The organism is Sphingomonas sp. GCM10030256 (assembly GCF_042666415.1).
Lineage (GTDB): Bacteria > Pseudomonadota > Alphaproteobacteria > Sphingomonadales > Sphingomonadaceae > Sphingomicrobium.
In genome coordinates, this window is the sequence record NZ_JBHTDI010000001.1 from 695,197 (window position 1) to 750,856 (window position 55,660).

Annotated in this window: 51 protein-coding genes and 2 tRNA genes (2 of these 53 running past the window's edge); 32 read left to right on the plus strand and 21 right to left on the minus strand. The window is 67.2% G+C overall.

All coding sequences use genetic code 11. From position 1 onward, the window contains the following. Window positions 1-166 carry the 3' portion of a S8 family peptidase gene (locus ACFQPG_RS03345; RefSeq protein WP_380810284.1) on the plus strand. 2,075 nt of this gene lie to the left of the window's left edge, so the window shows 166 of its 2,241 coding nt (coding positions 2,076-2,241); its start codon lies off the left edge, out of view; the stop codon is at window positions 164-166. Between the two features lie 155 nt (window positions 167-321). On the opposite strand, the gene ACFQPG_RS03350 is transcribed toward ACFQPG_RS03345, so the two are convergent. Further along, window positions 322-1,344 carry a hypothetical protein gene (locus ACFQPG_RS03350; protein WP_380810286.1) on the minus strand — a complete coding sequence of 341 codons (1,023 nt, stop codon included), beginning with the start codon at window positions 1,342-1,344 and terminating at the stop codon, window positions 322-324. 46 nt (window positions 1,345-1,390) lie between these two features. On the opposite strand from ACFQPG_RS03350, the gene ACFQPG_RS03355 reads away from it, so the two are divergent. Both ACFQPG_RS03355 and ACFQPG_RS03360 read left to right on the plus strand, forming a co-directional pair. Beyond that, a complete protein-coding gene (locus tag ACFQPG_RS03355; RefSeq protein WP_380810288.1) occupies window positions 1,391-2,575 on the plus strand; it encodes an aspartyl/asparaginyl beta-hydroxylase domain-containing protein in 1,185 nt (394 codons plus the stop codon). A gap of 73 nt (window positions 2,576-2,648) precedes the next feature. Further along, on the plus strand, window positions 2,649-2,975 hold the full coding sequence (locus ACFQPG_RS03360; protein WP_380810290.1) for a hypothetical protein: 327 nt from the start codon (window positions 2,649-2,651) through the stop codon (window positions 2,973-2,975). A gap of 20 nt (window positions 2,976-2,995) precedes the next feature. On the opposite strand, the gene clpB is transcribed toward ACFQPG_RS03360, so the two are convergent. Beyond that, a complete protein-coding gene (gene clpB / locus ACFQPG_RS03365; protein ID WP_380810291.1) occupies window positions 2,996-5,575 on the minus strand; it encodes an ATP-dependent chaperone ClpB in 2,580 nt (859 codons plus the stop codon). An 86-nt stretch (window positions 5,576-5,661) separates the two neighbouring features. Continuing rightward, complete coding sequence (locus tag ACFQPG_RS03370) at window positions 5,662-6,609, minus strand: hypothetical protein (protein ID WP_380810292.1); 948 nt, start codon at window positions 6,607-6,609, stop codon at window positions 5,662-5,664. A gap of 64 nt (window positions 6,610-6,673) precedes the next feature. Between ACFQPG_RS03370 and ACFQPG_RS03375 the strand changes: the two genes are divergently transcribed. The 3 genes from ACFQPG_RS03375 (at window position 6,674) to ACFQPG_RS03385 (ending at window position 8,521) form a co-directional block, all read left to right on the plus strand. Beyond that, complete coding sequence (locus tag ACFQPG_RS03375) at window positions 6,674-6,997, plus strand: polyhydroxyalkanoic acid system family protein (RefSeq protein WP_380810294.1); 324 nt, start codon at window positions 6,674-6,676, stop codon at window positions 6,995-6,997. Between the two features lie 62 nt (window positions 6,998-7,059). After that, window positions 7,060-8,373, plus strand: a complete 1,314-nt coding sequence (locus ACFQPG_RS03380; protein WP_380810296.1) for an FAD-dependent oxidoreductase — start codon at window positions 7,060-7,062, stop codon at window positions 8,371-8,373. Between the two features lie 71 nt (window positions 8,374-8,444). Next, a tRNA-Pro gene (locus tag ACFQPG_RS03385) sits at window positions 8,445-8,521 on the plus strand. A gap of 65 nt (window positions 8,522-8,586) precedes the next feature. On the opposite strand, the gene ACFQPG_RS03390 is transcribed toward ACFQPG_RS03385, so the two are convergent. The 4 genes from ACFQPG_RS03390 to ACFQPG_RS03405 all read right to left on the minus strand — a co-directional run bounded on the left by ACFQPG_RS03390 (window position 8,587) and on the right by ACFQPG_RS03405 (window position 12,747). Next, window positions 8,587-9,372 (minus strand): class II aldolase/adducin family protein, encoded by a 786-nt coding sequence (locus ACFQPG_RS03390; RefSeq protein WP_380811693.1) that lies wholly within the window; start codon window positions 9,370-9,372, stop codon window positions 8,587-8,589. Between the two features lie 26 nt (window positions 9,373-9,398). Further along, window positions 9,399-10,049, minus strand: a complete 651-nt coding sequence (gene maiA, locus ACFQPG_RS03395) for a maleylacetoacetate isomerase (RefSeq protein ID WP_380810298.1) — start codon at window positions 10,047-10,049, stop codon at window positions 9,399-9,401. Window positions 10,050-10,185: 136 nt separating this feature from the next. Further along, a complete protein-coding gene (locus ACFQPG_RS03400; protein ID WP_380810300.1) occupies window positions 10,186-10,584 on the minus strand; it encodes an acyl-CoA thioesterase in 399 nt (132 codons plus the stop codon). A gap of 90 nt (window positions 10,585-10,674) precedes the next feature. Then, the gene (locus ACFQPG_RS03405; protein WP_380810301.1) at window positions 10,675-12,747 is read right to left on the minus strand and encodes a S9 family peptidase; all 2,073 of its coding nucleotides are present in this window, start codon (window positions 12,745-12,747) and stop codon (window positions 10,675-10,677) included. A gap of 200 nt (window positions 12,748-12,947) precedes the next feature. Here ACFQPG_RS03405 and ACFQPG_RS03410 point away from each other — a divergent pair, with 200 nt between their 5' ends. Beyond that, entirely contained in the window at window positions 12,948-14,747 is a 1,800-nt protein-coding gene (locus tag ACFQPG_RS03410; RefSeq protein WP_380810303.1) for an aminopeptidase P family protein, read from the plus strand. Window positions 14,748-14,817: 70 nt separating this feature from the next. Here the strand turns inward: ACFQPG_RS03410 and ACFQPG_RS03415 are convergent, their stop codons facing one another. Continuing rightward, window positions 14,818-14,973, minus strand: a complete 156-nt coding sequence (locus tag ACFQPG_RS03415) for a hypothetical protein (RefSeq protein WP_380810305.1) — start codon at window positions 14,971-14,973, stop codon at window positions 14,818-14,820. 71 nt (window positions 14,974-15,044) lie between these two features. Here ACFQPG_RS03415 and ACFQPG_RS03420 point away from each other — a divergent pair. The 5 genes from ACFQPG_RS03420 to pepN all read left to right on the plus strand — a co-directional run bounded on the left by ACFQPG_RS03420 (window position 15,045) and on the right by pepN (window position 19,976). Then, a tRNA-Thr gene (locus ACFQPG_RS03420) sits at window positions 15,045-15,119 on the plus strand. A 102-nt stretch (window positions 15,120-15,221) separates the two neighbouring features. Beyond that, a complete protein-coding gene (locus tag ACFQPG_RS03425) occupies window positions 15,222-15,407 on the plus strand; it encodes a DUF3606 domain-containing protein (RefSeq protein ID WP_380810307.1) in 186 nt (61 codons plus the stop codon). A 37-nt stretch (window positions 15,408-15,444) separates the two neighbouring features. Beyond that, complete coding sequence (locus tag ACFQPG_RS03430) at window positions 15,445-16,446, plus strand: threonine aldolase family protein (protein WP_380810309.1); 1,002 nt, start codon at window positions 15,445-15,447, stop codon at window positions 16,444-16,446. After that, window positions 16,443-17,372, plus strand: coding sequence for a DMT family transporter (locus ACFQPG_RS03435; protein ID WP_380810311.1), 930 nt, complete (start codon window positions 16,443-16,445; stop codon window positions 17,370-17,372). The genes ACFQPG_RS03430 and ACFQPG_RS03435 overlap by 4 nt, the downstream gene beginning before the upstream one ends. 9 nt (window positions 17,373-17,381) lie before the next feature. Then, window positions 17,382-19,976, plus strand: a complete 2,595-nt coding sequence (gene pepN / locus ACFQPG_RS03440) for an aminopeptidase N (RefSeq protein ID WP_380810313.1) — start codon at window positions 17,382-17,384, stop codon at window positions 19,974-19,976. Between the two features lie 22 nt (window positions 19,977-19,998). Here pepN and ACFQPG_RS03445 read toward each other — a convergent pair whose 3' ends face one another. From ACFQPG_RS03445 to ACFQPG_RS03460, 4 genes are read right to left on the minus strand one after another with little or no spacing between them, the layout of a single operon-like run. Further along, entirely contained in the window at window positions 19,999-20,580 is a 582-nt protein-coding gene (locus ACFQPG_RS03445) for an ABC-type transport auxiliary lipoprotein family protein (protein ID WP_380810315.1), read from the minus strand. After that, entirely contained in the window at window positions 20,580-21,533 is a 954-nt protein-coding gene (locus tag ACFQPG_RS03450) for an MlaD family protein (RefSeq protein WP_380810317.1), read from the minus strand. The genes ACFQPG_RS03445 and ACFQPG_RS03450 overlap by 1 nt, the downstream gene beginning before the upstream one ends. Window positions 21,534-21,556: 23 nt before the next feature. Beyond that, window positions 21,557-22,342 (minus strand): ABC transporter ATP-binding protein, encoded by a 786-nt coding sequence (locus tag ACFQPG_RS03455; RefSeq protein ID WP_380810319.1) that lies wholly within the window; start codon window positions 22,340-22,342, stop codon window positions 21,557-21,559. Beyond that, window positions 22,342-23,436: an ABC transporter permease gene (locus tag ACFQPG_RS03460; RefSeq protein WP_380810321.1), complete on the minus strand. Its 1,095-nt coding sequence runs from the start codon at window positions 23,434-23,436 to the stop codon at window positions 22,342-22,344. The genes ACFQPG_RS03455 and ACFQPG_RS03460 overlap by 1 nt, the downstream gene beginning before the upstream one ends. A gap of 89 nt (window positions 23,437-23,525) precedes the next feature. Here ACFQPG_RS03460 and ACFQPG_RS03465 point away from each other — a divergent pair, with 89 nt between their 5' ends. From ACFQPG_RS03465 to ACFQPG_RS03475, 3 genes are read left to right on the plus strand one after another with little or no spacing between them, the layout of a single operon-like run. Further along, a complete protein-coding gene (locus ACFQPG_RS03465) occupies window positions 23,526-24,659 on the plus strand; it encodes a CDP-alcohol phosphatidyltransferase family protein (RefSeq protein WP_380810323.1) in 1,134 nt (377 codons plus the stop codon). A gap of 5 nt (window positions 24,660-24,664) precedes the next feature. Next, window positions 24,665-25,432: a nucleotidyltransferase family protein gene (locus ACFQPG_RS03470; protein WP_380810325.1), complete on the plus strand. Its 768-nt coding sequence runs from the start codon at window positions 24,665-24,667 to the stop codon at window positions 25,430-25,432. Window positions 25,433-25,447: 15 nt separating this feature from the next. Beyond that, the gene (locus tag ACFQPG_RS03475; RefSeq protein ID WP_380810327.1) at window positions 25,448-26,116 is read left to right on the plus strand and encodes an HAD family hydrolase; all 669 of its coding nucleotides are present in this window, start codon (window positions 25,448-25,450) and stop codon (window positions 26,114-26,116) included. A 100-nt stretch (window positions 26,117-26,216) separates the two neighbouring features. On the opposite strand, the gene ACFQPG_RS03480 is transcribed toward ACFQPG_RS03475, so the two are convergent. The 6 genes from ACFQPG_RS03480 to lgt all read right to left on the minus strand — a co-directional run bounded on the left by ACFQPG_RS03480 (window position 26,217) and on the right by lgt (window position 32,134). Further along, window positions 26,217-27,524, minus strand: a complete 1,308-nt coding sequence (locus ACFQPG_RS03480; protein ID WP_380810329.1) for a cystathionine gamma-synthase family protein — start codon at window positions 27,522-27,524, stop codon at window positions 26,217-26,219. Window positions 27,525-27,533: 9 nt separating this feature from the next. Beyond that, entirely contained in the window at window positions 27,534-28,940 is a 1,407-nt protein-coding gene (locus tag ACFQPG_RS03485) for an SLC13 family permease (protein ID WP_380810331.1), read from the minus strand. A gap of 77 nt (window positions 28,941-29,017) precedes the next feature. Next, a complete protein-coding gene (gene pgeF / locus ACFQPG_RS03490; protein WP_380810333.1) occupies window positions 29,018-29,776 on the minus strand; it encodes a peptidoglycan editing factor PgeF in 759 nt (252 codons plus the stop codon). A gap of 2 nt (window positions 29,777-29,778) precedes the next feature. After that, window positions 29,779-30,285, minus strand: coding sequence for a GNAT family N-acetyltransferase (locus ACFQPG_RS03495; protein ID WP_380810335.1), 507 nt, complete (start codon window positions 30,283-30,285; stop codon window positions 29,779-29,781). Beyond that, the gene (locus ACFQPG_RS03500; protein WP_380810337.1) at window positions 30,282-31,190 is read right to left on the minus strand and encodes a class I SAM-dependent methyltransferase; all 909 of its coding nucleotides are present in this window, start codon (window positions 31,188-31,190) and stop codon (window positions 30,282-30,284) included. Before ACFQPG_RS03500 ends, ACFQPG_RS03495 begins: the two co-directional genes overlap by 4 nt. Before the next feature lie 65 nt (window positions 31,191-31,255). Continuing rightward, window positions 31,256-32,134: a prolipoprotein diacylglyceryl transferase gene (gene lgt, locus ACFQPG_RS03505; protein ID WP_380810339.1), complete on the minus strand. Its 879-nt coding sequence runs from the start codon at window positions 32,132-32,134 to the stop codon at window positions 31,256-31,258. 68 nt (window positions 32,135-32,202) lie between these two features. Between lgt and ACFQPG_RS03510 the strand changes: the two genes are divergently transcribed. The 5 genes from ACFQPG_RS03510 (at window position 32,203) to ACFQPG_RS03530 (ending at window position 38,174) form a co-directional block, all read left to right on the plus strand. Beyond that, window positions 32,203-33,876 carry a class I adenylate-forming enzyme family protein gene (locus ACFQPG_RS03510; RefSeq protein ID WP_380810341.1) on the plus strand — a complete coding sequence of 558 codons (1,674 nt, stop codon included), beginning with the start codon at window positions 32,203-32,205 and terminating at the stop codon, window positions 33,874-33,876. Next, window positions 33,873-36,038 carry a molybdopterin cofactor-binding domain-containing protein gene (locus ACFQPG_RS03515; protein ID WP_380810343.1) on the plus strand — a complete coding sequence of 722 codons (2,166 nt, stop codon included), beginning with the start codon at window positions 33,873-33,875 and terminating at the stop codon, window positions 36,036-36,038. The genes ACFQPG_RS03510 and ACFQPG_RS03515 overlap by 4 nt, the downstream gene beginning before the upstream one ends. After that, window positions 36,035-37,030: a ferrochelatase gene (gene hemH / locus ACFQPG_RS03520; RefSeq protein WP_380810345.1), complete on the plus strand. Its 996-nt coding sequence runs from the start codon at window positions 36,035-36,037 to the stop codon at window positions 37,028-37,030. The genes ACFQPG_RS03515 and hemH overlap by 4 nt, the downstream gene beginning before the upstream one ends. Before the next feature lie 40 nt (window positions 37,031-37,070). Beyond that, the gene (gene phbB / locus ACFQPG_RS03525) at window positions 37,071-37,793 is read left to right on the plus strand and encodes an acetoacetyl-CoA reductase (RefSeq protein ID WP_380810347.1); all 723 of its coding nucleotides are present in this window, start codon (window positions 37,071-37,073) and stop codon (window positions 37,791-37,793) included. Window positions 37,794-37,928: 135 nt separating this feature from the next. Then, complete coding sequence (locus ACFQPG_RS03530; protein ID WP_380810349.1) at window positions 37,929-38,174, plus strand: ribbon-helix-helix domain-containing protein; 246 nt, start codon at window positions 37,929-37,931, stop codon at window positions 38,172-38,174. On the opposite strand, the gene ACFQPG_RS03535 is transcribed toward ACFQPG_RS03530, so the two are convergent. The 3 genes from ACFQPG_RS03535 to ACFQPG_RS03545 form a co-directional block, all read right to left on the minus strand. Continuing rightward, window positions 38,148-39,008 (minus strand): RimK family alpha-L-glutamate ligase, encoded by an 861-nt coding sequence (locus ACFQPG_RS03535; RefSeq protein ID WP_380810351.1) that lies wholly within the window; start codon window positions 39,006-39,008, stop codon window positions 38,148-38,150. The two genes, ACFQPG_RS03530 and ACFQPG_RS03535, sit on opposite strands and share 27 nt — an antisense overlap. Then, window positions 39,008-43,663: an NAD-glutamate dehydrogenase gene (locus ACFQPG_RS03540; RefSeq protein ID WP_380810353.1), complete on the minus strand. Its 4,656-nt coding sequence runs from the start codon at window positions 43,661-43,663 to the stop codon at window positions 39,008-39,010. Before ACFQPG_RS03540 ends, ACFQPG_RS03535 begins: the two co-directional genes overlap by 1 nt. A gap of 92 nt (window positions 43,664-43,755) precedes the next feature. Next, complete coding sequence (locus tag ACFQPG_RS03545; protein ID WP_380810354.1) at window positions 43,756-44,982, minus strand: hypothetical protein; 1,227 nt, start codon at window positions 44,980-44,982, stop codon at window positions 43,756-43,758. Window positions 44,983-45,137: 155 nt separating this feature from the next. On the opposite strand from ACFQPG_RS03545, the gene ACFQPG_RS03550 reads away from it, so the two are divergent. From ACFQPG_RS03550 to hslU, 12 genes are all read left to right on the plus strand, one after another. Continuing rightward, on the plus strand, window positions 45,138-45,434 hold the full coding sequence (locus ACFQPG_RS03550) for a KTSC domain-containing protein (RefSeq protein WP_380810357.1): 297 nt from the start codon (window positions 45,138-45,140) through the stop codon (window positions 45,432-45,434). Window positions 45,435-45,504: 70 nt separating this feature from the next. Continuing rightward, on the plus strand, window positions 45,505-45,729 hold the full coding sequence (locus ACFQPG_RS03555; protein WP_380810358.1) for a hypothetical protein: 225 nt from the start codon (window positions 45,505-45,507) through the stop codon (window positions 45,727-45,729). A gap of 83 nt (window positions 45,730-45,812) precedes the next feature. Further along, the gene (gene hmgA, locus ACFQPG_RS03560; protein ID WP_380810360.1) at window positions 45,813-47,105 is read left to right on the plus strand and encodes a homogentisate 1,2-dioxygenase; all 1,293 of its coding nucleotides are present in this window, start codon (window positions 45,813-45,815) and stop codon (window positions 47,103-47,105) included. Further along, complete coding sequence (fahA, locus tag ACFQPG_RS03565; protein WP_380810361.1) at window positions 47,102-48,391, plus strand: fumarylacetoacetase; 1,290 nt, start codon at window positions 47,102-47,104, stop codon at window positions 48,389-48,391. Before hmgA ends, fahA begins: the two co-directional genes overlap by 4 nt. An 11-nt stretch (window positions 48,392-48,402) precedes the next feature. Then, window positions 48,403-49,704 carry a M20/M25/M40 family metallo-hydrolase gene (locus ACFQPG_RS03570; protein WP_380810363.1) on the plus strand — a complete coding sequence of 434 codons (1,302 nt, stop codon included), beginning with the start codon at window positions 48,403-48,405 and terminating at the stop codon, window positions 49,702-49,704. A 4-nt stretch (window positions 49,705-49,708) separates the two neighbouring features. Next, the gene (locus ACFQPG_RS03575; protein WP_380810365.1) at window positions 49,709-50,647 is read left to right on the plus strand and encodes a ketopantoate reductase family protein; all 939 of its coding nucleotides are present in this window, start codon (window positions 49,709-49,711) and stop codon (window positions 50,645-50,647) included. 72 nt (window positions 50,648-50,719) lie between these two features. Further along, window positions 50,720-51,286: a glycoside hydrolase family 108 protein gene (locus ACFQPG_RS03580; RefSeq protein ID WP_380810367.1), complete on the plus strand. Its 567-nt coding sequence runs from the start codon at window positions 50,720-50,722 to the stop codon at window positions 51,284-51,286. Window positions 51,287-51,338: 52 nt separating this feature from the next. Further along, window positions 51,339-51,752 (plus strand): holin family protein, encoded by a 414-nt coding sequence (locus ACFQPG_RS03585; protein ID WP_380810369.1) that lies wholly within the window; start codon window positions 51,339-51,341, stop codon window positions 51,750-51,752. Window positions 51,753-51,862: 110 nt separating this feature from the next. Then, window positions 51,863-53,329, plus strand: a complete 1,467-nt coding sequence (locus ACFQPG_RS03590; RefSeq protein WP_380810371.1) for a phospholipase D-like domain-containing protein — start codon at window positions 51,863-51,865, stop codon at window positions 53,327-53,329. After that, on the plus strand, window positions 53,329-54,234 hold the full coding sequence (locus ACFQPG_RS03595; protein ID WP_380810373.1) for an alpha/beta hydrolase: 906 nt from the start codon (window positions 53,329-53,331) through the stop codon (window positions 54,232-54,234). The genes ACFQPG_RS03590 and ACFQPG_RS03595 overlap by 1 nt, the downstream gene beginning before the upstream one ends. Window positions 54,235-54,259: 25 nt before the next feature. Continuing rightward, window positions 54,260-54,793, plus strand: a complete 534-nt coding sequence (gene hslV / locus ACFQPG_RS03600) for an ATP-dependent protease subunit HslV (protein ID WP_380810374.1) — start codon at window positions 54,260-54,262, stop codon at window positions 54,791-54,793. A gap of 6 nt (window positions 54,794-54,799) precedes the next feature. Continuing rightward, on the plus strand, window positions 54,800-55,660 hold the 5' portion of the coding sequence (gene hslU, locus ACFQPG_RS03605) for an ATP-dependent protease ATPase subunit HslU (RefSeq protein ID WP_380810376.1). The gene runs 438 nt beyond the window's last position; only the first 861 of its 1,299 coding nucleotides appear in the window; its start codon is at window positions 54,800-54,802; the stop codon falls past the right edge of the window.

Sequence of the window (55,660 nt, forward strand, 5' to 3'; positions counted from 1 at the left end):
GCTGACCCCCAGAGGGCGCGAGATCGATGCGGAGCTCGGCTACTCGACGGCCATGCTTGGCACCGGGTGGATCGGCGGCAACCTGTTCCTGCGGCGGCAGCCGGGCCACGTCGCGTCTGCTGACACCGATTATGGAGCGGCGGTGCGCTTTACCCTTGGGTTCTAGGAAGGGCCACGCGGCTTAGGCGCCGATCGCCTCGGCTGGACGAACAGCGGGGGATCGATCGACGCGCCCGAGCCGTCGATGCCGCATGTTCGTCCTCCCGCAGTCCGGGTGAGAACCGCAGGCGCGGCGATCCCGTGCCTGCCTCTCACCGGAGTTCAGGCGAGCGCGGCCGGCAACGTCAGCGGAACCCTGGCTGCGGTAGCCACCGCCTCGGCCCAGACGGCGACTTTCTCGATCTCGTCACGATACGCCTCGAGTGCGGCGCGCTGGTCGGCCTGCCGCTGCCCAGGCGCGAAAGCGATCCCTGACTTGCTGTCACGGCCGAGTGCCGGATGGGCGGCATAGTCGGTCGGCTGCGTCCGCCCGAGGCCGAGAAAAGCGGCTGCGGCAGCGACGGATGCCGCGGGGTTGCCGGTCAGCCGCTCGCTGTCCAGGGTGGCGATGCGGTCGGGACCGAAGTGCTTGAGGATCCTGGCGAACAGCGCTTGCTGAGCGAGCCAGCCGACCGCCGCCACCTGAAGATCGGTCTGGCGCAGGTAATCGCTTGGCTGGAAACCCAGGTCGACCATGCCTTCTTGGAGCAGGCCCTCAAGCAGCTCGCGCACCCACAAGCGGCAGTCCAGCCCTTTGCGCGCGACCGAGGCCAGGAAAACCGGCAGGGGCGCGGCGAGCAGGATCGCCCTTGACCCGGGGCTCAGCGCGAGCGCTCCCGCGGCCAATCCGTTGAACACGTTCGACGGCTTCAACACCACCGCCTCGCCGGGAGCCCATGGGCGCGCAAGCTGGCGCAGCGCATCGGCCATCACCGCCGCATGCTCATGCGGCCGAGCGCCGCGGCGACGCCAGCCGACCATGTCGTTCAGCAACACCGGTTCCGACAGGCCCATCGCCGCGCCTTCGATGTCCAGCGCTCGCACCAGCATGGTCGAGGCGCAAAACGCCGAATGGAAGATGAAGTGCAGCGGCCCAGGCAGAGGGGCGAGCGGGGCGGCATCGCGGCGGCGGATCACGATCGGCGATGCCTCCGGGCCCAGGTCGGCGTCGATCAAGAAGGCCGCCGACCGATGCCGAGCGCGCTCCACCCGGCGGTAATGGAAGCTGTCTGTCTGCTCGTCGTAACGGTGGCATAGCCACGCCGGGTCGCCGACGATGGACGCGAGGTCGGGTGCGGTGGCCATGCGCCAAGCCTTGCCCAGCCGTTGGGCCACTGGCAAGCTTGCGCCCATGAATGCACCCAGCGCATCCGCCGCCGCCGCCAATAGCCGCGGCATGGCGGCTCTCCAGTCCGGCCGCTTCCAGGATGCCGCCGCCGCCTTTCGCGAAGCTTGCGTAGCTGATCCCACATCCGGCGCATTGCTGCGCAACCTTGCCTCCGCCCATCGCGCCACCGGCGACGATGCTGCCGAGCTCCAGGCGCTGGAGGCGGCGCTGAACATCGATCGGAGGGACCTCATCGCCTGGCTCCGCAAAGCCGAGGTCCACCAGCGGCTCGAGCAGAAAGGCGAAGCCCTGACCGCCTGGAGCGGGGCGATCCAGCTGGCCGAGCCGCTGAAACCGTGGACCGGGGCGCTTGCCGAGGCGCTCGAGCGGGGGCAGCGCTTCTGCAACGGGGCCGTCGCTGACCTGCGCACCGCGGTCGACCGGGAACTCGATCCCCTTGCCGCGGGGCTGGACGAGACCGAACGCCGCCGAAGCGGGGCGTTCGTCGACATGGCCCTGGGGGGTCGCAGGCGCTTTACCAACGAGTGCGCCGGCCTTTATTATCCGTTCCTGCCGGCGGATGAATATTTCGACGATCGCCACTTCCCGTGGTTCGCTGATCTGGCGGGCGCGACCGAGGCGATCCGGGCGGAGCTGCTGGCATTGCTCGAAGATCCAGGGGAGCAACTCCGCCCCTATGTGCGGATGGAAAAGGGCGTTCCCGACAACAAGTGGAGCGAACTGGACCACACGCTCAGCTGGGGGGCGTGCTTTCTGTGGGAATATGGCGAGCCCAACCGTGCAGTACTCGAGCGCTGTCCCCAGACCGCCAAGGCGCTCGCCGCGATCCCGCAGTCGTACATCCCCAACCGTTCGCCGAGCGCATTCTTCTCCATGCTTCGGCCCCACACCCGCATTCCGCCCCACACGGGCGTCACCAATACCCGTGCGATCGTCCACCTGCCGCTGATTGTGCCGCCAGGCTGCGGCTTCCGGGTTGGCGGCGAAACCCGCCAGTGGGAGATCGGCAAGCCGTTCGCATTCGACGATACGATCGAACACGAGGCATGGAATGACAGCGACGAGTTGCGCGCCATCCTGATCTGCGACGTATGGAATCCTCACCTGACGCCGCGCGAGCAGGAGATGATAGTCCGTTATTACCAGGCGGCGGACGCGGCAGGCTATAGCCCGGCAGGGGGCAGCTGACCGCCATTTTGCGCGTCCTGTCAGAACATGGTAATCCGGCGGCTTCTCTTTACCTGAATACAGGGAGTTACCGATGCGCACGATGTCCGTCCTTGCCGCCGCACTGTCGCTGGTCTCCGCGGCCGCCGTGGCGGGGACGCCGGCCGGCAGCGATCGCCAGCGGCCCGATCGTGCGCCCTCGACCATGACTCCGACTGAGATTGCGGCCTTCAACAAGGGCCTCGACCGCGCCCATCCGCAATTCATCAAGTGCCGCAAGGAAGAGGTGATCGGTTCGCTTGCACGCAAGCTGCGCGTTTGCCGGACCAACGCCGAATGGTCGAAATACGCCGACTCCGGCAACCAGAACGCCCGCGACACGATCGATGCCATGGCCAAGGCTCCGGTCAGCGGGAACTAGGGCCAACGACACTCCGGCGCTCAGGCGGGCTGGAGCTCCAACCCGCCGTCCCCTTCATCGACCCGCACCGTCTGGCCGTCGTGGACCGTGCCCGCGAGGATCGCATCGGCCAGCGGGTCCTGCAGATATTTCTGCACCGCGCGCTTCAACGGCCGAGCGCCATAGACCGGATCGTATCCGACCCGTCCCAGCCACGCCTTGGCCGCGTCGGTCAGCTCCAGCTTGATCTTGCGGTCCTCCAGTAGCTTGCCGAGACGGGCAACCTGGATGTCGACGATCGGACCCATGTGGCTGGCGCTCAGCCGGTGGAACAGGATGATCTCGTCCAGGCGGTTGAGGAACTCCGGCCGGAAGTGCGCCCGCACGACCTCCATCACCTGATGCTCGACCTTTTCGGCTGGTTCGTTCTCCCCGAGGCTGGCGAGATACTGGCTGCCCAGGTTGGACGTCAGGATTATAATGGTGTTGGTGAAATCCACCGTGCGTCCCTGGCCGTCGGTCAGGCGGCCGTCGTCCAGCACCTGCAGCAGCACGTTGAACACGTCGCCGTGCGCCTTCTCGACCTCGTCGAACAGCACCACCTGGTAGGGCCGACGCCGCACCGCCTCGGTCAGCACGCCGCCTTCCTCATAGCCGACGTAGCCAGGCGGCGCGCCGATCAGCCGCGCGACGGCATGCTTTTCCATGAACTCGCTCATGTCGATCCGGACCATGGCGGAGGGATCGTCGAACAGGAATTCTGCCAGCGCCTTGGTCAGCTCGGTCTTGCCGACGCCGGTCGGGCCGAGGAACAGGAATGAGCCGAGCGGGCGGTTTGGATCCTGCAAGCCCGCCCGCGCGCGGCGCACGGCGGCAGACACCGCCTTCACCGCATCTTCCTGGCCGATCACCCGGGCGCCGATCGCCTGCTCCATGCCGAGCAGCTTGGTGCGCTCGCCTTCCAGCATCCGCTCGACCGGAACCCCGGTCCAGCGGCTGACCACGGCGGCAATGTCCTGGTCGGTCACTTCCTCGCGCAGCATGGCGTGCTGGGTGGCCGTGCGGGCTTCCTCGAGCTGCTTTTCGAGCGACGGAATGCGCCCGTACTGAAGCTCGCCTGCCTTGGCGAGGTCACCCGAGCGCTGCGCCTGTTCGAGCTCGATCCGCGCCTGGTCCAGTTGCTCCTGGACCTTGGAGGCAGCGTTGATCTTCTCCTTCTCGCCCTGCCACCGTTGAGTCAGCTCGCTCGACTGCTGCTCCAGATTGGCGAGCTCTTCCTCGAGGTTTGCCAGCCGGTCGCGCGAGGCTTCATCCTTTTCCTTCCTCAGCGCCTCCCGCTCGATCTTGAGCTGCATGATGCGCCGGTCGAGATTCTCGATCTCCTCCGGCTTGCTCTCGACCTCCATCCGGAGGCGGGACGCGGCCTCATCCATCAGGTCGATGGCCTTGTCCGGCAGGAAGCGGTCGGAGATGTAGCGATTGCTGAGCGTCGCCGCGGCCACGATCGCCGGGTCGGTGATGGTGATACCGTGGTGGAGCTCATACTTCTCCTTGAGCCCGCGGAGGATCGAGATGGTGTCCTCCACCGTCGGCTCCCGGACGAACACCGGCTGGAAACGGCGCTCCAGTGCGGCGTCCTTTTCGACATGCTTGCGATATTCATCGAGCGTGGTCGCGCCGATGCAGTGCAGTTCGCCTCGAGCAAGCGCTGGCTTCAAGAGGTTGGACGCATCCATCGCGCCCTCACTCTTGCCCGCGCCCACGAGCGTGTGCATCTCGTCGATGAACAAGATGATCTCGCCCGCAGCCTGCTTGACCTCGTCGAGCACGCCTTTCAGCCGCTCCTCGAACTCGCCACGGTATTTCGCGCCGGCGATCAGCGAGCCCATGTCGAGCGACAGGAGGCGGCGATCCTTGATCCCGTCCGGCACGTCGCCGTTGGCGATCCGTAACGCCAAGCCTTCGGCGATCGCCGTCTTGCCCACTCCGGGTTCGCCGATCAGCACCGGATTGTTCTTGGTGCGGCGGGCCAGCACCTGGATGGTGCGGCGAATCTCCTCGTCTCGGCCGATGACCGGGTCGAGCTTGCCTTCGCGCGCTGCCGCGGTGAGGTCACGGGCGAACTTCTTGAGTGCATCGTAGCGATCCTCCGCACCCTGCGTATCGGCGGTGCGCCCGCCGCGCAGCTTGTCGATAGCGGCGTTGAGGTTCTGCGGCGTGACGCCGGCGCGCTGCAGCGCGTTACCGACGTCCGTGCCCTTAGCGAGCGCCATCGCCAGCAGGATCCGCTCTACGGTGACGTAGCTGTCGCCCCCCTTCTTCGCGATTTGCTCGGCTGAATCGAGGATCCGCATCGTGTCGCCGTCGAGCGCGGGAGCGCTAGTCGCGCCGGAGCCGGTTACCGCCGGAATCTTGGCGACCAGCGCATCGACCTCCCGCTGCGCGGCCTTGCCGTCGCCGCCAGCGGCGCCGATCAGCCCCGCGGCCATGCCTTGTTGGTCGTCCAGCAGCGCTTTCAGCAAATGCGGCGGGGCGATGCGCTGATGATGCTCGCGCACCGCAATCGTTTGCGCGGCCTGCAGAAAGCCCTTGGCCCTGTCGGTGAGTTTCTCGAAATCCATAAAGTCAGTGTCCCTCTCGTGGCACCAAGCTAGTGTTGCAATCGGGCAACACAAGAGGGTTAGGCGGTTTTCTGCGCCTCGACGATTCAGTTCAGCGGCGAGAGCGGATCGGACACGACCGGGGGAGCGGAGACGGGCGGCGGCAGGGCTGAGGTCGCGGGACCCTGCGAGGTCACCGCCACGCTGGCCGCCGGTTTAGCCGGAGCGGGCACGGGGGTGGGCACGGCCACAAGAGGCGGTTGGGCCGAGGGAGCGGGAGCGGTGCTGACTGCCACCGGGCCGCGGACGGTCGGTGTTGCCGCGGCAGCCACCGCCACCGTCGGAGCGGGTGGAGCGACGTTCAGCCTGGCGAGCGTCGGAGCGCAGGCAGCAACGCCCGGGTCGCGTTCGCCCCAGCGGCGGAAGCGCCAGGTGTCGACGTGGAACCGCAGCTTCGAATAGAAGCCCAGGCCGACGCCGAAGCGGCCACCCTGATAGGCGTGCGCGGTGCACAGGGTGTCGATCATCGCCGTGCGTGAGATCGGCCGCAGCGGCACCATGTCGAGCGCGAACATGTGGCGGTGGGCGCTTTCGGGAGCTCCCCCAGCACAGGCGTTCAGCGCCGGATTGCGGTACACGGAAACGGCCTCGACCGGTCCGATCGCCGGAACCACATAGCTTTGCACATAGCGAAGCGCGCCAACCAAGTTGGGCCATTCGGAGGTGGGCGGAACTTCGAACGGCTCGGCCCCGCAGCGGTGCCACTGGCTGGCCGTACGCAGCAGCTGCCAGGTCGGCACCACATAAGCGACACCATAGCTGGCGAGATATTGATGGAAGCCGGATACTGCCGCCGACCGCCACGGCTGCGCCATCATCCAGCGGCGATAGCCCGGCTCGTCCTGTCCGATCATGACATAATCGCCGGTCGGGCTCCAAACCGGGCCCGCCGAGGGCAAAGTCCGGAACACCAGTGCAGGCGCCGGGGCGGCCTGCACCTGCGCAGTCGCCGGGCCGGCGAGCAGAATCAGCAGAATGGCGAGCAAGCGTCCCATGGTTCGATCATGGTATAACGCAGGTCGGCTTGAAAAGTCTTGGTTCGTCACGCACGTCGTGGGAATGCAACAGCCCATCCAGGTCGACCTTCCCCACAGCCTTGGCCGCGAGGAAGCGCAACGGCGGATCGCCGCCAACATCCACAAGCTCCAGGGCTACATCCCCGGCGGTGCCCAGGTGACCAGCAACTGGTCGGGCAGCCGGCTCGACATGGCGGTCGGCGCCATGGGCCAGCAGGTCGATGCACAGATCGACGTCGAGGAAACGCATGTCCGCTGCCGGGTCATGCTGCCGGGCCTGCTCGGGATGCTGGCCAAGCCGATCGAAGCCGTGCTTCGAAGCAAGGGCGAGGAGCTGCTGCTGGAAGACAAGAGCAAGTCGAAATAGCCCCGAACTTGCACTCTGCCGCGGCGGGGCTACGCTCCGGCCAACGACCGGAGGGCAAGCGGATGCGGCATTTCGCGGTGATCGGCTCGGGGCCAGCCGGCTTCTACACGGCCGAGGCCCTGACCAAGGCTTATGGTGAGCGTGCCCGGATCGACATCCTGGATCGCCTGCCGGTGCCCTACGGGCTGATCCGCTTCGGGGTCGCGCCCGATCATCAATCGATCAAGGCGGTCTCGAAGCGGTACGAGAAGGTCGCCACCACCCCAGGGGTCCGGTTCCTCGGCAACGTCCACCTCGGCGCCGACGTGTCGATCGAGGAACTGCTCCATTATTATGATGCGGTGGTGCTCGCCACCGGCGCCCCGCACGACCGGCGGCTCGGCATTCCCGGCGACGACTTGCCAGGCGTGGTCGGCTCCGCGGCATTCGTCGGCTGGTACAACGGCCATCCCGACTTCGCCGATCTCGATCCGCCCTTGCATGGACCCGCGGCGGCGGTGATCGGCAATGGCAACGTGGCGCTGGACGTTGCCCGGATCCTGGCCAAGACGCCCGACGAGTTTGTCGGCTCGGACATCGTCGGCCATGCCTTTGAGGCTTTGGCCGGAAGCGGCATCCGGTCGATCAGCCTGCTCGGGCGGCGCGGGCCGCACCAGATTGCAATGACACCCAAGGAACTCGGCGAACTGGGCTACCTGAGGGCAGCAACTCCGCTGGTCGATCTGGCCGACCTGCCGCCGGCTGAGGCGGACGCCGCGCTGGAGCCGGGCCTGCGCAAGTCGGTCGCGCACCTCCGTGACTTCGCCCGCGCCGGTCCGGACGAAACCAAGCCCAAGCGCATCCTGTTCGACTTCTTCGCCAAGCCGCTGGCGATCGAGGGCGACGGCAAGGCGGAACGGGTGATCGTTGAGCGCACGCGCCTGGCCGAAGACGGTAGCGCGCAGGGCACCGGCGAAACCTACGCTGTGGACGCCAGCCTGGTGGTCAGCTGCATCGGCTACCAGACCCCCGCCATTCCTGGCGTGCCATATGACGAGAAGCTCGGCCGCTTTCCCAACAGCGGCGGCCGCATCGCCGAGCGGCTCTACGGCGTTGGCTGGGCGCGGCGCGGGCCGACTGGAACGATCGGGACCAACCGGCCCGACGGCTTCGAAGTGGCGGAAGCGATAGCGGCCCTGTTTCCGCCCGAGGGTGAGTCCAGCGACCGGCCAGGCTCTGCGGGGCTAGACCGGCTGCTGGCGGTGCGCGGCTGCGATCCGGTGCCGTTCGAAGATTGGCGAAAGATCGAGGCCGCCGAAGTCGCCGCGGCCCGCGCCGGCAATCCTCGCGAGAAGCTCGTCCGAGTCGAAGACCTCCTGCGGGCGAGCGGGCATTGATTGTTGCATCCCGCCGCGCCGCCGCCTAAGGAGCCTGCGCCTTGGCTCCCGCATGACGCGCGGGTTCCGGTCGGGGAGTAGCTCAGCCTGGTAGAGCACTGTCTTCGGGAGGCAGGGGCCGGAGGTTCGAATCCTCTCTCCCCGACCATTTTTCAGCTTGGGCAAGCGTCCGCGGGCGCTTGCGGCGCTAAGTCGGCGGAGCGCCCACCTTCTCTAACTCGCAAACCCCGGGTCGAGCCGGTGCGCCTTTCGCAGAAGCGCCGGCCAGGCGAGCAGCTTGGCGGCGACCTTGAGGCCGGCGGCGCCCTGCTGGGCGGCGACTTCGGGCGTGCCTTGAGGCGGGTTGTTGATGCGGTCGCCGGCTGACAGGGCGTAGATCTGCGCTTCGCAGGCGCGTTCCAGGAAATACATGCGGATGAACGCTTCGCCGACGGTCTCGCCGACGGTCAGCGTGCCGTGGTTACGCAGCAGCATCGCGCTTCGAGTGCCGAGGTCGGCGACGATCCGCTCCCGCTCGTTGAGGTCGGTGGCGACGCCTTCATAGTCGTGGAAGGCGAGGTCGCCGCCGACCAGCATCGCGGTCTGGGTCAGCGGCAACAGTCCATCCTCATGCGCGGCAACCGCCTGGCCGTGCGGCGTGTGGAGGTGGATCACTGCATGGGCGTCCTCGCGGGCCATGTGGATCGCGGAGTGGATGGTGAAGCCTGCCGGGTTGGTGATGAACGGTGTCGGCTCGACCGGGTTGCCGTGGAGATCGACCTTGATGAGGGACGAGGCGGTCACTTCCTCGAACATCAGATTATAGGGGTTGAGGAGGAAGTGGTGGTCCGGGCCCGGAATGCGCGCCGATAGATGGGTGAAGATGAGATCGTCCCAGCCGTAATGCGCGACCAGCCGGTAAGCCGCGGCGAGATCGACGCGGAGAGACCATTCCTCTTGGCTGACCTTGCCGCGCAGGCTGGGGATCTCGACGGCCTCAAGGGCCTTGGCCTTTTCCATCCCGGCGTTGATGGCGTCGACGCGGTTCATGGCTGGGTCTCCCTGGGAGCGAAATGGTCCGGGTGGGCTGCGGTGAAAGCGGGCAGTGCGCGCGCGGCGGCGTCCGCCCGGACGAGAGTGGGGTAAAGGTCGAGCGGCACGTCGAAGCGCCGCGCATTGTAGAGCTGGGGAACGAGGCAGACGTCGGCCAGGGTCGGCTCGTCGCCGAACAGGAAAGCGCCTGCCCGCGGGGCGGCCATCGCCTCCAGCGGTCCCAAGCCTTCGCAAATCCAGTGACGATACCATTCGTCGACCGTCGGCTGGTCGTGACCGAGCGTCCCCTTGAGATATTTTAGCACGCGCAGATTGTTGAGCGGATGAACGTCGCAGGCGATCGACATCGCCATGGCGCGAACGTGAGCGCCGTCGGCGGGATCAGCGGGGATCAGCCGCGGCTCGGGGAAGAGCTGGTCGAGGTAGACGATGATGCTGAGCGATTGCGTGAGACGATGGCCGTCGATCTCCAACATCGGAACAAAGCCCTGCGGATTAAGCGCACGGTAAGCGTCCGACCTTTGCGCGCCATCGATCAGGCTGACCGGGTGGCTGTCGTATTCGACGCCCTTAAGGTTGAGCGCGATCCGCACCCGGTAGGATGCCGAGGAGCGGAAATAGTCGTGGAGGACCGGGCGGTTCACGGGCGAATGTTCACAATGTTCACGGTGACGAGCCTGCAAAAGTGCAGGTCGTTTCGGATGATGAACGATTTCGACGGATGATCGGTCTTCATTCGAGCGAGTCTGCCAGCCTGGGTGTCAGTAGGACAGAGGAATATCAGGCCATGAACGGCGCGACCACCTCCGGCGGCACCCGGATCGGCCGGCCGCTGGCTTTGTCGATAATCGCCCACACGGTGCGCGCCTTGACGCAGAGTTTGCCGTCCGGCCCGACAAACTCCATGTGCCGGTCGAACTTGGCCCCCTTGGGCGCTTCGCCGACCCAGGTGCGCCCGGTCACCGTGTCGCCTTCGAAGGCGGGGCGGAGATAGTCGATCTCATGCCGGACGATGACCCAGAAATAATCTTCGGCATGCTTGGGGTCGGCGAGGCTGTACCAGTGGGCGAGCGCAACCTCCTGGATCCACTGGACCCAGACGGCATTGTTGACGTGCCCGAGTTCGTCGATGTGTTCGGGGCGGGCGGTGAGGGTGAGGGTGAGGATCGGGTTGGTCATGTCAGCTCGTCATTGCGAGCGTAGCGAGGCAACCCAGTTCACTCCGGAAGATTACTGGATTGCTTCGCCTTCGGCTCGCTGTGACGCTCATCATTTCGCTCCGCCATTCTGGGTCAGGACGAAGGCGTAAGCCTCGGCCGTTTCCTTTAGCGACTCCCAGCGGCCGGACTTGCCGCCGTGGCCGGCGCCCATGTTGATCTTGAGCAGCAGCAGGTTGTTGTCCGTCTTGGTGGCGCGCAGTTTGGCGGCCCACTTCGCGGGTTCCCAATATGTGACGCGGGGATCGGTCAGGCCGCCGGTGATCAGCAGCGGGGGATAGGCCTGGGGCTTGATTTGGTCATAGGGCGAATAGCTGCGGATATAATCGAAGGCGGCTTTGTCCTTGATGGGATTGCCCCACTCCGGCCACTCGCCGGGAGTCAGCGGAAGCGTATCGTCGAGCATGGTGTTGAGCACGTCGACGAACGGCACGTCCGCGACCACCGCTCCGAAGAGTTCGGGGTTGGAGTTGACCACCGCGCCCATCAGTTCGCCGCCCGCCGAGCCGCCCTGGGCGGCGATCTTCCCAGGTGACGTGAAGCGCTCTGCTACCAGGCCCTTCGCCACATCGACGAAGTCGTTGAACGTGTTGGTTCGCTTGGTAAGCTTGCCGTCCAGGAACCACTGATAGCCAAGGTCGTCACCGCCGCGAATGTGGGCGATGGCATAGGCATAGCCGCGATCCAGCAGGCTCAGCCGGGCAGTCGAGAAGCCGGGTGGAATGGCGTAGCCGTAAGCGCCGTAGGCGTAGAGGAAGAGCGGCTGGCTGCCATCCTTGCGGAAGCCCTTCTTGATGACGACGGACACCGGCACCTTGCGGCCATCGCGCGCGGTGATCATCAGCCGCTCGGTCTGATATTGCGTCGGGTCGTAGCCGGACGGGATCTGCTGGACCTTGAGGGTCGCCAACTTGTCGGTCTTCGGGTCATAGTCGTAGACCGTCGCCGGCGTGACCATCGAGCTGTAGCTGAGGCGATAGGCGGCGGGCGCGAACTCGGGATTGCTGCCGAAACCGGCCGAATAGCTGGCCTCCGCGAAGGGAATGCGCTCCTCCTTGCCGCTGTGGTAATCGCGCAGGATCAGTTGGTCGAGACCGTCGCGGCGGGTGGTCAGCGCAAGATGATCGCGAAAAGCGGTGAGGCCGCGCAGGTAGACGCGGTCCGAGCCGGGGATGACTTCCTTCCACTCGCCCGGCCTGGCCGGATCGGCGGAGGCGACGCGGAAGTTTACATGAGTGTCGTTGGTGTGGATCCACAACTTCCCGTGCGCCGCGTCCACGTCATACTGACGGTCCTTCTTGCGCGGGCTGATCAGCGTCAGCGGCGCGTCAGGCCGGTCCAACGGGGCGAAGCGGACTTCGCTGGTGGTGTTGTCGCCGGTCGAGATGAACAGGAGGCTGCGGTCCTGGCTGTGGCCGACGCCGACCGAGAAGCCGATGTCGTCCTTCTCCTCATAAAGTGTCTTCGTTTGATCGACCGGGGCACCGATGCGGTGGTAGCGGGCGCGATAGCTGCGCCAATTGTCGTTGACCTCGGTGAAGACGACGCCCTTGCTGTCACTGGTCCATACCGGGGAGCCGATGCCGACCGTGGAGACCGTCTCCAGGTCCTTGCCACTGGCCAGGTCGCGGATACGGAGCTTGAAGCGTTCGGAGCCGTCATCGTCGACCAGCGTCGCGGCGAGCCTGCCATCGGGGCTGACCTCCATCGCGCCGAGCTTGAAATATTCCTTGCCCGCCGCTTCGGCGACTTCGTCGAAGATGAGCTGGTCCGGACCGCCGGTCACAGGCTTGCGGTACCATTGCCGGTACTGGGCGCCGGGCTGGAACGCCCACCAGTAGAGCCAATCGCCATCCTTCACCGGGACCGATGAATCGTCCTCCTTGATGCGGCCCTTCATTTCCTGGAACAGGGTGTCGATGAGCTGCGCGTGCGGCGCTTTCCAGGCTTCGAAATAGGCGTTCTCGGCCTTCAGGTAGGCAAGCACATCGGGATCATCGACCTTTGGGTAATCCTTGTCGCGCAGCCAGGCGTAGGGGTCCTCGATACGGATACCGTGGCGTTCGTAGCTGTAGGGGCGCTGCTCGGCTTTGGGCGGGGCGGGAAGGTCGGCGGCTCGGTTCATGGGTGCTTTCTGGGCTGGGGCGGCGACTGTGACCAGGGTGACTGCGAACGCAAATAGGATTGGGCGCATGACTTCTCCACCACATGGCTAAGCTTGCCGGATCAACGAGACCGGTACGGGGAAGCCCCGCTTTTCATCGGCAGGAGTAAGGGGAAGGACAGCCCTTCGACAAGCTCAGGGCAAACGGATAGTGGAATCGCATGTCCAGCTACGCCGACCGCCTCGCCGCCCTTCGCCAGCAACTTAGCGCCGATCGCCTCGACGGCTTCGTGGTCCCGCTGACCGACGAGCATATGAGCGAATATGTCGGAAGCTATGCTCAGCGGCTGGCCTGGCTGACCGGGTTCGAGGGCTCGGCCGGGTCGGCGGTGGTGCTTCCGGCTGAAGCGGCGATCTTCACCGATGGGCGCTACACGCTGCAGGTCCGGGCCCAGGTCGATGGCGAGCAGTGGAGCTTCCAGTCTGTGCCGGAGACCAGCATTGCGGCCTGGCTGAAGGAGCAAGCTCCGGAAGGTGCGCGGATCGGCTATGATCCGTGGCTGCACAGCCGGTCGTGGGTGAAGCAGGCTTCGGAGGCGCTCAGCGCGCGCGGGGCCGAGCTGGTGCCGGTCTCCGCCAATCCGATCGACAAGGTCTGGAGCGACCGCCCGGCAGCGTCCAATGCCAAGCTCGCGGTCCATCCGGAGCGGCTCGCCGGGCGCTCGTCGGCGGACAAGCGGCAGGAGATCGCCGATTGGCTGACGGGCCAAGGTGCCGATGCGGCGGTGCTGGCTGCCTTGGATTCAATCGCCTGGACCTTCAACATCCGCGGCTCGGACGTCAGCCATACGCCGGTCGCGCTGGCTTATGCGCTGGTTCGATCCGACGGAACCGCTGATTTGTTCGTCGCCGGCGAGAAGGTGGACGCGGAGCTTCGCCAGCATCTCGGCAACGGGGTTCGGCTGCACGAGCGGGCGGCGTTCGAAGCGGCGCTGGGGGAGCTTGCCGGCAAGACGGTGGCGGTCGATCCCGAGCGCTCCGTGGCGGCGATCACCCAGGCGCTCGACAAGGCGGGGGCCAAGGTCGTGTCGTTGCGCGATCCCACCGTCCTGTCGCGGGCGATCAAGAATGAGGCGGAGTTGGCCGGGCACCGCGCGGCGCAGTTGCGCGATGGCGCGGCGATGGCGCGGTTCCTGCGCTGGGTCGAGGTTAAGGCTCCGGGCGGCGCGCTCGATGAACTGGCGGCTTCGGACAAGCTGGAAGCGCTTCGTCGCGAGAACCCGGAGCTGAAAGACCTCAGCTTCGACAGCATTTCCGGCGCGGGGCCGAACGGTGCGATCGTCCATTATCGCTCGAGCGAGAAGACCAACCGCAAGCTGGAAAGCGGCTCGCTCTACCTGATCGATTCGGGCGGGCAGTATGAGGACGGCACCACCGACATCACCCGCACGCTGGCGATCGGCGAGCCGACGGCGGAAATGCGCGATCGCTTCACCCGCGTGCTGAAGGGGCATATCGCGCTTGCGACGGCGGTGTTTCCCAAGAGCACCAAGGGCGGGCAGCTCGACAGCTTCGCCCGCCGGCCGCTGTGGGAGGCGGGGCTCGACTATGCTCATGGCACGGGGCACGGGGTCGGTAGCTTCCTGTCAGTCCACGAGGGACCGCAGCGGATCGCTCCGGTGGGCGGCGCCTATGCCGGCGGCGACGAGCCGCTGGCGGCGGGCATGATCCTTTCCAACGAGCCAGGCTATTACAAGACAGGCGAATACGGCATCCGGATCGAGAATCTCGTCCTTGTGGTGCCCGTCACGATCGAAGGTGCGGAAAAGGAAATGCTCGGGTTCGAGACTCTGACCTTCGCGCCGATCGAGCGGCGGTTGGTCGACGTGGCGCTGTTGTCCGACGCGGAGCTCGCCTGGTTTAACGATTATCACCGGCAGGTCCGCGAAAGGATCGGGCCGCAACTGGAGGGGGAAGAGCGTCAATGGCTCGAAAGACAGTGCGCTCCGCTAAGCCGCTGATGTGGATGGCGGCAGGGTCGGTGCTGACCTTGCTCGCGGTGTGGGGTCCGCACAAGACGTTCCACAAGGCTTATGATTCGGGCTCCGCAGCGGCCTCGTCGGTGGCGTCGCTGCTGCGCTGATCGGCCGAGAGTTCGCGCGCCTGCGCCTTTCGGCGGCGCAGATTCTCGCGCAGCTTCGCGGCGAGGCGATCGGCCTTCCCGGCGGCTTTGTCCTTATCGCTCATCTCTTTGCCTTGACACACGGCTCGGCCCGCGGCCATAGGCCCGCGTCCCCAGACAGACTTGGCCCGGACATGCTGCCGTAGCTCAGTGGTAGAGCGCATCCTTGGTAAGGCTGAGGTCGTGAGTTCAATCCTCACCGGCAGCACCATCCGGCCCGGTCTGGTCTCGGCCAGCCACCCCGGCTCTTCCGCGCGGAACAGTGCGACTCGGCTGGCGTTCGTCCGATCAAAACAATCGGGAGTAGCGCCAGATGGCCGACAACAAGAGCAAGCGTGGTGGAAGCGACCGGAGCCGCGTCGCGGCAGGCGAGGGCTATGAAGTACGTTATTTCGCGCGCAAGCACGGGATCAGCCGTGAGCAGGCGGAGCAGCTGATCGCCAAGGTCGGCAATGATCGCGAAAAGCTGAACGCCGCAGCCGAGAAGCTGAAGGGCTGAGATTGACCCGCGCACCGCGGACAGTCAGAGCGGCGGCATGCGTTTCTTTTCGGACAATGCCGCCGCTGCGCACCCGGCCGTGCTCGAGGCCATGGCCGCGGCGAATGCGCTCGACACCGCCTATGACGGCGACGCGCTGAGCCGGAAGCTCGACGGCGCCTTTTCCGACCTGTTCGAGACCGAGGTCACCGCGTTGTGGGTGACCACCGGCACCGCCGCCAACTGCCTGGCGCTGGCGGCCATGGTCCCGGCCTATGGCGGCATCCTCTGCCACCGCGAGGCGCACATCAATGTCGATGAGGCGGGCGCGCCGGAGTTCTTCACCGGCGGCGCAAAGTTGCTGCTGATCGACGGGCCGGGTGCCAAGCTGTCGGTCGAGGCGGTGGCCGAGGCACGGGGGCGGATCCGCGCCGACGTGCACCAGGTCCAGCCGAGTGCTTTGTCGATCACCAACGCGTCCGAATATGGGCTGGTCTACACGCCGGATGAGACTGCGGCGCTGGGCGAGTTCGCCCACACCCATCGCCTGGGGTTCCACCTGGACGGCGCGCGCTTCGCAAACGCGGTGGCGTCGACCGGGGCGAGCCCGGCGGACCTCACCTGGCGGGCCGGGGTGGACGCGCTGAGCTTCGGCTTCGTCAAGAACGGCGGGCTGTCGGCCGAGGCGTTGATCCTCTTCGACCGGGAGCTGGCCGACAACGTGTTGCGCCGGCGCAAGCGGGCCGGGCACCTGCTCAGCAAGGGTCGCTACATGGCCGCCCAGTTGCTGGCGATGCTGGAGGACGACATCTGGCTGGACAATGCGCGCGCCGCCAATGCAGCGGCGACGCGGCTGGCCCAGGCGGCTGGCGACCGGCTGGTCCATCCGGTCGAGGCGAACGAGGTGTTCCTGCGACTGACGCCCGAGGAAGCGGCGACGCTGCGCGACGAGGAGTTCGACTTCTACGACTGGGGTGTCGGCGAAGCGCGGATGGTGACCAGCTGGGATCAGGATCTTGCCGCCGTGGATAGGCTGGCCGCCGCTATCCGCCAGCTGTGAAGGACGTCGATGGACAGCCGGTCCGCGGCATCATCCTGCCGTTCGTCATCTTCACCCTGATCTGGGGATCGACCTGGATCGTCATCCGCGACCAGCTCGGCGTGGTCCCGCCGCAATGGTCCGTGACCTACCGCTTCATCATCGCCGCGGCGGCGATGTTCGCGATTGCGGCGTGGAAGGGGGCGCCGCTGCGGCTCCACCGCAGCGACTGGCCGCTCGTCGGAGCGGTCGGGCTCTGCCAGTTCTGCATCAACTTCAACTCTGTCTACATCGCCGAACATTTCATCACCTCGGGTCTGGTGGCGACGGTGTTCGCGCTGCTGCTGATCCCCAACAGCCTGTTCGCCTGGGCCATCCTGAAGCAGCGGCCCGGCGGGCGGTTCCTCGCCTGTTCGGCGATCGCCATCGCCGGCATTGCTTTGCTGTTCTGGCAGGAACTGCGCCGCGACCAGGCGGCGGACTCGGCGGTGTTCGCCGGGATCGCCTGGACCCTGGCGGGAGTGATCGGCGCCTCGGTTTCCAACGTGCTCCAGGCGACCGACCGCGCGCGGCACATCCACATCTTCTCGCTGCTCGCCTGGACCATGGCGGTCGGTGCTGTCGCCGATGGCGCTATCGCTCTGCTGGTCGCCGGCCCGCCGACGTTCGAGTGGAGCTGGTCCTATTGCGCGGGCCTCACCTACCTTGCGGTGTTCGCGTCGGCTCTGTGCTTCAGCCTCTACTTCCCGGTGGTTCGCAAGATCGGGCCCGGGCGAGCGGCTTATTCATCGGCGCTGGTGCCGATCGTCGCCATGGCCCTGTCGACCCTGTTCGAAGGCTATCGCTGGACGCCGCTTGCGGCAGCCGGGGCTGCCCTTGCGATCGGCGGCATGCTGCTCGCCCTGATGAGCCGGCGGCCGGTTGTTCCCGCTCCCGCCGCGGATTAGGTCCGGGCGATGCTTGATGCCCGCCCAGCCGCTGCTCCCGCCCTCCCGCCCACCATCCGGCGTGAGGATTACCGCGCGCCCGATTGGCTGGTTCCAGTCATCGAGGTGGAGTTCGATCTCGATCCCGAGCGTACGGTGGTTCGCGCCCGGCTGACGGTCGAGCGCAACGGGGAGCATGATCGCGCCCTTCGGCTGGACGGGGACGATTTGGTGCCATTGGCGGTGCGGGTCGATGGCCGCGACGCCAATTACGAGATGGACGGAAGCACCCTGATTGTCCCGCTGACCGGCGCGACGGCGGTTGTGGAGACCGAAGTGGCGCTCGCTCCGGAAGCGAACAGCCAGCTGATGGGGCTGTATGCGTCGGGCGGGCTGCTGTGCACCCAGTGCGAGGCGGAGGGCTTCCGGCGGATCACCTTTTTCCCCGACCGCCCGGACGTGCTGTCGCGCTATCGGGTGCGGTTGAGCGCGGACCAGGAGCGCTTCCCCGTGCTGCTGGCGAACGGCAATCCGGTGGACAGCGGCGAAGGCGAAGGCGGCACGCATTGGGCAGTGTGGGAAGATCCGTTCCCCAAGCCGAGCTACCTGTTTGCGCTGGTTGCCGGAGACCTGGCGGTCAATCGCGACAGCTTCACCACCATCAGCGGCCGGACGGTCGAGCTCGGCATCTGGGTGCGCGAGGCCGACCTGCCGAAGACCGCCCACGCGATGCAGGCCCTCAAGGACTCGATGGCCTGGGACGAGCGCGAATATGGCCGCGAATATGACCTCGACCGGTTCAACATCGTCGCGGTGGCGGACTTCAACTTCGGCGCGATGGAGAACAAGGGCCTCAACATCTTCAACTCGCGCTACATCCTGGCCGACGCGGAGACAGCCAGCGATGCCGACTTCGACGCGATCGCGGCAGTGGTGGCGCACGAATATTTCCACAACTGGTCGGGCAACCGGGTCACCTGCCGCGACTGGTTCCAGCTGAGCCTCAAGGAAGGCCTGACGGTCTTCCGCGACCAGCAGTTCAGCGCCGGACAAGGCTCCGAAGCGGTCGAGCGGATCAGCCAGGTCCGCACCTTGCGAGCCGCGCAGTTCCCGGAAGATGCCGGGCCGCTGGCGCACCCGGTGCGCCCGGACAGCTATATCGAGATCGGCAACTTCTACACCGCGACCGTCTATAACAAGGGCGCGGAAGTGATCCGCATGCTGCGGACGATCCTTGGCCCCGAGGCGTATCGCAAGGGTACCGACCTGTATTTCGAGCGCCATGACGGCCAGGCGGTGACCTGCGAGGAATTCGTCGGGGCCATGGAGGATGCCAGCGGCGTGGACCTCCGGCAATTTCGGCTATGGTACAGCCAGGCCGGCACCCCGCGGGTCGGCGCGCGCCTGCAGCAGCAGGACGGCCGCGCGATCCTCCATCTTACGCAGAGCGTTCCCGCCACGCCCGGCCAGCCCGAAAAGGCGCCAATGGTCGTGCCGTTGCGAGTGGCGCTGATCGGTGCGGACAGCGGCCGGGAAGTCGCGCAACAGCGGACCGTCCTGCTGACCGCGGCCGAGCAGGTTCAGATATTTTCCCCGGTCGAAGAGCCGGTCTACCTATCGATCAACCGCGGCTTTTCCGCGCCAGTGATCGTCGATGCGGAACGGCGTCCAGGCGAGATCGAGGCGCTGGCGGTCAGCGACACAGACAGCTTCGCCCGCTACGAAGCGCTGCAGGAATTGATGTTCCGCGATCTGCTGAGCGCGATCGCCGGGGCAGAAGCGGCACCGGACGCGATCGTTGCGGCTGTTCGTTCGACGCTCGGCTCGGAGACGCTCGACCCGGCGTTCAAGGCCGACGCGATCGCCTTGCCCTCCGAGGCGATGATCGCCGAGCGGCTGGAGATGGTCGATCCGGCGCGGGTCCACGCGGTACGCGAAACATTCCGCGCGGCGATCGGCCGGCACGTGCAGGACGAATTGATCCTCGCCTACCGTCAGGGCTCGACCGCCGATCCGGCGAGCCTTTCGGGTGAGGCCAAGGGCTTGCGCAAGCTGCGCGGCGCGGCGCTGGCGCTGTTGGCGGCAGGCGACGCGAAGCGCGGCGGCGAGCTTGCGGCGCGCCAGTTTGCCGACGCCGCGACCATGACCGAGCGGCAGTCGGCGCTGATGGTGCTGGCGATGCTTGGCGGAGCCGCTTACCGGACCGCTCTCGACGCTTTCCATGAGCGCTTCCGCGCCGATCCGCTGGTGATTGACAAATGGTTCGCGGTCCAGGCGTCCGCTCCGCGCGAGGATACCATCGAGGCGGTGGAGCAGCTGATGCGCCACCCGGATTTCACACTGACGAACCCGAACCGGCTGCGCGCGCTGGTTGGAAACTTCGCCGCCACGCCGGTGGCGTTCCATCGGCCCGATCGCCGGGGCTATGACTGGCTGGCCCAAGTGATCGTGCAAGCGGACGCAATCAACCCGCAGACCGCCGCCCGCTTCGTTGCTCCGCTAGGGCGCTGGCGCAAGTATGAGCCAAGACGGTCCGGCCTGATGCGGTCGGCGCTGGAGCGGATCCTCGCCGCGCCGGGGCTCAGCAAGGATGTGTTCGAGCAGGCGAGCAAGAGTCTGGGCTAGTACCCCGCCGAGGTCCTTAACCTTAGCCCGCGATCCATCTCGCCACGTCCAGCGCGACCTGGTTAGCGGCCTGATTCAGGGCCGGGCCGACGCTTTCGGCCGTGCCGACCGCGGGAACCGCGGCGGTGAAGCGGCGGGTTTCCACCCGGGTGCCGCCATCGGTGCTGAGCGCCGCGTCGTAGGTCACGATCACCTGGCCGGCTTGCGTGTCATAGCCGAAGCGCTGCAGCGTGCCGGTGACCCTGAGGCCGGGATCGAGCGAGGCCTGCTTGGGGTCGAGCACGACGCGGGTGGTGGTCCGCTTGACCGTCTCGCTGAGCAGCTGCTGGAACATGCGGTTGGGCCGGTCGACCCACTGCAGATCCTTGATGTAGGTGACCGCGGTCGGGCCCTCCAGTGCGGGCACCCGGACCTGGTTGAGCTCCTGCGGAACCACCGGCACTTCGATCGTCACCGTCTGGCCAGCGCTGGCCGAGCGCGACAGGTTGTCGACCGGCGCGGCTTGCGGAGTGAGCGTCAGCAGGGTCGCGGGTGCCTTGCCGCCGAAGCAGGCAGCGAGCGACAGGCAGGCGGCGGACGCCAGGAGAAAACGGGGGACACGCATCAGCGGGACTTTCCGGGTTTGTGGTCGGGGAGCTTGGGCGATCCCAGGACCCCGGTCACGCCGCCCTGGTCGAGCCGCTGGCTGAACCCTTCGAGGTTGCCGGTCAGCTCGCGCAGGTCGCGGACTAGGCGGTTGACCTCCGGCAAGGTGGTTTTGGTGAGGTTCTGGACGCCCGGGCGAGCGTCGGCAACCAGCGTATCGATGTTGGCGGTGGTCTGCTGGATGGAGGCGATCGACCGGCGCAGGTCCTCCGCGGCCGGGCGGCCTTCCTCGTTCACCAGGCGGGTCGTGCTGTCGGCCAGCACGCCGACCCGCTCCGCCGCCACTCCAGCCTGGCGGGCGGCGATCCGCGCGTCGCCGATGGCGTCGGCAAGATCGGGAGCGCGCTGGGCAAGCACCCGGGTGGTCGTGTCGACATTTTCGAGGATGTCGGAAATGGCGTTCTGGTTCTTGTCAGACAGCAGCTCGGTCAAGCGCTCGGTCAGGCGCTGGATCCGGTCGAGCAGTTCGGGAGCGCTGTTGAGCAGCGCGCCGAGGCCGCCGGCGCTGGCCGGGATCACCGGGCAGCCCTGGGGTCCAGGCGTGGTCAGCGGACGCGCACCCTTGATCGCGCCGTCGAGCTGGATTTCCGAAACGCCGGTGAAGCCGACGCCCTTGATCTGCGCAGTAGTACCCTGAAGCACCGGCGTCTGCTGGTCGACCTCGATCCGCACCCAGACGAATTCAGGCCGGTTCGGAAGCAGGGAGATCTTGGTAATCTGGCCGACCGGAACGCCGGAGAAGCTGACGTTGGTGCCGCGGTTGAGACCGCCGACGCCCTGGCTGAAGTAGATGTCGAAGCAGCGCCGCTTCTCGGTGTTGAGGCCCGTGATCCAGACGGCGAAGAACAGCAGTCCGGCGAGCAAGGCCAGCACCACCGAGCCGACCAGGACCTGGTTGGAACGCGTCTCCATCTAGGACTTGAAAACCCCTCGCATCATGCTGCCGCCGCAGCACGACCGCGCGGCCCGTTGAAATATTCCTGAATCCAAGGATGGTCGAGTTTCAGCAGCCGATCAATGGTGTCGACCGCGATGACCTTGCGGTCGGCAAGCACGGCTACCCGATCGCAGATCGCGTACAGTGAATCCAGGTCGTGAGTAATCAGGAAAACCGTCAGGTTGAGCCGTTCGCGCAGGTTGAGGATCAATTGGTCAAACGCTTGAGCGCCGATTGGGTCCAAACCGGCGGTCGGCTCGTCCAGGAACAGGAGTTCGGGATCGAGCGCCAGGGCCCGGGCGAGGCCAGCGCGCTTGCGCATGCCGCCGGACAGTTCGGAGGGATATTTGTTGCCGGCATCGGCGGGCAAGCCGGACATGGCGATCTTGTAGCTGGCGATCTCGTCCAGCAGTGCGCCCTGAATGAACGGGAAATATTCGCGGATCGGAACCTGGACATTCTCGGCAACCGTGAGGGTCGAGAACAGCGCGCCGTTCTGGAACAGGATGCCCCAGCGGCGGCGGATGTTCTTGGCCTCGTCCTCGGTGCGGCCGACCATGTCCTCGCCCAGCACCCTGATCTCGCCCGCCGCCGGGGTCTGCAGGCCGATGATCGAGCGCATCAGCACCGACTTGCCCGTGCCGGAGCCGCCGACCACGCCGATGATCTCGCCCTGACGGACGTCTAGATCGAGGTCTTCGTGGACCGCCTGCTCGCCGAAACGGTTGGTCAGCCCACGCACCGAGATGATCGGCTGCTCGCTCCTGCCCGCGCGCCCCGCCATCAGATCCACCCGATCGACGAGAAGAAGACGGCGAAGATCGCGTCGAGCACGATCACCAGGAAGATCGACTGGACCACCGCAGCAGTGGTCTTGAGGCCGACCTGCTCCGCGTCGTTGGCGACGAGCATGCCCTGGAAGCAGCCGGTCAGCGCGATGATGAAGCCGAATACCGGTGCCTTGATCAGGCCGACCCACAGGTCGGTCGCGGGGACGACTTCGGCGATGCGCTGGATGAAAGTCAGCGGCGGAATCTCAAGGGCCACCCAGCAGAACAGCCCGCCGCCGATGATCGCGGTCAGCATCGCCCAAAAGGCGAGAAGCGGCATCATGATGACAGTGGCAATCATCCGCGGGATGACCAGCGCCTCGATCGGCGAAACGCCGATGGTGCGCATTGCGTCCACTTCCTCGGTGATCTTCATGGTGCCGATCTGAGCGGCAAACGCACTGCCGGAGCGGCCCGCGACCATGATTGCAGTCATCAGCGGCCCGAGTTCGCGGACGGTGATCCGGCCGATCAGGTTGATGGTATAGACTTCGGCGCCGAACTGCTGAAGCTGGACCGCGCCCTGCTGGCCAATCACCACTCCGATGAGGAAGCTCATCAGGCCGATGATCCCGAGGGCGCGAACACCGACGACGTCGAACCTCTGGACCACCGCATTGTAGCGGAACTTCCTGGGTCGGCGCGCAACGTTGGCGAAGCCGATCAGGGTCGCGCCGAGGAAACCGACCAGCCCCTTCAGCGTGCGGCCGCTGTCGATCGTCCACGCCCCCAGCTCCGCAACAACGCCCCCCTGATTGTCGGGCCGGACCTTTGCCGGATGGTCGGCGTCGGCGACCTGCTCCAGCAGACTTTGCGCTTCCTCGCTCGCCCCGACTACCTTGGCGCCGCGATCGCGCACCGTGCGGTGCACCAGCCACGCCCCGACAGTGTCCATCCGCTCGACCCCGCTGAGGTCGATGGTGACCGGGTCCGGCACCTCCTCGAGCTCGCGCTGGGTCGATCCGGCACGGCCGATGGTCAATGCGCCAACCGGCCGGAACAGATTGCCGCCGGCACTCTGGCCGGGTTGGAGCTCGGAAACGGGCATGCGGGCGGAGACTTGCTCGAAAAATCCCACTCCGGCAAGGCTCGGCCGCCTGCCTTGTTCTTGCCTGACTTGTCTGGTGATGCCGAACTATGCCGTCCCATGCCGATCGCCCCGCCAATCCCGTGTTCGTGGCCATCGGCGACAATGACGCGCGCATGTTCTCCATGGACACGCGCGAGCGGGCCGAGCGGCTCGCCGGCAACGCCAAGCTGGAGGTGGCACGGGCCGTCGAGCGGGGCCGGGCGGCGCTGCTCGGCAACCTGCAGTTCGCCTGGGACCCGGCGTGGCTGGGCGAAGTGGCGCGGCGGCCGGGAAGCGCGCTGATGGTCGAGGGCCGCCCGGTGCTGGTCAACGTGCCCGCTTCGGACGACCCGGCACCCGTGGCGGCGGCCATGACCGGCGACGCGGCGTTCCAGCCTGACGGCTACCAGTTGCTCGATCCGCAAACGGCGGAACTCAGCACCATGGCCCTGCGCAAGCGCGAGCGGCCGTTCGCCATGCCGCTGTCGAGCGCCACCGCCGCCCAGGCCGAACGCGCCGCCTACGACGCATCCTACAAGGGGGTGACCGATGTTCTGACCCTGTACCTGTGGCGGCGGCCCGCGTTTCACCTGGTCCGCTGGGCGGCGGGTGCGGGGATCAGCCCCAACATGGTCACCTTGGTCGGCTTCCTGCTGTGCGTGGCGGCGTTCTGGCTGTTCTGGGTCGGCCAATATTGGGCCGGCTTCGCCGCGGGTTTTGCCTTCATGGTGCTCGACACTGTGGACGGCAAGCTCGCGCGCTGCACCGGATCGTCGTCGAAATGGGGCGACATCTTCGACCATGGGGTGGACCTCATCCACCCGCCGTTCTGGTGGTGGGCATGGGCGCACGGGCTGGACGGCGTCGGCCTGGCGCTGGAGCCGGTGTACAAGTCGATGGTGGTCGGCGCGATCGTCAGCGGCTACATTGCTGGACGGCTGATCGAAGGGCTGTTCGTCAAGAAGCATGGGATCGAGATCCACATCTGGCGCCCGATCGACAGCAAGTTCCGGCTGATCACGGCTCGGCGCAATCCCAACATGCTCATCCTGTTCGTGTCCCTGCTCGCCGGGCGGCCGGATGTCGGGATCGAGCTGGTGGCGCTGTGGACCCTGCTGAGCCTGATCTTCCACGCCGTGCGACTTGCCCAGGCCAATGCTCGGGCCGACCGCGGCCGCAAGATCATCTCCTGGCTTTCGTGAGCGCGATGCCGCCCTGGACCGCGCTGCTTCTCGCCGGCTCGCGCCCGGAAGGCGACCCGTTCGCGGAGTCGATGGGATCGATCCACAAGGCGCTGATCCCGGTAGGCGGCGAACCGATGGTGCTGCGGCCGCTGCGCGCCTTGCTGTCGAGCCCTGCAATTCGCCACGTGCGGGTCGCGAGCCAGTCGCCCGAGCCGGTCGCCGCGGTCATTCCAGCCGACCCGCGGGTCAGCATTGCCCGGAGCCAGTCGACCATCGCCGCCACCCTCTCGGCGCTGTGCAAGGATCCTGGGACGCGCTTTCCGGTCTTGGTGACGACCGCCGACCATGCGCTGCTCACGCCGGCGATGATCGCGGAATTCACCGCCGCGTCGCGCGACTGCGACATTGGCGTCGCCTTTGTCGAGAGCCAGCCGCTGCTGGCCCGCTTTCCAAACGCGCAGCGAACCTGGCTGCGCTTCGGCAGCGGCAAGTATAGCGGCGCGAACCTGTTCGCCCTCAACACGCCCCAGGCCGCGGTCGCGATCGAGCGCTGGCGGAGCATCGAGCAGGATCGCAAGAAGGGCTGGCGAGTGCTGCTCCAGCTCGGCCTGCCGCTGTTCCTCGGTGCGGTGCTGCGGGTCCACGACATCCAGCAGACCGCCGCCAACCTCGGGCGCAAGCTGGGCATCGTCATCAAGCCGGTGGTGATGAGCGACCCGCTGGCGGCAATCGACGTCGACAAGCCCGCCGACCACGTGCTGGTCGAGGAAATCATCGCCGGGCGCGCCTGAGAGAGACCTAGCCTGATGGACCTTGCCATCTACGACATGGACCGGACGGTGACCCGGCGGGCGACCTACACGCCGTTCCTGCTGCATTGCGCGGTGCGCCGGTCACCGTGGCGGCTGGTGTTCGTGCCGCTGGTCGTCGCCTCCATGCTGGCCTACCTGCTGAAGCTGATCGATCGGGGGCGGCTGAAGGAGATCAATCATCGGCTGCTGATCGGCCACTGGATCCACCCCAAGGACCTGCTGCCGCTGGTGCAAAGCTTTGCCGACCGGCAAGTGACGAGCAACATCCGTCCTGGCGCCCGCGCCGCCATCGCCCGCGACAAGGCGGAAGGCCGGCGGGTGGTAATGGCGACGGCCTCCTATCGCCTTTACGCCGCAGCCATTGCCGAGCGGCTGGGGTTCGACGACGTGATCGGCACCGGGTCGATCATCGGGCTCGACGCACGGGTGCGGGCGAAGATCGACGGCGAGAATTGCTATGGTCCGGCCAAGATGCGGATGGTCGCCGATTGGGTCGAGAAGAGCGGCCTGACGGGCAAGCACGGCCATGTGCGCTTTTATTCCGACCACGCCAGCGACGCGCCAGTGTTCGAATGGTCCGACGAGCCGGTCGCGGTGAACCCGCACGACCGGCTTGCAAAGCTGGCCAGGGAGCGCGGGTGGCGCGTGGAGGATTGGGGCTGAGCCCTAAGTCTCATTGCGAGGAGCGCAGCGACGAAGCAATCCAGTTTTCTCCCGCGAGGAAGTGAGCTGGATTGCTTCGCTGCGCTCGCAAGGACGAAGGTTAAACCGCCCGCAATGCATTCTCGATATCGGCGATAAGGTCGTCCGGGTTCTCGACCCCGATGGAGATGCGTACCAGATTGTCGGTGATGCCGAGCGCCTGCTTGCGTTCGTCGGGCACCGACAGGTGGGTCATCGCCGCCGGGGCGCTGGCGAGCGTTTCGGTGCCGCCGAGGCTGACCGCCAAGTGGGCGATCTGCAGCGAGTCGAGGAAGGCGAACGCCTCCTTCTCGCCACCCTTGAGGTAAAGCGAGAAGGTCGACCCCGCGCCGGTGCAGTGGCGGCGGTAGATGTCGGCCTGTCGGGAGCCCTCCTCAAGGAAGCCGAGGTAGCCGACGCTTTCGACCTTGTCGTGCGTGCGCAGATATTCGCAGACCCGGGCGGCATTCTCGCCGGCGCGGCTCATCCTCAGCTCCAGCGTTTCCAGCGAGCGCAGCAGCATCCACGCGGTGTTCGGGTCGCAGATGGTCCCGATCGTGTTGCGCATCATGCGGATGGGATCGAGGTGCTTCTTCGATCCGACCAGCCCGCCCGCGACGAGGTCGCTATGCCCGCCGGCATATTTGGTCAGGCTGTAGACGGTAATGTCAGCACCCTGGTTGAGCGGCTTGGCCCAAAGCGGGCCCAGGAAGGTGTTGTCGATCGCGATCGGCGGCTGCTCCTCACCGGCGAAGGCAGCGTCGCGGGCGGCCTTGACCGCTTCGACGTCGACCAGCTGGTTGGTCGGGTTGGCCGGGCTTTCGAGATAGATCAGGGCAACTCGGCCCTGGACCTTGGCGGCGGCGATCACAGCCTCGATTTCCTCGCGCGTGGCGCCGCTCGGGAAATCGAGCCAGGTCACTCCGAACTTGCCCAGGATCTTGGCGATCAGCGTCTCGGTCGCGGCGTAGAGCGGCCCGGAGTGGACCACCACGTCGCCCGGCTTGACGTAGGTCAGCAGCAAGGTGGCGATCGCGGACATGCCGCTGGAGAAAGCGAGCGCTTCCTCCGCGCCCTCCCACAAGGTCAGGCGATCTTCGAGTATTTCCTGGTTGGGCCCATTGAAGCGGGAATAGATCAGCCCTTCGGCACCGCCCGGCCGCTTGCCGGTGACGCCTTCGAAGAAGCGCTTCCCCGCCGCCGCATTCTCGAACACGAAGGTGGAGGTGAGGAAGATCGGCGGCTTGAGCGAACCTTCGGACAAGGACGGGTCGAAGCCGAAGCCCATCATCAGCGTTTCAGGGCGAAGCGGGTGGTTGCCGATGGTGGTCGGCGAAGGCTTCGGGCGGCGCGGCGCGCGGGCGCCGCTGATTTCGGACTCGTCTGTCATGCGCGCCCCCTAGCCGAGAAGTGGCTGCAACAGCCAGACCGCGCCGACCATCAACGGAATGCCGAGCAGATCGAGCCATAGCCCGGCCTTGAGCATCCGCGGCAGGGCGATGTGCCCGGTCGCCCAGGCGATGGCATTCGGACCGGTGCCGGAGGGCAGCATGAAGCCCCAACTCGCCGCCCATGCGGCCGGCAGGGCCAGCAGGATCGGGTCGATGCCGGTCGCGGCGATGATGCCGGCGACGACCGGGATGATGCCGCTCGCCGCGGCGACGTTGCTGGCGAATTCGGTGATGAGAACGACAAGGGCGACCAGCACCAGTGCGATGGCGAGCGGGTGAACACCCTTCAATGGGGCAAGCGCCGTTCCGAGCCATTCGTCCAGCCCGGACTCCCCGATGCCGGCCGCCAGGGCGAGGCCGCCCCCGAAGAGCATGATGACGTCCCACGGGGCACGGTTTGCCTCCGGCCAGGTGAGGATCGGCCGGCCGGTGCCATCCGGAATGACAAACAGCAGCAGCGCGGCGAGTATGGCGATCGTCCCGTCGACCAGCACGTCCTTGGGCAGGAAAGAGGCCACCAGCGGCAGCGCCACCCAGGCGGCAACCACGGCAGCGATGATCGGAACCAGGCGCTTTTCGGCGGTGGTCCACGGGCCCGCCTCGCCGATCCCGGCCAGCGCGTCGGCGGCGCGGAAGTCGGTCGGGCGGACCTTCTGCACCCGCATCAGCACCCACCAGCACAAGGGTACCGCGACCAGCACCAGCGGAACCCCATAGGCAGCCCAGGTGACAAAGGTCAGCTGCAGCCCGGTCGAGCGTGCGATGATGCCCGCTGCGATGGCGTTGGTCGGCGAGCCCACCAAGGTTGCGAGACCACCGATGCTGGCGGAAAAGGCGATGCCCATGGCAAGCGCACCGGCAAAGCCATCGGTGTGACCGCTTCCGATCCTGGCGGCATGCAGCACCGCGACCGCGATCGGCATCATGATCAGCGTGGTTGCTGTGTTGGAGACGATCATCGACAGCAGCGCGGTGGCAGTCATGAAGGCGAACAGCATCGCCGCCGGCGTGCTTCCGCCGCGCCTGACGATGGTCAGCGCCAGACGGCGGTGCAGACCGGTCCGCTCGATCGCCAGCGCGATGATCGCGCCGCCCAGCACGAGGAACAGGATCGGAGAATAATAGGCCGCGGCCGCGGCGCTGGCGTTCATCACGCCGAACAGGGGCAGAAGCAGGAACGGCAGCAGCGCGGTGGCGGTGAGCGGCAGCGCCTGCGTCATCCACCAGACCGCCATCAGCGCGACCAGCGCGCTCGTTCGCCACGCCGGCAACGGCATGCCCGCCGGTGGCGGCAAGACCAGCAGCAACCCGAACAGCACCAGCCCGCCCCAGAGCCCCCAACGCGCGGTCGTCATCGTTCCCCCTTCTGGGGACGGCTCATGCCAGAGCTCCCTGAAAGGAGCCAGTGCGACGGCCCAGCTCTTCGGCTCTCCTAGCGGACAACCCCGATCAGGCTGATCTGCCGACCATAGTCCGGTTCGCCGCGGTGGGTGGCGCGGCGGTAGCTGTAGAACTGTTGTTCCCGCGCGTAGGTGTCTTGCCCCAGCGCTTCGATGCGACGGAGGCCCGCGTCGGCAAGCCGAGCGAGAAGATAGCTTTCGAGGTCGAAGTGCGGCTTGCCGGCTGGGCCTTCCGCGAAAAAGCGCTCGTTGGACGGCTCGGCGGCGGTGAAGCGCTCAAGAAAGGCCCAGTCGACCTCGTAGCTGGCCCGCGCAATGCAGGGCCCGATCGCGGCGGCGATACGGGGGCGCTCGGCGCCCAGCTTCTCCATCGCCTCGATGGTGCGGTCGGTGACCCCGCCGAGCGCGCCCTTCCAGCCGGCGTGGGCGGCTCCAGCGATCCCCGCCTCACGATCCGCGAACAGCACCGGGGCGCAGTCGGCGGTGACGATCGAGAGCAGCAGGCCTGGACGGCCGGTAACCAGGGCATCGGCCTTGGGGCGGCTGCTGTCTGGCCAAGGTTCCGTGACGGTGACGACGTCGGCGCTGTGGATCTGATAAAGGGACACCAGAGTCGCTCCGGCGCCAACAGCCTCCACCGCCCGTCGCCGGTTCTCGGCCACCGCGTCGGGATCGTCGGCGCTGCCCAGGCCGCAGTTGAGGCCGGCGACCGCCCCCGTCGACACCCCGCCGGGGCGGCCGAGGAAGCCGTGCGGGATGTCGCCCAGCGCTCCCGCGGTGAGCACCTCCACGGTCACAGGTCCAGCCGCATGACGATGTCCTCGTCTGCGTGATTGCCAACCATGAAGGTGTAGGGTCCTTCCTCGACGAACCCGTATTTCGCGTAGAAGCAGCGGGCGCGGTGGTTGTCGGTGAAGACGGAGAGGTAGAGATGCTCGGCGCGGCGGCGGCGGGCCTCGTCCAGGACCCAGCGCATCAGTTCCCTGGCGGCGCCGGTGCCGTGCCAGGGTTGGAGGAGGTAGAATTGGCGCAGCTCGGTAGCCTGGCCGCGCGGTTCGAAGGGCAGGCTCGGCGGCCCGAGCTTGGCAAAGGCGGCGAACTGCCCGCCGTCCTCTCCCACCCGGACCGCGAACGCGGGATCGGCGAGCTGCTTGTCCCACTCGGCGACCGCGTGGCTTTGTAGGAAGATCGCAAGATCGGCGGGATCGTAAAGGTGGCCGAAGGTTTCGAAGAAGCTGCGCGCGCCGAGGCGGGCCAGGGCGGGCGCGTCTTCGGGCGTGGCGTCACGGAAGGTGATCATAGTCCGGCGGGCGTTGGCCATTCCGGGGCGCGGATTGCAAGCAGCTTGAAGAGGCTGCCCATCTGATCAGGCCGACACAGGCGGGCGCGGCAAGCCTCGATTTCCGCAGTACGATCGGGAGCGGCGTTGGCGAGGGCGCGTGCGCGGGCGAGGATGCCGAGTCGTTCAAGCCAGGGGCCCTGCTCGACGGGGCCGGCGACAGCGGCGCCCGCGGAGCGGGCGACTTCAGCTGTGCGCTGAAAGTCGACGTGGGAGGTGAGATCCTGTTCGCCGGGCTTGTCCAGCAAGCCTGCGAAGTGGTGGCCGCGCACGGCCTGCAGCGTGTCGCCCGGGCCAGTGGCGGTATGGCCGTAATCCACGATCAGCGCGGCGCCACCCTGCTTCGCTACGCGCCCAGCGATCTCCGCCGTCACAGCATCACGAGCGGGCGAGGTTTCGACGATCTCTCCGTCGCGGTCGAAGGCAAGCGCTCCGCCAATCACCTCCACATGGCGTTCGATCCCGGCCACATGCTGGCGAATGGGTAGGGCGTCGAGAAATTCATTGGCGACCACCAGCAGCGGTACGTCAGTCGGCAGGTCAGCGATGCTGTCGTGCCATTGGGCATGCGGAACCGCCGCGGCCTGCGCCTGGCGCAGCACTGGGCTGGTCTCGACGAAATGCACCGGCGGCTGGAGGCCAGCCGAGCGCATCGCCCGCAGCGCATCGCTTGCCAGCGTTCCGCGACCAGGACCAAGCTCGACGTAGCGCGCGCCTCGCGGCTGGCCAGCGCGCGCCCAGACGTCGGCCAGTGCGGCGCCGATCAGCTCGCCAAACATCTGGCTGATCTCGGGCGCGGTGGTAAAATCGCCCGCCGCCCCAAGCGGATCGCGAGTGGCGTAATAATAGGTGTTGCAGGCCTCCATATAAGCCTCGACCGTGATCGGGCCTTCGCTGCGGATGCGATCGTGGAGCGCGGTTTCGAGTGGGGTCAGGCGACGCTCTCCGACCCGGCGATCGGTTCGATGCGCTGGCGGCGACCCTTGGCAGTGGCCATCAGATAGGTTCCGCCGAGGATCATCGGCACGCACAGCCATTGACCCATGTGCAGGCCGGTTGCCTGCGCAAAGCCGACCAGATGCGCGTCGGGCTCGCGGACGAACTCCACGGTGAACCGGAACAGGCCGTAGAAGAGCAGGAAGGCGCCGACCAGCTTGCCCGGTTCGTAGCGCGACTGGGTACGCCAGAACATCCAGGCCAGGATGGCGAACAAGGCGACGCCCTCAAGCAGCGCTTCGTAGAGCTGGCTTGGATGGCGCGGGGGACCAATGACCTGGATGCCGTTCACCACCTCCGGAAAGCGGACCGCCCACGGGACCGAAGTCGGAGCGCCCCACAGCTCGGCGTTGACGAAGTTCGCCAGCCGGCCGGTGAACAGGCCGATGGGCACCACGCAGGCGACATAATCGTGAATGCGGAGCCAATTCAGCTTCTGCTTCCACGCGAGGTAGAGGATGCCCAGGCTGGTGCCGATCACCCCGCCATGGAAGCTCATGCCCCCGTCCCACAGCTTGAGGATCTCCAGCGGGTTCTCGAAATAGAAGCCCGGCCGGTAGAACAGCACATAGCCGAGCCGCCCGCCAAGGATCACGCCGAGCGAGGCATAGAACACCAGGTCGTCGGCATGGCGCCGCGCCATCGGGGCGCCCGGCTGGCGGATCAGCTTCAGCAGGTACCAATAACCGAGAAAGATGCCGGCGAGGTAGGCGAGGCTGTACCAGCGCAGTTCGAAAAAGCCGAGGTCCAGCGCCACCGGCGACAGATGGAGGTCGGTCCAGGCAATTCCGGCTGTTGGTGCCGTGGTCGTCATTGAAAGGCTTCCCCCATAAGGACTGCCGCCTCATAAGAGGAGCGCAGGGAAAGGCCAAGGAGACGCGAATGCCCAGTGAACTCGACCAACGCTACGATGCGGTGTTGGCCGCGGTGACTGGGCCGGGTGGGCGGATCGTCATCGAGCATGATGCCCAAGGCCGCGCGTTCGTCGGCAACTTCCCGGGCACGATGCCGTTGTTTTTCAAGACCTTCGGCATGCTCTACAGCCATGTGGAAGCCGTAGTCGCGGGCGAGGAGCGCCTGACTTTCGCGGACCTCGACCGCGTCTCGGACGAGCTGGCGCGGGCCTTGGTCGCGCACCGTGGCATCGTCAAGGGCGACCGGATCGGCATTGCCATGCGCAACTGCCCGGCATGGATCGTCAGCTACATGGCCGTGCTCAAGGCTGGTGGCGTCGCAACCTTGCTCAATGGTTGGTGGCAGGCGGCCGAACTCAACCATGCTCTGGAACTGACCGAGCCGAAGCTGATCCTGGCTGACGGTGCGCGGGTGCAGCGGATCCAGGCGGCATGCGGACCGTGGGAAGTCGTGTCGCTGGCGGTGGAGCATCAAATCCACCACGCTCTGCAGCCGTTGACGGAGGACGGGGCGCCCCTGGCGACGCACCTTCCGGAGATCGCACCGGAGGATGATGCCACCATCCTGTTCACCTCCGGCTCAACAGGGGAGGCCAAGGGGGCGCTGTCGACCCACCGGGCTGTGACCACCGGCGTCTATGCCTATGCGACCGGGTTGATGTGCCTGCTCGGCATCATGGAAACCGAAGGCCGCCCGCCGAAGAACCCGCTCCGGACCCTGCTCAACGTCCCGCTGTTCCACGTTACCGGGGAAGTGCCGGTGATGCTCAACAGCTTCGTGATCGGACGGGGCATGGTGATGATGCCCAAGTGGGATGCGGGCGAGGCGCTGCGGCTGATCGAGAAGGAGAAGATCACCTATTTTGTCGGAGTGCCGACGATGAGCCTGGAGCTGATGAACCATCCCGACCGGGAGAAGTACGATCTTTCCACATTGACCGACATCGCCGCTGGCGGCGCCCCGCGGCCGGTCAGCCATGTCGAGCGGCTGAAGGAGACCTTCGCCGAGGCGCAGCCCGCGCTGGGCTACGGGCTCACCGAAACCAATGCGGTGGGCTGTTCGAACTTCTGGGGGAGTTACGCCGCCAGGCCAGCCTCCACCGGCCGTGCGCAGAAGCCTTTCGTCGAGCTGGCGATCCTGGGCGCGCACGACCGTCACCTGGCGGTCGGCGAGCGCGGCGAGATCGCGATCCGCTCCGCGGCCAACATCAAGGGCTATTGGCGCAACCCGGAGGCCACCGCGGCGGCCTTCACCGCCGACGGTTACTTCAAGACCGGGGACATCGGCTACCTCGACGAGGACGGCTATCTGTTCATCGTCGACCGGAAGAAGGACATCATCATCCGGGGCGGCGAGAACATTTCCGCGGCGGAGGTCGAGGCGGCCTGCTACGCCTGCGATGCGGTCGCGGAGGCGGCGGTGTTCGGGGTGCCGGACGAGCGGCTTGGCGAGGTGCCGCTGGCGGTGATCCACCCGGCGGATGACGCAAGGCTGGAGGAGGCCGACCTTCGGGCCTTCCTGGAAGGCCGCCTGGCCGCGTTCAAGATTCCGGCGCGCTTCCTATTTTCGGCCGAACCGCTGCCCCGCCTTGGCACCGGCAAGATCGACCGGGTGGCCTTGAAGGCGCAGCATTCCGCTTGAAGCTCGACCGAAGGACCTTGCTGATCGGCGGGGGTGCGGGGATCGGACTGGTCCTCGCCCTAGCCGCCTGGCCGCGGCGGATCGGCGGGAGCCTGCCTCTACGGGAGGAGGACCGTGGGTTCGATCATTTCCTAAAGATCGGCACAGACGGACGGGTGACGGTCGCAGTGCCGCAGGTCGAAACCGGGCAAGGCATCTGGACCGCGCTGCCGCAGATCGTGGCGGACGAGCTTGGCGCGGCATGGGACATGGTGGCTGTGGAACCGGCGCCCTCGTCGCCGTTTTACGCCAATCCGCTGGCGGCGGGCTGGACGGCCGATGTCGTCGGCGGATGGCGCGCTCATCGGCTGAAGGGCGACGGGTCGCTGCGGATCACGGCCAACTCGACCTCCGTGCGCGGGTTCGAGGGGCCGCTGCGCCGCTCGGCGGCTACGGCCCGGGCGATGCTGTGCGCGGCGGCGGCGGACCAGTGGAACGTGGCCGCGGCCGAGTGCGATACCGCGGGCGGGTTCGTTGTCCATGAAGGCAAGCGGTTTGGCTTCGGCGCTCTCGCCGAGGCTGCTGCCGACGGCAACCCGCCCGACCCTGCGCCGCTGCGGTCAGTGGGAACCGGCAAGCTGGCGGGGCAGAGCTTGCCGCGGCTCGACCTGCCGGGGAAGACCGACGGCAGCGCCCGGCTGGCCGCCGACGTGCGCTTGCCCGGATTACTGTTCGCCTCCGTCCGGCTGGCACCGCCGGGCGGACGGCTGACCGCTTACGAGCGGGATCAGGTGAAGTCCGGCACGCGCTTGATTGCGGATGGGCAATGGCTGGCGGCGGTCGGGACAACGTGGTGGGCTGCGGAGCAGGCCTTGCGAGCAGCCGCCCCGCGCTTCACCGGCCCGAAGGGCGCGGACAGCGCGGCGCTCGAACGAGTCCTGGAAGAGGCGTTTGCGGGTGGGGAGCCGACCCGGTTCTTCGCGCGCGGCGATTTCGAGGGGGCGGCAGCCGGATCCCGCCCGCTCGCCGCAACCTATGCGGTCGGCGCCGGCGCCCACCACGGACTGGAGCCGCCGACCGCGACCGCCAGGCTGGTCGGCGACCGGCTGGAGGTGTGGGCCTCCACCCTGGCGCCAGAGCTGGCGCGGCAGATCGCAGCAACAGCGGCCGGGGTCGCGCTGGCACAAACCACCCTCTACCCGATGCCGGTCGGCGGTGGTGATGGCCGCGCGCTGGAGGCGGAGGCAGTCGGGATCGCCGCGGTGCTGGCCAAGCGGGCGGGGCACCCGGTGCAACTGATCCTCGCGCCCGAGGAGGCTCGCCGCCACGATCGCCCGCGCCCCCCGGCGCTGGCTCGACTGTTCGCGCTGCCCACGCCCGCCGGCGGGATCGCCGCGTGGAAGGTACGGATCGCGTCGGTTGGCGGGCTAACGGCGGCGCTTGGCCGGATGCTCGAAGCCGGTCCGGCGTCGGCGCTGGATGCGCGGGAATGGAGCGGTGCGGTCCCGCCTTATGCCATCGCCAATGTTGCTGTCGACGGGGTCGCCGCGGAGCTTCCGATCCGCACCAGCTATCTGCGCGGGGGCATGGACGCGCCGTGTGCCTTCTTTACCGAAAGCTTCGTCGACGAGATGGCGCGGATCGCGGGCGTCGAGCCGCTGGCCTTCCGGATGGGCCTGCTCGGCGGGCAGCCGCGGCTGGCGCGTGTCCTGTCGAACGCGGCGACGCTTGGCGGATGGGACGGGGGCGCTCCTGGCAGCACCATGGGCCTGGCGTGCGTCAGCGCATTCGGGTCGCACATCGGGCTGATCGCCAGCGCGACGCTGGGGGCCGATCAGACGATCCAGGTCGATCGGCTGATCGCGGCGGTGGACTGCGGGCGAGCGGTCAATCCGGGGCTGATCCGGCAGCAGATCGAAGGCGGGCTGCTCGCCGGACTGGCGCAGGCTACCGCCCGGGTCCCGGCATTCCGCTACGGCCTTGCCGACGGGCTGGGCTCCCCTCAGCCGCGCCTGGGGCGCGCGCCGAGGATCGAGGTGGAGTTGCTGCCCAGCCGGGAGATCGCGGGTGGGGTCAGCGGACTCGGGTTCGCGGCGGTCGCGCCGGCGGTGGGCAACGCGATTGCAGCGGCGACCGGGCGGCGCTTGCGTCGGCTGCCGTTCGACCCGATGTCGGCCGCATGATCCCGCCGCCCGACCACCCGCCGATCCGTTCACCCCGGATCGGCGTTCTCCTGATCAACCTGGGCACCCCCGATGCGCCGGAGACCGCATCCGTTCGCAAGTATCTGGCGGAATTCCTGTCCGACCCGCGGGTGATCGAAATCCCGCGCTACGTGTGGAAGCCGATCCTCCACGGGATCATCCTGCGCACCCGGCCTGCCAAGTCGGCCCATGCCTATAAGCAGGTCTGGACGGAGGAGGGTTCACCGCTGGCGGTGATCACCCGCAACCAAGCCGCGGCCTTGCAGCGGCGATGTGGCGATGCGGTCACCGTCGACTGGGCGATGCGCTACGGCAGTCCGGGCATCGGGCCGGCGATCGAGCAGCTGAAGGCGGGGGGTTGCGAGCGCATCCTGCTTGCGCCGCTCTATCCGCAATATTGCGCCGCCACGACCGCGACCGCCAACGACCTCGCCTTTGCGACGCTTGCGGCGATGCGCTGGCAGCCGGCGATCCGGACGCTGCCGCCGTACCATGACGACGAAGCCTACATCGCAGCCTTGCAGGCGAGCATCGAGCGGCAGCTTGGCGGGCTCGACTTCAGCCCACAGCGGTTGCTCCTCAGCTTTCACGGAATGCCGCAGCGGACGCTGGAACTGGGCGATCCTTACCATTGCCATTGCCGCAAGACGGCACGCCTGCTGGGCGAGCGGCTTGCGATCCAGACGGACGTGGCCTTCCAATCGCGGTTCGGTCGCGCGAAATGGCTGGAGCCCGCGACGGAGGACGTGCTTGCCGCTTATCCTTCGCAAGGAGTGACCCGCCTCGCCATCGCCGCGCCCGGCTTTTCCGCCGATTGCATCGAAACGATCGAGGAACTCGGCATCCGCGGCCGCGAGACGTTCATGAGCGCGGGCGGGGGAAGCTTTGCCCGGCTCGATTGCCTCAATGACAGCACCGAGGGCGTGACGATGCTCGAAGCCCTGGTCAGACGCGAACTTGCCGGTTGGTAGGGCGTTGCATAGGCTGACAGCAACAGGAGGAGACAGAGCCATGGCACGGGTAGCAATCGTCACCGGTGGAACCCGCGGGATCGGTGAGGCGATCAGCGTCGCTCTGCAGCAGATGGGCATGACGGTGGCGGCGAATTACGCCGGCAATGACGAGCGCGCGCGTGAGTTCTCCGAACGGACCGGGATCAAGGCGTACAAGTGGGACGTGTCCGACTATGAGGCCTGCCAGCAAGGGGTGAAGCAGGTCGAGGCGGAGCTCGGGCCCGTCGACGTGCTGGTCAACAATGCCGGCATCACGCGCGACACCACGATGAAGCGCATGGACCACCAGAAGTGGCAGGATGTCATCGACACCAACCTCGGCGGCTGCTTCAACATGGCGAAAGCGGTGTTCGAAGGCATGCAGTCGCGGGGCTACGGGCGAATCGTCAATATCGGCTCCATCAACGGCCAGGCTGGGCAATACGGGCAGGTCAACTACGCCGCCGCCAAGTCGGGCATCCATGGCTTCACCAAGGCGCTGGCACAGGAAGGCGCGCGCAACGGGGTGACGGTCAACGCCATCGCTCCGGGCTATATCGACACCGACATGGTGGCGGCGGTGCCCGAGGATGTGCTGGGCAAGATCGTGGCGCGCATTCCGGTCAACCGCCTGGGCCGGGCGGACGAGATTGCGCGCGGTGTTGCCTTCCTGGTCGACGAGAATGCCGGTTTTGTTACCGGATCGACCCTGTCGATCAACGGCGGCCAGCACATGTATTGAGCCAGCCGGTGCGGCGCTGAAATGCAACGCACTGCTGAGTTGCGCGTAGAATGGTCGAGACATGGACGGCCTGCGTTCGGCGGACAGGGCGGAGGCCGCGAATCCATTTCGCGGCGCATGTAAGCGGAGTTGGTCTTGGAAGAGGAAAGCGTCACCTACTCGCCGCCGGTCAAGCGCAGCGTCCTGATCGCCGGTCACCCGACATCGATCAGCCTGGAACCCATCTTCTGGAAAGCGCTGGAGATTGCCGCGCGGGACGCCCACCAGCCAGTCAATGCCCTAGTGGCGGAGATCGACGAAGCGCGGATGACGGTACGCGAGCCGCCGAACCTGACCTCCGCGCTGCGGCAGTGGCTATTCGGACGCGCGCTCGGCGGCTGACAGGATCGCAGCCGCGAACCGGCCCTTGGCTTCCGGCACGTTGTGCAGGAACAATGCCGGCTCGATCAGTTCCAGTTCGATGATCTGCAGCGCGCCGTCGTTGCCGCGCAGCATGTCGACCCGGGCATAGGCCGCCTCCGCCGGGGCAGCCTCGAGCGCGGCGCGGGCCAGCTCCACCGCACCCTCCGGGGCCTCGCACGCGACGCTGGTTCCGCCATGGTCCGGCTGGACACGAAAGTCGCCGGCCTTGGGCCGTTTCACCACGGCGTGGCTGACTTCTCCGCCGAACACGAACAGGGAATATTCGCCGTCGGTCGTCACCGAGCCGAGCCACGGCTGGATCAGCATGCGGTCGCCGAATACCTCCTCCGGCACCGGGTCCCCCCTGCCTAGGCGAAAGGTGCCCCAGGCGCTTGCGGAGACCGGCGGCTTGATCACCAGCTCGTCGCTGGCGAAGACGCCGTGCGCCGCGGTCAGCGCAGCTTCGTTGAGGTGGTCCACCGCAAGCGTCGGCACCGTCGGCACGCCGCTCGCTCCAAGCTCGGTCAGATAGGCCTTGTCGCTGTTCCACCGGAGCAGCGGCACCGGATTCACGACCCGCACCCGCTCCGCCTCGAGCCGGTCGAGCAGCGCCAGCCAGTCTGTGAATCGGAGGTGGTAGCCCCAGGCGACTAGCGGCAGGACCAGGTCGAATGGCGTCAGGTCGCCCGGCTGGGTCCATGGTCGGGCGGTCACCTCGGCCCCAGCCTCGCGAAGCGCCTCCGCCTCGACGTGGAACGCCCAGGCAAACGGCTCCGGGTAAGCGGGGTCCGGGATCAGGATGCACAGGTGCATCAGCGCGACAGCAGGATACGGGCCTGGTTAGCGATCTGGGCGAGCATCGGGACCGTGATGTTACCGCCGGAGCGGGCGCGGCCGACTAGGCGGCGGAACTGCTCGATCCGCGGGGCCTGCCGTTCGACCCAGCGGTCGACGGAGGCCTCCGGATCATCGCCGCGGGAGCGCGCCATCCAATCGAGCCGCAGCTGCTCGAAATCTCGCGCCAGGCCGGAGACTAGCAGCCGCTCCCACTGGTCGATCGGCTGGAAGCGCACCACTTGGCCCTGCGCCCAGTCGAGCCCGAGCGCTTCGCCGAGGCGGACATAGGCCTGGGTCAGGGACAGCTCGTCAACATCGCGGCGGGCAGCCAACGCGGCGATCCCGAACACGCCGTCCAACTCGTACAGCTTGACCAATCCACGGGTGATCTCCGGGCTCGCGCCCATCGCCAGCAGCCGCTCCTTGCGGACCTCGGCCTCGTGACGAACCTCCTCGCGGATGATCCCGCGAGCCGCTGCGTTGACCTTGGTAAGGCCCGGCTCGAGCAGTTCGATCAGCTTGCTGACGCTGGTCTCGCCGCCACCGGCGCGGAGGATATCAGCGATATGCGCCCGGATGCTCTGCCCGGAGAGGGCGAACAGCTCCAGCCGGACGGCTTCGGACACGTCCGCTTCGTCGATCCGCTTCCACAATTTACCGAGCTGCAGCAGCCGCTCCGCCACAAGGAAGGCGACTACCACCTGGCCGAGCGCAGCGCCTTCTTCCTCGGTCATGTCGAGCGCGACACTGGGGCCGAGCCGGTTGACGAAGCGGTTGGCGATCTTGGTTGCCAGGATCTCGTGCCGAAGGCGATGGGCCCGGATCGCGTCGGCATGCGCCTGCCGCATTGGCGCCGGGAAAGCGGCCAGCAATTGCTCGTCGAGCAGGGGATCGTCGGCAAGGCACAGGGCCTCGGCGGCGTCCTGCAGGCTGAGCTTGGACAGGCTCAGAAGCACCGCCAGCTCGGGTCGGGTCAGCCCGCGGCTGTCGGACACGCGGCGGAGCAATGTCTCGCTGCTTTCAAGCCCCTCCACCCGTCGATCGAGCCGCCCGGAGGCTTCCAGAAGCTCCAGCGTTCGAACCTGGCTTGGAACCGACGCAGATCCTCCGAGCTCCGCGACCGACAGCGCCAGCGTCTGAAGGCGATTGTCCTCGAGAACGAGATGCGCGACCTCGTCGGTCATTTGCGCGAGCAGGGTGTTGCGGTTTTCGAGCGTCAGCCGGCCTTCGCGCATCTCACGGTTCAGCGGGATCTTGATGTTGACCTCGTTGTCCGAACAATCGACGCCGGCCGAATTGTCGATGAAGTCGGTGTTGCAGCGGCCGCCAAGCTCGCTGAACTCGATCCGCGCCGCCTGGGTGATGGCGAGGTTGGCGCCTTCGCCAAGCACCTTGGCGCGAAGATCGCGAGCGTCGACGCGAAGCACGTCGTTGGCCGGATCGCCGACTGCGCTGTTGGCCTGGGTGGACGCCTTCACATAGGTTCCGATGCCGCCGAACCAGATGAGGTCCACCGGCGCCTTGAGGATGGCGTTGATCAGCGTGGTGGGATCGATGGTCTCGGCTTCGATTCCAAGCGCGGCGCGCGCCTCGGGCGTAAGGTCGATCTGCTTCTGGGTGCGCGGAACGATCATCGCGCCGGGTGACAGAACGGAGCGGTCATAGTCGTCCCAACTGGAGCGCGGCAGGTCGAACAGCCGCTTGCGCTCGGCCCAGCTTGCCGCCGGGGCGGGGTCGGGATCGATGAAGATGTGCCGGTGGTCGAAGGCGGCGACCAGCTTCAGCGCCTGGCTCAGAAGCATGCCGTTGCCGAACACGTCGCCCGACATGTCGCCGCAGCCGACCACCTGGACCGGCTGGGTCTGGACGTCGATGCCCATCTCCAGGAAGTGGCGCTGGACCGACACCCATGCGCCTTTGGCGGTGATGCCCATCGCCTTGTGGTCGTAGCCGTTTGAGCCGCCGGACGCGAACGCGTCGCCGAGCCAGAAGCCACGCTCCAGGGCGATCGCGTTGGCGACATCGGAGAAGGTCGCGGTGCCCTTGTCGGCGGCGACCACGAAGTAGGGATCGTCACCGTCGTGGATCACCACGCCGGTCGGATGGACCACCTTGTCGTCGACAATGTTGTCGGTGACCGACAGCAAGGAGCGGATGAATATGCGGTAGCTTTCCGTACCTTCGGCCAGCCACGCGTCCCGGTCGACCGCCGGGCTCGGCAGCTGCTTGGGATAAAAGCCGCCCTTGGCGCCGGTCGGCACAATCACCGCATTCTTGACCAACTGCGCCTTCATCAGGCCCAGGATCTCGGTGCGGAAGTCGTCCCGGCGGTCGGACCAGCGGAGCCCCCCGCGGGCGACAGGGCCGCCGCGCAGGTGGATGCCCTCGACCCGGGGTGAATAGACCCAGATCTCGCGGTAGGGGATGGGTGCGGGCAGTCCCGGCACCTTGGTGGGATCGAGCTTGAACGCCAGCGCCTCAGCCGCCGCCGGAGCAAAGGCGTTGGTGCGCAGGGTTGCGCGCACCACCGCTCGGAACAGGCGGAGGATTCGATCGTCCTCAATGCTCTGCACGCTCAGCAGCGCCTGGTCCAACGCCTTGCCATGCTGTGCGACCAGGGCCGGGCGAGTGCCCGCATCACCCGCGCCGTGGGCGGCGATGAAGCCGTCGATCAGCGCTCGGCTGGCAGCCGGGGCTCGGCGCAGCGCATCGACCACCGTGGCAAGGCTGAAGGCGACTCCAGTCTGGCGGAGGTAGCGGAACCAGGCGCGAAGCCACACCACCGGCTGCGGTTCCAGGCCGGCGAGCAGCACCAGCTGGTTGAACGCATCGTTTTCCGCGACCCCGTCGAGCACCTCCGCGATGGCGCGCTCGACCGTCTCGATCCGCGCCAGGATCCCCTCGACGTCCGACCCGGCCGGAAGCTCGACCCCGAAATCGTGGATGTGTCCAAGCGTTCCGCTGTCCAGCTCGGTCGGAACCTCGTCCAGCACGCGCAGACCGAAATTCTCCAGCACCGGGACCGCTTCGGACAGCGGGATGATGCCGCCCTTGCGGTAGAGCTTCAGGTGCAGGCGGCAGGACGGGTCGGAAGCGCGCCGGAACAGGCGGACATCGCGGCTGCTGTCGCCATCCAGCCGGGTCAGCCGAAGGATGTCCTCCGCGGCTTCCGCCGGGTCGGTGGCATTCTGATAATTGGCAGGGAAGACATGCTCGGGAAAGGTGATCCCGAGCCGGGTCGCACGGGCCGAGCCGACCCTTGCCGCCAAGGCTTCCTCGACCGAGGGCTGCCAGCCGCGCACCATGGCGTGGAGCCGCCCGTTCAGCATCCCGGTGTCCGGAAGGGACGATGCCGCATCGACGTACAGGGTGTAGCGGAGGAGGGCGAGTTCCCCCTCGCCGGTCTCTACCGACCAGCTGGTGATCCCGCGGCCGATTGCCGCTTCCAGCATGGCGCCGATCTGGATCCGGCGCTGCGTGGTCAGGTTCTCGCGCGGCAGCCAGACGAAGGCGAACACGTGGCCCTTGAGGATGCTGCGGACCAGCACCAAGGCGGGACGGGGACGGTCGGCCAGCGACATCGCCGTCAGCACCAGTTCGCGCACCGAGTCGAGCCCGAGGTTGATGAGCAGGTCGCGCGGCAGCGAGCTCACCGCGTGGCGCAGGGCCTTGCCGGAATGACCCTTGGGATCGAAGCCGAAGTCGCGGTCGAGGGCCTCGAGGCGCTGGCGCAGCACCGGGACCTCTTCGGCCGGATGGATCAGCGCCTGGCTCGTCCACAGCCCGGCGTAGACGCCGATGCCGGTAACCGTCTCGCCGTCTCGGATCGGGACCACGACCAGGTCCATGGGCACGCGGCGGTGGACGGTCGACTTGCGGTCAGCCTTGGCCAGCAGCGGAACCTCGCCCCCCGCCTCGAAGTAGCGCATCGCGCCCAGCGCCCCACCCTCATCGGTCGGTGCGCCCGGAATGCTGAAGATGCCCAGCGTCTCGGACGGGGCCGCGCCGGGCCGCTCGACTTCATAGCCGAGCAGGGTCATCGCCCCGTCGGCAAACCAGCGCATCAGCTCGGCGCCTTCCGTTCCGGCGATCGCCTCCGCGTCGGCGCGCATCCTGGCCTGAAGAGGCAGCCAGTCGGTCACCGCAAGCCGAACGTCGTCAAGCACCCGGCGGAGATCGGCGATCAGGTCCTGGCGGGTGCGAGCGTCGGCGCGATCCAGCTCGATGAACATGATCGACTCCCGCCGAGCCGCGTCGCTGCACAGCGGCTCCACCGATTGTAGCCGGCCGCCCGCATCCCGAGTGACGCAGACCACCGGATGGAGCAGGCGATGAATCGTCAACTGACGGGCAGCGATGGCATTGGACACGCTGTCGACCAGGAACGGCATGTCCTCGTTGACTACCGCGATCTGCATCCGGCGGTTGCCCACCTCGCCGCCGCCCCGTGACTTCAAGCGGACGATCGGCTCGCCGGGCTTCCGCTCGGCCGCGGCTTCAAGCAGGAAGGCCGCGGCCTCGGCCTGTTCCTCGGCGGAGAAGCCAGCGGTTTCGCCAGGAAGCGCGCCCCGCGTCAGCGCGTCGCTCAGCGCTCCTTCGAGGGATTGCGCCGCACGCTGGTCTACCGACATCTTGCTCTCGCTTTGCCAATTCGGAGGGATTGGCGCGGCCTATAGCCTTGGGCTCCAACAGGGGACAACCCGCGATGTCGCGGAGCACGTTCTCAAACCCCGGCGCGGCGAATGGCTTTCTCCAGCATGGTCATGTCTTCGACCGCGGACACCGGCTCGACCGTTCCGTCGGAACTGCGGCGCACCAGCACCAAAGCGAATTCGCCATTGCCGGCCAGAGCGCCCAGGGGGCGCGGTGCGGACGAGCGGAGCCGCTCCCGGCCGCGCTCCAGCCTTGTGTCGGGCTTGGCGGCAGGCCGGCGGGCTTCGCGCTCCGCAGCGACCAGGCCCTTGAGGCCGCCCGGCTGCTGCTCGACGAACGGGAGGAAGCCTTCGAAATCGACCTTGCACCGCTCGGCATGGGCCAGCGCCGCGGCGAACTCGGTCAGGCGGGTCTTGTCGTAATCGGCGCCGAAGACCAACTTGACGATCGGGGTCATCGGAGCGCGGGCCTGGGCCTTGACCCCGGCATCTTCCAGAATCTCGAGATATTCTTCGGGCACGCGCCGTGTGGCGACCGAGAAATCGTAGGCCATCGACAGGGCGCGATAGAGGGCTGCCCGGCTTCGTCCGTCCGCGGCCTTGCAGATTTCCGCTGTTTCCCGCGCCGCGCATAGCCGGTCGGCCAGGCCGGCATCCTCGTCGAGGGCGATCAACGGTTCGTTCTCGCCCTCATTCTCGCCATCGTGAAGCGGACCGTCTTCCCACGCCGGGTGGGCGTCGGCGGGCGACAGTTCCAGCGCTGGCAGGGAAGCCGCACTCTGCCGCTCCGAAGCCTTCCAGTTGATCACGCCATAGATGAAGTCGATCGTGTCGCCGTCCGACGAGAAGGGCATCAGGATGCCGCGGTAGCAGATTTCCAGCCCGCGCTGGTTCATGAACTCGGCTTCGAAGCCGATCGGAGCGCGGTTGGCGATGATCTGCAGATAATGGTCGGTCAGGCGCGACAGCAGCGACCGGCTGGGCACCTGGGAGATGGTCTGGATCTCGGGCCCAAGCTCACACTCCTCGCGGATCGCCGCACCTATATAAGCGGTCGCCGGATTATGGGGGTCGGCGGTGAAGTCGAGCAGCACGCTGTTAGAGGCGAAATCCTCGATGTTGCCAGGATCAAGGTCCTCGATCGAAGGATAGTCTCTCCCCTCAAGCAGGGAAGTCCAGTAATTGTAGGCGCGAACATGCATGCGCCGCTCGTCGCCGCCGATGGCGATCGTCGTGTCGGCGGCTACCGCCTCGCTGCCGTCCTCGACCGGCGCCTGATCGCCACCGTGAAAATCCATCGAAGCTGCCCCACTTTGCTCCACGTCGGCAGGGTAATGCGGTTCCGCGCGTTACCAAAGTGTTAAGCATGTTCGACTGGACTCGCCCCTGACTCCGTCCATCGCAGGTCGGCCGCGTCGCTGAATCCGCGACACGGCCGATGCGTTGTTGCGCCATGGCCTCGTCCCTGATCCGCGGTGCGCGCTACTGGCCGGAGACATGCGCGCTCGAACTCTGTTTCGAGAGCGGCAGGCGTTATCTCTACCTGTCCGTTCCGCCCGCGGTCGCTCACGGCTTCGCACAAGCCTCGTCGAAGGGTGTGTTCTTCAACCAAGAGATCAAGGGGCGGTTCGACTGTCATCCGCTGAAGGACGAGCCCGTGCCACCAAGACGGCGGCGCCCTTCGGCAGAGCCGCTGCGAGATCGCTTGCGCCGCTCGCTCGAATCCCATCGCCGGGCAGCGAACGACTGACCGGGGCATTGCTCGGAACCTGAGTCCCCGCCTCGCGTTCGTTACGGCAGCAAAACAGGGAGAGAGTGATATGGTAGACGATCTGAACGACGGCCGGGACCGCGAAACGGTTGAGCGCACGACCACCGTCATCGATACCGGCGGCGATCGTGGCAGCGGCGGCGTGCTGGCAATCGTGCTGCTGATCATCGCGATCCTGGCGCTGCTGTTCCTGTTCCGCGAGCAGCTCGGCTTCGGTGGCGGCGACACCACCGAGATCAGCGTTCCCGACAAGATCGACGTGAACATCAACTAACCGCCTCTAACGGGCGGGGACCCGGCCGTGCCGAGAGGCGCGGCCGGGTTTTCACTCGGCCCGCGGGGGACTAAGGCGGGGCCATGCTCAGCAACGCGACGCCGACCTACCTGACCGGCTTTGGCGGTCATTTCGCAACCGAGGCAGTGCCCGGCGCCTTGCCGCAAGGCCGCAACAGCCCGCAGCGCCCGGCTTTCGGGCTCTACACCGAACAGGTCTCGGGCAGCGCCTTCACTGCTCCCCGCCACGAGAACAAGCGCAGCTGGCTGTACCGGATGCGGCCTACCGCCGACCATCGGCCGTTCACCCGTTACGCGGGCGCACCGCGCTTCACGGCGGACAGCGCGACGGAGCCGCTGGCTCCCAATCGCCTGCGCTGGGACCCACTGCCCGCAGCGCCGGAGGGCACGGACTTCGTCGACGGGCTGGTGACGATGGTGGCCAACCGCGACCCTGCCCACCTCGAAGGCGTCGCGGTCCACCTCTACTCCGCCAACCGCGACATGGAGCGGCGGGTGTTCGTCGATGCGGACGGTGAGCTGCTGATCGTCCCCCAAGGTGGGCGGCTGGACATCCTCAGCGAGCTTGGTCGCCTGGAGATCGGACCGGGACAGATCGCCCTGGTCCCGCGCGGCATTCGCTTCCGAGTCCGGCTGCCGGAGGGCAGGGCCACGGGCTACCTCGTCGAGAACTATGGCGCGCCGTTCCGCTTGCCGGACCTCGGCCCGATCGGCGCCAACGGGCTTGCCAACCCGCGCGACTTCGAAACGCCGGTAGCCTGGTTCGAGGACCGCGATGAACCCTTCGAGGTCATCCAGAAATATCTCGGCTCCCTGTGGACCACGACGCTGGACCACTCCCCACTCGACGTCGTTGCGTGGCACGGCAACCTTGCTCCGTGGCGCTACGATCTGTCCCGCTTCAACACGATCGGCACGGTGAGCTTCGACCACCCCGACCCCAGCATCTTCACCGTTCTGACCTCGCCCAGCGAGACCCCCGGCCGCGCCAACGTCGACTTCGTCATCTTCCCGCCGCGTTGGATGGTCGGCGAGGACACCTTCCGCCCGCCCTGGTTCCACCGCAACGTGATGAGCGAATGCATGGGGCTGATCTCAGGCGACTATGACGCCAAGGCGGAGGGCTTCGCGCCCGGTGGCTTGTCCTTGCACAACATGATGAGCGGGCACGGCCCCGACGTCGAAAGCTGGCGCAAGGCATCGGAGGCGGAATTGAAGCCGGTCAAGATCGAGGGGACTTTGGCATTCATGGTCGAAAGCTGCTGGCCATTCCGGGTGACGGCCGAGGCGCTCGGCCGGGCGCAGAGCGACTATGATCTCGCCTGGGCCGACTTTCCCAAGGCCAAGCTCCCGTGAGCGGCCTCGACGAGACTCATGATCCACGCCGCACCAGCTGGGTCGAAAGCGCCAACGGCCACCGCGACTTTCCGGTCCAGAACCTGCCGCTTGGTGTCTTCTCCGCTGACGGGACCAGCCGCCGCATCGGGGTTGCGATCGGCGACTTCATCCTGGACCTGACCGCCGCCGAGGACTTCCTCGACGAGGAATGGCGCGAGGACCTCGCCCACCCGGTGCTGAACGCCTGGCTGGCGCGCGGTCCCGCAGCCCACGGCCAGCTTCGCCAGCGGCTGTCCGAACTGCTCAGCGACGAGCGTTACCAGAACGATCTCGACCTGTGCCTGATCGGCCAGTCGGAAGCGACCATGCACCTGCCGTGCATCGTAGGCGACTACACCGACTTCTACGTCGGCATCCACCATGCCACCAACGTCGGTCGCCAGTTCCGCCCTGACCAGCCGCTGCTGCCCAACTACAAATATGTCCCCATCGGCTACCATGGCCGCGCCAGCAGCGTGCGCGTGTCGGGCGAGCCCGTCATCCGTCCGCAGGGGCAGCGCAAGCCGCCCGAGGCGGTGGTGCCCGAATACGGCCCCAGCCGTCGCCTCGACTATGAGCTGGAGCTCGGCATGTGGATTGGGCGCGGCAACCGGCTGGGCGATCCGATCCCGATCGGCGAAGCGGGCGACCATATCGCCGGCTATTGCCTGCTCAACGACTGGTCGGCTCGCGACCTCCAGGCGTGGGAATATCAGCCGCTCGGGCCTTTCCTGGCGAAGAACTTCCTGACCAGCGTGTCGCCGTGGGTGGTCACCGCCGACGCGCTGCTGCCGTTCCGCCGCGCGCAGCCGCCTCGTCCTGAGGACGATCCGCAACCGCTCGACTATCTGCGCGATGAGGACCCGCAGCCCGCGCTGGGGCTGTCGCTGGAGGCGAGCCTGTCGAGCGAGCGGATGCGCGAGGCCGGCCAGCCGCCGCACCGCCTCAGCCGCGGCGAGGCGTCCGCCGCCATGTACTGGACCGCGGCACAGATCGTCACCCATCACAGCAGCAATGGCTGCAACCTCCAGCCCGGCGACCTGATTGGCACCGGCACCCTATCGACCGACAGCGACGATGGGCTCGGCTCGCTGCTGGAGATCAGCCGCGGTGGGAAGCAGCCGATCACCCTGCCGAGCGGCGAGACCCGCAGCTTCCTGGAGGACGGCGACGAGCTGGTCCTGACCGCCCGGGCCGACGCGGAGGGCGCGGTTGGTATCGGCTTCGGAGAATGCCGCGGAATGATCGTGGGGGTGAGTACGTGAAGCAAGCGGTCATGTCCCGGGTGACGATGACGATCGCCGCGCTTCTCATCGCCAGCCCCGCCGCCGCCAAGCTCACCCCGTCCGAACAGCGAATCCAGGTCACCGTCGCCGCCGAACAGGGTCGCACCCTCGCCTTGCTCGAGCGGATGGTGAACCAGAACAGCGGCACCCAGAACATCGCCGGCGTCGAAGCGGTCGCGCGCCTCGTCCGCGCCGAACTCGAACCGCTCGGGTTCGCCGTCCGCTGGATCCCGCTTGCCGAGACCGGTCGCGCCGGGCACCTGATCGCCACCCGCAAGGGCCGGCCAGACCGCAAGCGGCTGCTGCTGATCGGCCATCTCGACACGGTGTTCGAGCCGGACTCGCCGTTCCAGCGCTGGACCCGGGAGGGTGACAAGGGACACGGCCCCGGAGCCGCCGACAACAAGGGCGGGATCGCCGTGGTCGTCGCGGCCCTTCGCGCGATGGAGGCCGCCGGAACGCTGAAGGGCGCCAACATCCAGGTCGTGCTGACCGGCGACGAAGAGGATGCCGGCTCGCCCCAGGCGCTTGCCCGGCGCGACCTGATCGCGGCTGGCAAGCGAGCCGACGTCGCGCTCGACTTCGAGGGTCTGGCTCGCGATGACGGGCGCGACATGGGATCGATCGCCCGGCGGAGTTCGGGGGACTGGCTGCTGACCGTCACCGCACGCAGCGCCCACTCGAGCGGGGTGTTCGGCGCGTCGGGCCATGGCGCGATTTACGAGCTGACACGGATCATAGATGCCTTCCGCCGCGAGCTGCCCGAGGACAAGCTGACCTTCAACGTCGGCCTGATTGCCGGCGGAACCAGTGCTGTGCTCGACGCCGGCAAGGTCCGCGCCGAAGCGACCGGCAAGCCCAACATCATCCCGCCGGTCGCGATCGCGCGAGGTGACCTTCGTGCCCTCTCCCCCGAACAGATCGATCGAGTGCAGGGGCGGATGCGCGCCATCGTCGCGCAGAACAGCTTGCCGGGCACGCTCAAGGCGGAGATCCAGTTCGAGGACGGCTATCCGCCGATGGCCCCGACGGCAGGCAACATGGCGCTGCTGGCCAAGCTGAACGGCGTCAATGCCGACCTTGGCCTGCCCGAGATGCCGCCGCTAGACCCGGTCAAGCGGGGCGCGGGCGACATCAGCTTCGTCGCCCGCGATGTCGACGGACTGGTCGGCCTCGGCCCGGCCAGCAGCGGCGACCATACGCCGGAGGAGCGGGTCGACATCCCCTCCATCGAGCGGCAGGCGACCCGGGCCGCCATCCTCATGAGCCGTGTCGCGCGCGAGAAGCGCTAGCGCGATGCGGGTCGGCGTCGCCGGAGTGGGCGCGATTGGAGGCTGGCTGGCGGCCCGGCTGGCGCTCGCTGGCCATCAGGTGACCTGCCTTGCCCGCGGGGCGACCTTGGAGGCCTTGAGATCGGGACTGTCACTGCGCGAGGGCGGCACCGACCGGCAGTTCGGGGTTGAGGCGTCGGACACTGCCGCCGGACCGCCGCGGGATCTGGTGATAATCGCGACCAAGGCAATGGCACTGGCGGATGTCGCCGAGATGGTTCAGCCGTGGGTCGGACCGGCCACGTTGATCCTGCCGCTGCAGAACGGCGTACCATGGTGGTTCGTCGACCGGCCACTTGCCGCGGTCGACCCGGATGGTCGGGTCGCCGCCGCGTTGCCGATGCCGCAGGTGATGGGAGCGGTTGTCCATGCCGCCTGCAAGCGGGTCGGTGCTGCCGCGGTCGAGGTCGTCCGCGCCGATCGGCTGCTGCTGGGGGAGCCGGGCGGCGGGCCATCAGAGCGCGTTCAAGAACTCGTTTCGCTGTTTGCGGACGCCGGCATTCCGGCGGAGGCCAGCGTCGAGATCCGCAAGGCAATCTGGTACAAATTGTGGGGTAACATGACAATCAACCCGCTGTCGGCACTGACCCGCGTCACCGCGGACCGGCTGCTTGGCGAAGCCGGGCTGAAGCCGTTCATCCTCTCGGCGATGGCAGAGGCCGCTGCGATCGGCGCCGCCATCGGCTGCCCCATCACGGAAAGTGGCGTGGATCGCATGGGGGTCACCGCCAAGCTCGGCGCGTTCAAGACCAGCATGCTCCAGGATGTGGAGGCCGGCCGGCCGCTGGAAGCGGAGGCGCTGGTCGGCGCACCGCGCGAGATCGCGCATCGGAACGGCATCCCCTGTCCCTCGATCGATGCGCTCTACGGCATGATCCGGCTGCTCGACTCTTCCCGCCAGTAACTTTTTCCTGTCCTACAACTAACCCAAAAGGTTAATTCCGCGACTCTCGGCAACTGAGCGGGAGTGAGTCGCATGACGGACGGTAGCATGATCGAAGAGCTGATCGACGGCCTGATCGAGCGGGAAGGCGGCTATGTCAGCCATCCTGCCGATCGTGGCGGCCCGACCCGCTATGGAATCACCGAAGCGGTTGCCCGGGCGCACGGCTTTGGCGGGGCGATGAGCCATTTTCCCCGCGAGGAGGCTGTAGCCGTCTACCGCCGCCTGTACTGGCTCCGGCCCCGCTTCGACCAGGTTGCCCGCCGGGCACCTCGCGTCGCCGCCGAGCTGTTCGACACCGGCGCCAACATGGGGCCGGCGGTCGCCGCGACGTTCCTCCAGCGGGCACTGACGGCCTTGAACCGCAACGCTTCAGACTACCCCGACCTGACGCCCGACGGGCGGGTGGGGCCCCGAACCCTTTCGGCACTCGACCGCTTCCTGGAAGTGCGTGGAGCCGAGCGCGGAGAAACCGTCCTGCTGCGCGCCCTCGAGGCGCTGCAGGGTGAGCGCTACCTCAGCCTCGCGGAGAAGCGGCCGGCCAACGAAGCTTTTCTCTACGGCTGGCTGGCGAACCGGATTGGTGAGGAAGCGAACTGACCCTTCGTCACCGTGAACATTGTGAACATTTGAACCCCGCGGAGTAGTTGAAATGGCGATCATCGAAGCCGTCGTCGGGCCGCTCACCAAGCTGCTCGACAAGATCATTCCCGACCCCCAGGCCCGCGACAAGGCCAAGCTCGAACTGCTCAGGGTCCAAGGCGACCAGGAGGTGCAGGCGATCAACGAGCAGATGCAGGCGATCGTCGCTGAGGCTGCCGCGGCCGATCCCTGGACCAGTCGCGCCCGGCCGAGCTTCCTTTACATGATGTATGCCCTGATCCTGTGGGCGATCCCGATGGGCCTCATCTCTGCGGCCGACCCCCGCATGGCGGAAGCGGTTGCGCGGGGCATGACGTCCTACCTCAAGGGCATCCCGGACGAGCTGTATACCCTCTTCGGGACCGGCTACCTCGGCTACACCGCCGCTCGCACCTGGGGCAAGGTCAAGGGAGTCGAAGGCTGACCTGTGCGAGCGTTCGACCTGACCGCGGCCGAACGCTGACGGCAGGATCTTAGCGGTCTCACTGGAACGAACAGGCCCGATCGTGCATCTTCGCGGGAGGGAGGGTGCGGATGGGCCTGTTTGATCTGAGACGGAATTGCTGGCGGATCGAGCGGGCGGACAAGGCGGCGGTGATCATCGACGCCTGCGATTATTATCGCGTGATCCGCCAGGCGATGCTCGATGCACGTCATCAGGTCCTGATCATCGGCTGGGACTTCGACCCGCGGATCAAGCTCGACCGGACCGACGAGGCCAACAAGGACGAGACCCTCGGCCGCTTCCTGCTTGGCCTGGCCAAGGCCAAGCCTCATGTCGCGATCAAGATCCTCAAATGGGATTTCGGTGCGCTCAAGACCTTGTTCCGCGGCAGCGCGATCTGGTGGATCATCCGCCTGGCCCTGACCCGCTCGATCACCTTCAAGCTCGACGGGGCCCATCCCAAGGGCTGCAGCCACCACCAGAAGATCGTGGTCATCGACGATTGCTTCGCGGTGTGCGGCGGGATCGACATGACTGGGGACCGCTGGGACAGGCCCGCCCACGCGGACCACGATCCCGACCGGCTCCGCCCCAACGGGCGGCCCTATGGTCCCTGGCACGATGCGACCTCCGCGGTGACCGGCCCGCTGGCACGAGCGCTGGGCGAGCTTGCCCGCGAACGCTGGAAGCGCGCGACTGGCGAGACGCTGCAGCCGGTCACCGAGGCTCCGGAAATCTGGCCGGAGGGGCTCGAAGCGCACCTGATCGGGGCGGAGTTCGCAATTGCCCGCACGCGGGCCGATTATCGCGGGCATGGCGAGATCCGCGAAAGCGAAGCGTTGTTTCTCGACATGATCGCTGCGGCGCAGAGGTTCATCTACGCCGAAAGCCAGTATTTTGCCTCGCCGCGGATCGCCGCCGCGATCCGCGCACGGATGATGGAAGACGATCCGCCCGAGTTCGTCCTGGTCAACCCGATCCATGCCGACGGCTGGCTGGAACAAGTGGCGATGGATGCGACCCGGGTTCGCCTGGGGCAGATCATCGGCCGGTCCGACACTCACAACAGGTTCCGCATCTTCACGCCGAAGACGGATGGCGGGGAGGACATCTACGTCCATGCCAAGGTGATGGTCGTCGACGACCGCATCCTGCGCGTGGGCTCGTCCAACATGAACAACCGCTCGCTCGGGCTCGACAGCGAATGTGACGTTGCGATGGAAGCGGCCGGCGACGACGAGATGAAGGTCATCGCCGGCCTTCGCACCCGGCTGATGGCCGAACATCTCGGCGTCGAGGAAAGCGCGGTGCGGGAGCAGTTTGCGGCCACCGGCTCATTGCTCGCCACCATCGACGCCCTCGGCCATAGTGGCCGCACGCTGCAGCTGCTCGAGTTCGAGAAGCCGAGTGAGGGGCAGAAGTTCATCGCCGACACCGAGTTGCTCGATCCCAAGAACCCGGACCAGATGTTCGAGGGATTCACCCGCCGCAGCCTGTTTCAGGGCTTGCGCGCCCGCTTTCCGCGCCGGCGGCGGCAGGCCTTGTCCAGCGCTTGATGGGACGGCAGCCGAGCCGATCGCGGTGGCGGGGCGTGCCGACGGCGGTGGCGGAAGCGTTCAACCGCCGCGGCTGGAGCCCGGTCGCGCTGCTGAACCGGCTCGATCGCCTGACCCCCGGCCGCGACCGCTCGCGGCTGGCGCGGGAGGGCGTTCCGTACGGCCCCCACGAGCGTCACCGGCTGGATATCTGGGGGCCGCGCGCTCACCTGGACGGCGAGACCTTGCCGGTGGTGATCTTCTTCTACGGCGGCGGATGGCATTCCGGCTCTCGCAGCGAATATGGCTTTGCCGGAGCGGCGTTCGCGCGCCAGGGGTTCATCGGAGTGGTGCCGGACTACCGCCTCGCGCCGTCGGTGCGCTATCCGGGCTTCCTTTGGGACGCGGCCATGGCGGTCCGGTGGGTCCGCAGGAACATCGGGCAATTCGGGGGCGACCCGAACCGGATCGTCCTGTCAGGCCATTCGGCGGGCGCCTACATTGGCGCGATGCTGGCACTGGACACGCGCTGGCTCGACGGAGTCGGGCTGCCGCGCGATACCGTCAAGGCCGCGGTGTTGTTGAGCGGTCCGTATGATTTCGCGCCCTTTCGCGAGCGCCGCGGGCGGCAGGCGTTCGGCCATTGGCCCGATCCGGTCGAGACCCAGCCCATCACCTACGTCCGCCGCGACGCCCCGCCGATCCTGCTGATCCACGGCAGCTCGGACCGGATCGTGTACGCCAAGAACAGCCGGCGCCTGGCGGAACGCCTGCGCGAGCTGGGCGCCCCGGTCGAGCTGCTCGTCTACAAGGGCGCCAACCATGCCGACCCGGTGATTGCCCTGGCCCGGCCATTCCGCGACCGCGTGCCGACGCTGGACGATGCGGTCGCTTTCTTGCGCTCCGCCCTGCCGCCACCCACCTGAAGGACGCATTGGAGCGGGAGCATTCATGGAAAGCTGGCACGGGACGACGATCCTGGGCGTCAAGAAGGACGGGCGGACGGTGATTGCCGGCGACGGGCAGGTGTCGATGGGCAATACGGTGATGAAGCCCAACGCGCGCAAGGTCCGGCGGATCGGCGAAGGCGGCAAGGTGGTGGGCGGATTCGCCGGGGCGACCGCGGATGCCTTCACCCTGTTCGAGCGGCTGGAGCGCAAGCTGGAGCAGCACAACGGTCAGCTGATGCGCGCCGCCGTCGAGCTGGCCAAGGACTGGCGGACCGATAAATATCTCCGCAACCTGGAGGCGATGATGATCGTCGCCGATGCGGAGGTCATGCTGATCCTGACCGGCAATGGCGACGTGCTGGAGCCGGAGGCCGGGATCGCTGCAATCGGGTCGGGCGGCAATTACGCTTTAGCCGCGGCACGCGCTCTGGCGGACTACGAAAGCGACCCGGAAAAGCTCGCCCGCCGTGCCATGGCGATCGCCGCCGAAGTGTGCGTTTTCACCAACGACCGGCTGACGGTCGAAACAGTCTAGGACCACATGAACGACAATCTGACCCCCAAGGCCATTGTGCAGGCCCTGGACGAGCATATCATCGGCCAGGCCGACGCCAAGCGCGCGGTGGCGGTGGCGCTGCGAAACCGGTGGCGGCGGCAGAAGCTCGACCCGGAGCTGCGCGACGAGGTCACGCCCAAGAACATCCTGATGATCGGGCCGACGGGCTGCGGCAAGACGGAGATCAGCCGCCGGCTGGCCAAGCTCGCCGATGCGCCGTTCATCAAGGTCGAGGCGACCAAGTTCACCGAGGTCGGCTATGTCGGCCGCGACGTCGAGCAGATCGCCCGCGACCTGGTCGAGGAAGCGGTGCGGCTGGAAAAGGACCGCCGGCGCGAGCGTGTGCGGGCGGCGGCAGAAGAGGCGGCGATGGACCGCCTGCTGGACGCGCTGACCGGCAAGGGCTCGAGCGAGGCTACGCGTGCCTCGTTCCGCCAGCGCTTCTCCGACGGCAGCCTCGACACCGCGGAGGTCGAGATCGACGTCTCCGAGGCTCCGAACATGGGGCTCGAATTGCCCGGGGCTGGCGGCATCGGCATGATCAACCTGAGCGAGATGATGTCCAAGGCTATGGGCGGAGCGCCCAAGAAGCGGCGCAAGCTCAAGGTCCCGGCCGCCTTTTCCAAGCTGGTGGAGGAGGAAGCCGACAAGAGGCTCGACCAGGACGATGTGAACCGCGCGGCGCTGGCCGATGCCGAGGCGAACGGGATCGTCTTCCTCGACGAGATCGACAAAATCGCAGTCAGCGACGTGCGCGGCGGCTCCGTCAGCCGCGAAGGCGTCCAGCGCGACCTGCTGCCGCTGATCGAAGGAACCACGGTGGCGACCAAATATGGGGCGATCAAG

Coding starts and splice junctions, on each gene's coding strand:
- clpB (WP_380810291.1), bottom strand. CDS start 5,575: ATGGATTTCGAGAAACTCACCGACAGGGCCAAGGGCTTTCTGCAGGCC.
- ACFQPG_RS03360 (WP_380810290.1), top strand. CDS start 2,649: ATGCGCACGATGTCCGTCCTTGCCGCCGCACTGTCGCTGGTCTCCGCG.
- ACFQPG_RS03450 (WP_380810317.1), bottom strand. CDS start 21,533: ATGGAGACGCGTTCCAACCAGGTCCTGGTCGGCTCGGTGGTGCTGGCC.
- ACFQPG_RS03590 (WP_380810371.1), top strand. CDS start 51,863: ATGGGCCTGTTTGATCTGAGACGGAATTGCTGGCGGATCGAGCGGGCG.
- lgt (WP_380810339.1), bottom strand. CDS start 32,134: ATGACGACCACGGCACCAACAGCCGGAATTGCCTGGACCGACCTCCAT.
- ACFQPG_RS03380 (WP_380810296.1), top strand. CDS start 7,060: ATGCGGCATTTCGCGGTGATCGGCTCGGGGCCAGCCGGCTTCTACACG.
- hemH (WP_380810345.1), top strand. CDS start 36,035: ATGATCCCGCCGCCCGACCACCCGCCGATCCGTTCACCCCGGATCGGC.
- ACFQPG_RS03460 (WP_380810321.1), bottom strand. CDS start 23,436: ATGCCCGTTTCCGAGCTCCAACCCGGCCAGAGTGCCGGCGGCAATCTG.
- ACFQPG_RS03485 (WP_380810331.1), bottom strand. CDS start 28,940: ATGACGACCGCGCGTTGGGGGCTCTGGGGCGGGCTGGTGCTGTTCGGG.
- ACFQPG_RS03405 (WP_380810301.1), bottom strand. CDS start 12,747: ATGAACCGAGCCGCCGACCTTCCCGCCCCGCCCAAAGCCGAGCAGCGC.
- ACFQPG_RS03540 (WP_380810353.1), bottom strand. CDS start 43,663: ATGTCGGTAGACCAGCGTGCGGCGCAATCCCTCGAAGGAGCGCTGAGC.
- ACFQPG_RS03500 (WP_380810337.1), bottom strand. CDS start 31,190: ATGGAGGCCTGCAACACCTATTATTACGCCACTCGCGATCCGCTTGGG.
- ACFQPG_RS03410 (WP_380810303.1), top strand. CDS start 12,948: ATGTCCAGCTACGCCGACCGCCTCGCCGCCCTTCGCCAGCAACTTAGC.
- ACFQPG_RS03570 (WP_380810363.1), top strand. CDS start 48,403: ATGTCCCGGGTGACGATGACGATCGCCGCGCTTCTCATCGCCAGCCCC.
- ACFQPG_RS03480 (WP_380810329.1), bottom strand. CDS start 27,524: ATGACAGACGAGTCCGAAATCAGCGGCGCCCGCGCGCCGCGCCGCCCG.
- ACFQPG_RS03400 (WP_380810300.1), bottom strand. CDS start 10,584: ATGACCAACCCGATCCTCACCCTCACCCTCACCGCCCGCCCCGAACAC.
- ACFQPG_RS03390 (WP_380811693.1), bottom strand. CDS start 9,372: ATGGAAAAGGCCAAGGCCCTTGAGGCCGTCGAGATCCCCAGCCTGCGC.
- ACFQPG_RS03555 (WP_380810358.1), top strand. CDS start 45,505: ATGGTAGACGATCTGAACGACGGCCGGGACCGCGAAACGGTTGAGCGC.
- ACFQPG_RS03510 (WP_380810341.1), top strand. CDS start 32,203: ATGCCCAGTGAACTCGACCAACGCTACGATGCGGTGTTGGCCGCGGTG.
- ACFQPG_RS03475 (WP_380810327.1), top strand. CDS start 25,448: ATGGACCTTGCCATCTACGACATGGACCGGACGGTGACCCGGCGGGCG.
- phbB (WP_380810347.1), top strand. CDS start 37,071: ATGGCACGGGTAGCAATCGTCACCGGTGGAACCCGCGGGATCGGTGAG.
- ACFQPG_RS03425 (WP_380810307.1), top strand. CDS start 15,222: ATGGCCGACAACAAGAGCAAGCGTGGTGGAAGCGACCGGAGCCGCGTC.
- ACFQPG_RS03430 (WP_380810309.1), top strand. CDS start 15,445: ATGCGTTTCTTTTCGGACAATGCCGCCGCTGCGCACCCGGCCGTGCTC.
- ACFQPG_RS03375 (WP_380810294.1), top strand. CDS start 6,674: ATGCAACAGCCCATCCAGGTCGACCTTCCCCACAGCCTTGGCCGCGAG.
- ACFQPG_RS03350 (WP_380810286.1), bottom strand. CDS start 1,344: ATGGCCACCGCACCCGACCTCGCGTCCATCGTCGGCGACCCGGCGTGG.
- ACFQPG_RS03585 (WP_380810369.1), top strand. CDS start 51,339: ATGGCGATCATCGAAGCCGTCGTCGGGCCGCTCACCAAGCTGCTCGAC.
- hslV (WP_380810374.1), top strand. CDS start 54,260: ATGGAAAGCTGGCACGGGACGACGATCCTGGGCGTCAAGAAGGACGGG.
- ACFQPG_RS03370 (WP_380810292.1), bottom strand. CDS start 6,609: ATGGGACGCTTGCTCGCCATTCTGCTGATTCTGCTCGCCGGCCCGGCG.
- ACFQPG_RS03495 (WP_380810335.1), bottom strand. CDS start 30,285: ATGATCACCTTCCGTGACGCCACGCCCGAAGACGCGCCCGCCCTGGCC.
- ACFQPG_RS03355 (WP_380810288.1), top strand. CDS start 1,391: ATGAATGCACCCAGCGCATCCGCCGCCGCCGCCAATAGCCGCGGCATG.
- ACFQPG_RS03445 (WP_380810315.1), bottom strand. CDS start 20,580: ATGCGTGTCCCCCGTTTTCTCCTGGCGTCCGCCGCCTGCCTGTCGCTC.
- pepN (WP_380810313.1), top strand. CDS start 17,382: ATGCTTGATGCCCGCCCAGCCGCTGCTCCCGCCCTCCCGCCCACCATC.
- ACFQPG_RS03535 (WP_380810351.1), bottom strand. CDS start 39,008: ATGCACCTGTGCATCCTGATCCCGGACCCCGCTTACCCGGAGCCGTTT.
- ACFQPG_RS03550 (WP_380810357.1), top strand. CDS start 45,138: ATGGCCTCGTCCCTGATCCGCGGTGCGCGCTACTGGCCGGAGACATGC.
- ACFQPG_RS03415 (WP_380810305.1), bottom strand. CDS start 14,973: ATGAGCGATAAGGACAAAGCCGCCGGGAAGGCCGATCGCCTCGCCGCG.
- hmgA (WP_380810360.1), top strand. CDS start 45,813: ATGCTCAGCAACGCGACGCCGACCTACCTGACCGGCTTTGGCGGTCAT.
- ACFQPG_RS03575 (WP_380810365.1), top strand. CDS start 49,709: ATGCGGGTCGGCGTCGCCGGAGTGGGCGCGATTGGAGGCTGGCTGGCG.
- ACFQPG_RS03545 (WP_380810354.1), bottom strand. CDS start 44,982: ATGGATTTTCACGGTGGCGATCAGGCGCCGGTCGAGGACGGCAGCGAG.
- ACFQPG_RS03580 (WP_380810367.1), top strand. CDS start 50,720: ATGACGGACGGTAGCATGATCGAAGAGCTGATCGACGGCCTGATCGAG.
- ACFQPG_RS03465 (WP_380810323.1), top strand. CDS start 23,526: ATGCCGTCCCATGCCGATCGCCCCGCCAATCCCGTGTTCGTGGCCATC.
- ACFQPG_RS03455 (WP_380810319.1), bottom strand. CDS start 22,342: ATGGCGGGGCGCGCGGGCAGGAGCGAGCAGCCGATCATCTCGGTGCGT.
- ACFQPG_RS03595 (WP_380810373.1), top strand. CDS start 53,329: ATGGGACGGCAGCCGAGCCGATCGCGGTGGCGGGGCGTGCCGACGGCG.
- ACFQPG_RS03470 (WP_380810325.1), top strand. CDS start 24,665: ATGCCGCCCTGGACCGCGCTGCTTCTCGCCGGCTCGCGCCCGGAAGGC.